The 56799-nt window shown below is 70.7% G+C and carries 52 protein-coding genes (2 of these 52 running past the window's edge); 21 read left to right on the forward strand and 31 right to left on the reverse strand.

What is annotated here, in order from left to right:
* Together OG226_RS18505 and OG226_RS18510 are read right to left on the reverse strand one after the other, a co-directional pair.
* Positions 1-1791, reverse strand: partial view of an ATP-dependent helicase gene (locus OG226_RS18505; RefSeq protein WP_329349504.1) — the 5' portion only. 1620 nt of this gene lie to the left of the window's left edge; the window shows 1791 of its 3411 coding nt (coding positions 1-1791); the start codon lies at positions 1789-1791; the stop codon falls past the left edge of the window.
* 257 nt (positions 1792-2048) lie between these two features.
* Positions 2049-2435, reverse strand: a complete 387-nt coding sequence (locus OG226_RS18510) for an MGMT family protein (protein WP_328679215.1) — start codon at positions 2433-2435, stop codon at positions 2049-2051.
* A gap of 186 nt (positions 2436-2621) precedes the next feature.
* On the opposite strand from OG226_RS18510, the gene OG226_RS18515 reads away from it, so the two are divergent.
* The 3 genes from OG226_RS18515 (at position 2622) to OG226_RS18525 (ending at position 8746) form a co-directional block, all read left to right on the forward strand.
* The gene (locus OG226_RS18515; RefSeq protein WP_329349505.1) at positions 2622-5375 is read left to right on the forward strand and encodes a lysylphosphatidylglycerol synthase transmembrane domain-containing protein; all 2754 of its coding nucleotides are present in this window, start codon (positions 2622-2624) and stop codon (positions 5373-5375) included.
* A 131-nt stretch (positions 5376-5506) separates the two neighbouring features.
* A complete protein-coding gene (locus tag OG226_RS18520) occupies positions 5507-7051 on the forward strand; it encodes an alpha/beta hydrolase (protein WP_328679217.1) in 1545 nt (514 codons plus the stop codon).
* 138 nt (positions 7052-7189) lie between these two features.
* Positions 7190-8746 carry an alpha/beta hydrolase gene (locus OG226_RS18525; RefSeq protein ID WP_329349506.1) on the forward strand — a complete coding sequence of 519 codons (1557 nt, stop codon included), beginning with the start codon at positions 7190-7192 and terminating at the stop codon, positions 8744-8746.
* Positions 8747-8844: 98 nt separating this feature from the next.
* Here OG226_RS18525 and moeZ read toward each other — a convergent pair whose 3' ends face one another.
* From moeZ to OG226_RS18585, 12 genes are all read right to left on the reverse strand, one after another.
* Positions 8845-10023, reverse strand: coding sequence for an adenylyltransferase/sulfurtransferase MoeZ (gene moeZ / locus OG226_RS18530; RefSeq protein WP_328679219.1), 1179 nt, complete (start codon positions 10021-10023; stop codon positions 8845-8847).
* Between the two features lie 63 nt (positions 10024-10086).
* On the reverse strand, positions 10087-10836 hold the full coding sequence (locus tag OG226_RS18535) for a spherulation-specific family 4 protein (protein ID WP_328679220.1): 750 nt from the start codon (positions 10834-10836) through the stop codon (positions 10087-10089).
* Entirely contained in the window at positions 10824-11783 is a 960-nt protein-coding gene (locus tag OG226_RS18540) for an NAD-dependent epimerase/dehydratase family protein (RefSeq protein WP_328679221.1), read from the reverse strand. The genes OG226_RS18535 and OG226_RS18540 overlap by 13 nt, the downstream gene beginning before the upstream one ends.
* A gap of 144 nt (positions 11784-11927) precedes the next feature.
* Positions 11928-13430, reverse strand: a complete 1503-nt coding sequence (locus OG226_RS18545; protein ID WP_329349507.1) for a hypothetical protein — start codon at positions 13428-13430, stop codon at positions 11928-11930.
* On the reverse strand, positions 13427-15163 hold the full coding sequence (locus OG226_RS18550; protein ID WP_329349508.1) for a DUF3492 domain-containing protein: 1737 nt from the start codon (positions 15161-15163) through the stop codon (positions 13427-13429). Before OG226_RS18550 ends, OG226_RS18545 begins: the two co-directional genes overlap by 4 nt.
* A 303-nt stretch (positions 15164-15466) precedes the next feature.
* Positions 15467-17092: an ABC transporter ATP-binding protein gene (locus OG226_RS18555; RefSeq protein WP_328679227.1), complete on the reverse strand. Its 1626-nt coding sequence runs from the start codon at positions 17090-17092 to the stop codon at positions 15467-15469.
* Entirely contained in the window at positions 17089-18087 is a 999-nt protein-coding gene (locus OG226_RS18560) for an ABC transporter permease (RefSeq protein ID WP_328679229.1), read from the reverse strand. Before OG226_RS18560 ends, OG226_RS18555 begins: the two co-directional genes overlap by 4 nt.
* A complete protein-coding gene (locus tag OG226_RS18565; protein WP_328679230.1) occupies positions 18084-19181 on the reverse strand; it encodes an ABC transporter permease in 1098 nt (365 codons plus the stop codon). Before OG226_RS18565 ends, OG226_RS18560 begins: the two co-directional genes overlap by 4 nt.
* Positions 19182-19185: 4 nt before the next feature.
* Positions 19186-20904 (reverse strand): ABC transporter substrate-binding protein, encoded by a 1719-nt coding sequence (locus tag OG226_RS18570; protein WP_329349509.1) that lies wholly within the window; start codon positions 20902-20904, stop codon positions 19186-19188.
* A 204-nt stretch (positions 20905-21108) separates the two neighbouring features.
* Positions 21109-21201, reverse strand: a complete 93-nt coding sequence (locus tag OG226_RS18575; RefSeq protein WP_328679234.1) for an Ms4533A family Cys-rich leader peptide — start codon at positions 21199-21201, stop codon at positions 21109-21111.
* A 56-nt stretch (positions 21202-21257) separates the two neighbouring features.
* Complete coding sequence (locus tag OG226_RS18580) at positions 21258-22793, reverse strand: DUF3152 domain-containing protein (RefSeq protein WP_443067000.1); 1536 nt, start codon at positions 22791-22793, stop codon at positions 21258-21260.
* 804 nt (positions 22794-23597) lie between these two features.
* Complete coding sequence (locus OG226_RS18585; protein WP_329349511.1) at positions 23598-24803, reverse strand: alpha/beta fold hydrolase; 1206 nt, start codon at positions 24801-24803, stop codon at positions 23598-23600.
* A 170-nt stretch (positions 24804-24973) separates the two neighbouring features.
* Between OG226_RS18585 and OG226_RS18590 the strand changes: the two genes are divergently transcribed.
* The 4 genes from OG226_RS18590 to OG226_RS18605 all read left to right on the forward strand — a co-directional run bounded on the left by OG226_RS18590 (position 24974) and on the right by OG226_RS18605 (position 26842).
* Complete coding sequence (locus OG226_RS18590) at positions 24974-25159, forward strand: hypothetical protein (RefSeq protein ID WP_328679240.1); 186 nt, start codon at positions 24974-24976, stop codon at positions 25157-25159.
* A 237-nt stretch (positions 25160-25396) separates the two neighbouring features.
* Positions 25397-26041: a TetR/AcrR family transcriptional regulator gene (locus OG226_RS18595; RefSeq protein WP_328679242.1), complete on the forward strand. Its 645-nt coding sequence runs from the start codon at positions 25397-25399 to the stop codon at positions 26039-26041.
* A gap of 134 nt (positions 26042-26175) precedes the next feature.
* Complete coding sequence (locus tag OG226_RS18600; protein ID WP_019072095.1) at positions 26176-26403, forward strand: DUF3107 domain-containing protein; 228 nt, start codon at positions 26176-26178, stop codon at positions 26401-26403.
* Between the two features lie 169 nt (positions 26404-26572).
* Complete coding sequence (locus OG226_RS18605; protein WP_327407088.1) at positions 26573-26842, forward strand: hypothetical protein; 270 nt, start codon at positions 26573-26575, stop codon at positions 26840-26842.
* A gap of 151 nt (positions 26843-26993) precedes the next feature.
* On the opposite strand, the gene OG226_RS18610 is transcribed toward OG226_RS18605, so the two are convergent.
* Positions 26994-27731, reverse strand: coding sequence for a ferritin-like fold-containing protein (locus tag OG226_RS18610; RefSeq protein WP_329349512.1), 738 nt, complete (start codon positions 27729-27731; stop codon positions 26994-26996).
* A 479-nt stretch (positions 27732-28210) separates the two neighbouring features.
* Between OG226_RS18610 and OG226_RS18615 the strand changes: the two genes are divergently transcribed.
* Both OG226_RS18615 and OG226_RS18620 read left to right on the forward strand, forming a co-directional pair.
* Positions 28211-30862: a DEAD/DEAH box helicase gene (locus OG226_RS18615; protein WP_329349513.1), complete on the forward strand. Its 2652-nt coding sequence runs from the start codon at positions 28211-28213 to the stop codon at positions 30860-30862.
* Positions 30863-30991: 129 nt separating this feature from the next.
* Positions 30992-31870 carry an alpha/beta fold hydrolase gene (locus tag OG226_RS18620; RefSeq protein ID WP_329349514.1) on the forward strand — a complete coding sequence of 293 codons (879 nt, stop codon included), beginning with the start codon at positions 30992-30994 and terminating at the stop codon, positions 31868-31870.
* 3 nt (positions 31871-31873) lie between these two features.
* On the opposite strand, the gene OG226_RS18625 is transcribed toward OG226_RS18620, so the two are convergent.
* The gene (locus tag OG226_RS18625) at positions 31874-32767 is read right to left on the reverse strand and encodes an NYN domain-containing protein (RefSeq protein ID WP_328679254.1); all 894 of its coding nucleotides are present in this window, start codon (positions 32765-32767) and stop codon (positions 31874-31876) included.
* Between the two features lie 196 nt (positions 32768-32963).
* On the opposite strand from OG226_RS18625, the gene OG226_RS18630 reads away from it, so the two are divergent.
* A complete protein-coding gene (locus OG226_RS18630; RefSeq protein WP_019058373.1) occupies positions 32964-33116 on the forward strand; it encodes a hypothetical protein in 153 nt (50 codons plus the stop codon).
* Positions 33117-33276: 160 nt separating this feature from the next.
* Here the strand turns inward: OG226_RS18630 and OG226_RS18635 are convergent, their stop codons facing one another.
* The 3 genes from OG226_RS18635 to OG226_RS18645 all read right to left on the reverse strand — a co-directional run bounded on the left by OG226_RS18635 (position 33277) and on the right by OG226_RS18645 (position 35628).
* Positions 33277-33882 (reverse strand): MarC family protein, encoded by a 606-nt coding sequence (locus OG226_RS18635; protein ID WP_328679256.1) that lies wholly within the window; start codon positions 33880-33882, stop codon positions 33277-33279.
* Between the two features lie 77 nt (positions 33883-33959).
* Positions 33960-34817, reverse strand: coding sequence for a PHP domain-containing protein (locus tag OG226_RS18640; protein ID WP_329349515.1), 858 nt, complete (start codon positions 34815-34817; stop codon positions 33960-33962).
* Positions 34818-34986: 169 nt separating this feature from the next.
* Positions 34987-35628: a DUF6758 family protein gene (locus OG226_RS18645; RefSeq protein ID WP_328679258.1), complete on the reverse strand. Its 642-nt coding sequence runs from the start codon at positions 35626-35628 to the stop codon at positions 34987-34989.
* 147 nt (positions 35629-35775) lie between these two features.
* Between OG226_RS18645 and OG226_RS18650 the strand changes: the two genes are divergently transcribed.
* Positions 35776-37014, forward strand: a complete 1239-nt coding sequence (locus tag OG226_RS18650) for an MFS transporter (RefSeq protein WP_329349516.1) — start codon at positions 35776-35778, stop codon at positions 37012-37014.
* A 54-nt stretch (positions 37015-37068) separates the two neighbouring features.
* Here OG226_RS18650 and OG226_RS18655 read toward each other — a convergent pair whose 3' ends face one another.
* A complete protein-coding gene (locus OG226_RS18655) occupies positions 37069-37665 on the reverse strand; it encodes a suppressor of fused domain protein (RefSeq protein ID WP_329349517.1) in 597 nt (198 codons plus the stop codon).
* A gap of 519 nt (positions 37666-38184) precedes the next feature.
* Here OG226_RS18655 and OG226_RS18660 point away from each other — a divergent pair.
* The gene (locus tag OG226_RS18660) at positions 38185-39303 is read left to right on the forward strand and encodes a magnesium and cobalt transport protein CorA (RefSeq protein WP_328679261.1); all 1119 of its coding nucleotides are present in this window, start codon (positions 38185-38187) and stop codon (positions 39301-39303) included.
* Positions 39304-39326: 23 nt separating this feature from the next.
* Positions 39327-39842, forward strand: coding sequence for a hypothetical protein (locus tag OG226_RS18665; protein WP_329349518.1), 516 nt, complete (start codon positions 39327-39329; stop codon positions 39840-39842).
* A gap of 6 nt (positions 39843-39848) precedes the next feature.
* Here the strand turns inward: OG226_RS18665 and OG226_RS18670 are convergent, their stop codons facing one another.
* Positions 39849-40568 (reverse strand): hypothetical protein, encoded by a 720-nt coding sequence (locus OG226_RS18670; RefSeq protein ID WP_329349519.1) that lies wholly within the window; start codon positions 40566-40568, stop codon positions 39849-39851.
* Between the two features lie 209 nt (positions 40569-40777).
* Between OG226_RS18670 and OG226_RS18675 the strand changes: the two genes are divergently transcribed.
* Genes OG226_RS18675 through OG226_RS18685 form a run of 3 tightly spaced genes read left to right on the forward strand, consistent with a single transcriptional unit; the run spans position 40778 to position 43935 of the window.
* The gene (locus OG226_RS18675) at positions 40778-42163 is read left to right on the forward strand and encodes a magnesium transporter MgtE N-terminal domain-containing protein (RefSeq protein WP_328679265.1); all 1386 of its coding nucleotides are present in this window, start codon (positions 40778-40780) and stop codon (positions 42161-42163) included.
* Positions 42153-42758, forward strand: coding sequence for a DUF1003 domain-containing protein (locus tag OG226_RS18680; RefSeq protein WP_328679267.1), 606 nt, complete (start codon positions 42153-42155; stop codon positions 42756-42758). Before OG226_RS18675 ends, OG226_RS18680 begins: the two co-directional genes overlap by 11 nt.
* A gap of 43 nt (positions 42759-42801) precedes the next feature.
* Positions 42802-43935 (forward strand): Mrp/NBP35 family ATP-binding protein, encoded by a 1134-nt coding sequence (locus tag OG226_RS18685; RefSeq protein ID WP_328679269.1) that lies wholly within the window; start codon positions 42802-42804, stop codon positions 43933-43935.
* A gap of 61 nt (positions 43936-43996) precedes the next feature.
* On the opposite strand, the gene OG226_RS18690 is transcribed toward OG226_RS18685, so the two are convergent.
* The 3 genes from OG226_RS18690 to OG226_RS18700 form a co-directional block, all read right to left on the reverse strand.
* Positions 43997-44659, reverse strand: coding sequence for a hypothetical protein (locus tag OG226_RS18690; RefSeq protein WP_328679271.1), 663 nt, complete (start codon positions 44657-44659; stop codon positions 43997-43999).
* 255 nt (positions 44660-44914) lie between these two features.
* On the reverse strand, positions 44915-45364 hold the full coding sequence (locus tag OG226_RS18695) for a sec-independent translocase (protein WP_328679272.1): 450 nt from the start codon (positions 45362-45364) through the stop codon (positions 44915-44917).
* A 201-nt stretch (positions 45365-45565) separates the two neighbouring features.
* Positions 45566-47257 (reverse strand): S1C family serine protease, encoded by a 1692-nt coding sequence (locus OG226_RS18700; protein ID WP_329349520.1) that lies wholly within the window; start codon positions 47255-47257, stop codon positions 45566-45568.
* Positions 47258-47395: 138 nt separating this feature from the next.
* On the opposite strand from OG226_RS18700, the gene OG226_RS18705 reads away from it, so the two are divergent.
* Positions 47396-47698 carry a hypothetical protein gene (locus OG226_RS18705; RefSeq protein WP_329349521.1) on the forward strand — a complete coding sequence of 101 codons (303 nt, stop codon included), beginning with the start codon at positions 47396-47398 and terminating at the stop codon, positions 47696-47698.
* Positions 47699-48569: 871 nt separating this feature from the next.
* Here the strand turns inward: OG226_RS18705 and OG226_RS18710 are convergent.
* A complete protein-coding gene (locus tag OG226_RS18710; protein WP_329349522.1) occupies positions 48570-49559 on the reverse strand; it encodes an anti-sigma factor family protein in 990 nt (329 codons plus the stop codon).
* Entirely contained in the window at positions 49556-50257 is a 702-nt protein-coding gene (gene sigE, locus OG226_RS18715) for an RNA polymerase sigma factor SigE (protein ID WP_019072074.1), read from the reverse strand. The genes OG226_RS18710 and sigE overlap by 4 nt, the downstream gene beginning before the upstream one ends.
* 283 nt (positions 50258-50540) lie before the next feature.
* Between sigE and OG226_RS18720 the strand changes: the two genes are divergently transcribed.
* Positions 50541-51239 carry an O-methyltransferase gene (locus tag OG226_RS18720; protein ID WP_078622928.1) on the forward strand — a complete coding sequence of 233 codons (699 nt, stop codon included), beginning with the start codon at positions 50541-50543 and terminating at the stop codon, positions 51237-51239.
* Positions 51240-51358: 119 nt separating this feature from the next.
* Here the strand turns inward: OG226_RS18720 and OG226_RS18725 are convergent, their stop codons facing one another.
* Positions 51359-51526 (reverse strand): DUF3117 domain-containing protein, encoded by a 168-nt coding sequence (locus OG226_RS18725; RefSeq protein ID WP_003966491.1) that lies wholly within the window; start codon positions 51524-51526, stop codon positions 51359-51361.
* Between the two features lie 375 nt (positions 51527-51901).
* Here OG226_RS18725 and OG226_RS18730 point away from each other — a divergent pair, with 375 nt between their 5' ends.
* Positions 51902-52705, forward strand: coding sequence for an enoyl-CoA hydratase/isomerase family protein (locus OG226_RS18730; protein ID WP_329349523.1), 804 nt, complete (start codon positions 51902-51904; stop codon positions 52703-52705).
* Positions 52706-52758: 53 nt separating this feature from the next.
* Here the strand turns inward: OG226_RS18730 and OG226_RS18735 are convergent, their stop codons facing one another.
* Together OG226_RS18735 and OG226_RS18740 are read right to left on the reverse strand one after the other, a co-directional pair.
* The gene (locus OG226_RS18735) at positions 52759-53340 is read right to left on the reverse strand and encodes a DNA-3-methyladenine glycosylase I (protein WP_328679281.1); all 582 of its coding nucleotides are present in this window, start codon (positions 53338-53340) and stop codon (positions 52759-52761) included.
* Positions 53337-53687: a DivIVA domain-containing protein gene (locus OG226_RS18740; protein WP_328686352.1), complete on the reverse strand. Its 351-nt coding sequence runs from the start codon at positions 53685-53687 to the stop codon at positions 53337-53339. The genes OG226_RS18735 and OG226_RS18740 overlap by 4 nt, the downstream gene beginning before the upstream one ends.
* Positions 53688-53822: 135 nt before the next feature.
* On the opposite strand from OG226_RS18740, the gene folP reads away from it, so the two are divergent.
* Entirely contained in the window at positions 53823-54683 is an 861-nt protein-coding gene (gene folP, locus OG226_RS18745) for a dihydropteroate synthase (RefSeq protein ID WP_328679282.1), read from the forward strand.
* Between the two features lie 106 nt (positions 54684-54789).
* Here folP and OG226_RS18750 read toward each other — a convergent pair whose 3' ends face one another.
* On the reverse strand, positions 54790-55548 hold the full coding sequence (locus tag OG226_RS18750; protein ID WP_019058183.1) for a TIGR00730 family Rossman fold protein: 759 nt from the start codon (positions 55546-55548) through the stop codon (positions 54790-54792).
* A gap of 77 nt (positions 55549-55625) precedes the next feature.
* On the reverse strand, positions 55626-56705 hold the full coding sequence (gene dapE, locus OG226_RS18755) for a succinyl-diaminopimelate desuccinylase (protein ID WP_328679285.1): 1080 nt from the start codon (positions 56703-56705) through the stop codon (positions 55626-55628).
* A gap of 85 nt (positions 56706-56790) precedes the next feature.
* Between dapE and OG226_RS18760 the strand changes: the two genes are divergently transcribed.
* Positions 56791-56799: the start of a heavy metal transporter gene (locus OG226_RS18760; protein ID WP_329349524.1), read on the forward strand. It continues 978 nt past the right edge of the window; only the first 9 of its 987 coding nucleotides appear in the window; the start codon lies at positions 56791-56793; the stop codon falls past the right edge of the window.

The raw sequence follows: 56799 nt of genomic DNA on the forward strand, positions 1-56799 counted from the left end.
GCCGCCCGCCAGGCGCTCCCGTGCCTTGCGCAGCAGCGCGCCCAGGCGCTGGGCTCCCCGCGCGTACGTCGGGTCGTGCGCGACCAGCCGCTCCGGCTCGGCGAGCGCCCGCGTGAGCAACTCGTCCGAGGGCGGCGGCACGGGGTTGCCACCGGCCCGCTCCTCCTCGCGCAGCGCCCGGCCCAGGCGGCGCAGGTCGGCGGCGTCCATGGCGGCGAGGGGGGAGGCGAGCAAGGTGAGGGCGGTTTCGGCGTCGAGCCAGGAGGGGGCAGCGGGCTCTTCGGGACCGGCTTCCGTCGTGGCCTGTTCATCGTCGGCTTCCGACACAGCGTCTTCTACGTCGTCGTCCTCCCCTACGGCTCCTGCGGCTTCGGGGTCGTCCTCGGGCCGTACTGATGCCTCCGCCGCCGCCACCGCCCGCAGGGCCGTCAACAGCGGTGCCACCGCCGGTTCGTGGCGCAGGGGCAGGTCGTCGCCGTCGATGTCCAGGGGGACGCCTGCCGCGGTGAGGGCGCGTCGGATCGTGGGGATGGTCCGGGAGCCGGCGCGTACCAGGACGGCCATGTCGCTCCAGGGGACGCCGTCCTCCAGATGTGCCCTACGGAGGATGTCGGCGATGTTGTCCAGTTCCGTGCCGGGTGTCGGGTACGTGTACACCTCGACCCGGCCGCCGTCCCGTACCGGGGACAACTCGCGGTGGGCACGCACCTTCTGCGCCGGGAGCCTGGTCAGGGGCATGCGCTGGGTGAGCAGGCGGGTAGCGGTCAGCAGGGCGGCGGCGGAGCGGCGGGAGGTCCGGAGCACCTCTACGGGGGCCGGAATGCCGTCCGCGCGCGGGAAGGCGCTCGGGAATTCCAGGATGCCGTTCACGTCGGCGCCCCGGAACGTGTAGATCGACTGGTCGGGGTCGCCGAAGGCGACGAGGTTGCGGCCGCCGCCGGCGAGGGCGTGCAGCAGTCGTACCTGGGCAGGGTCGGTGTCCTGGTACTCGTCCACGAACACGGCGTCGTACTGCGCGGCTAGCCGCTCGGCGACCTCGGGGCGCTGGGCGAGAAGCACCGCGCGGTGGACCAGTTCCGCGTAGTCGAGCACTCCTTGGAGGTCGAGTACGTCGAGGTACTCGGCGAGGAAGGCGGCGGCGGCACGCCAGTCGGGGCGGCCGATGCGGCGGGCGAAGGCGTCCAGGGCGCCAGGGCCCAGGCCCAGTTCGCGACTGCGGGCGAGGACCGCGCGGACCTCGTCGGCGAAGCCCCGGGTGGTGAGACAGGCCCGCAGTTCGTCCGGCCAGCGCACGTGGGCGAGGCCGAGCCGCTCCAGGTCGGGCTGGCCGGCGAGCAGTTCGCGTACGGCGACGTCCTGTTCGGGGCCGGACAGCAGCCGTAGGGGCTCGACGAACAGTTCGCTGTCCTGGTGGGCGCGGACCAGGGCGTAGCAGAACGAGTGGAAGGTGGTCGCGCGGGGCGCGCGGGCGGCGCCGATGCGCAGCGCCATGCGGTCGCGTAGTTCGACGGCCGCCTTGCGGCTGAACGTCAGCACGAGGATCCGCGCGGGGTCACCTCCCCGGGCGATCCGTGCCGCGACGGACTCCACGAGGGTGGTGGTCTTGCCGGTACCCGGACCTGCGAGGACGAGCAGCGGACCGGTCTCGTGGTCAACCACGGAGCGCTGTGGCGCGTCCAGACGAGGGGGAGCGGGCCGGGTCGGCGGGGTACGCACCAGTCGGTAAGCGCCACGGTTCCCCTGTCGCACCTGGGGGTGCGACAGGCGCCTGGTGGAGGAAGAGGAGCTCACGTGGTTCGCCGGTCCTGGTGGGTGTGCTGGTTGCCTGACCACCGCGCGTGGAGGGCGGTGACCGCGTGGTGAGGGGGACAGGTGCAGCCGACGCTACGCCGACGGGTCGTAGGGAAGCAGGACTTCCGCGCGTTCCCTCACGGCTCGCGCGACCCTCGCGTCCCTCGCCCCTCGAACGTACGGCATGCCACGGACGTGCCGGGTTTCCCCCGTACGGGCCACAGGTCGCCCCGGAGCGCGGCCGATGGCGGAAGCTGTCAGGTGTGACCGTCCGCGCGCTCGCCGCCGTCCCATCGCGCCCGTCTCATGTCGACGCGCGGCAGGTGACCCTCGGCGGCTCTGCTCGCCTCCTTCAGAGGGGTGCCCTCCGCTCGGTAGTTGTCGAGCGCCCGCAGCTCGTGGCCAGGGAGCAACGTGCCGTCCGCGCGGACGACCCGCCACCACGGAACGACTCCCCCGTAGAGGGCCATCACGCGACCGACCTGGCGTGGGCCGCCCTCCTCCAGCCATTCGGCGACATCGCCGTACGTCATGACGCGCCCGGGCGGAATCCGCTCGGCCACGTCGAGGACGCGCTCGGCGTACTCGGGCAGCGCGTCGCCGTGCTCGGGGCCGGTGTCGTCCGGAAGGCTCTCCTCGCTCATCCGTCCCATCCTGCCGCACCCCACCGACAACGCGACGCGCTGGCGACTCTGCGTATCCCTCGCCCCGGAGCGGCGCGTGGGGCAGACTGTGCGCCCCCGCATTTGCACCCTGATGCCCCCGTGTGTCGGTGGGACATGCCACCATCGTGCGGGCGGTGACCGGTGATACGAGATCAAGAAGAGACGATGAAGCAGCAGGGTGTGCACCCCGAAGACGCGGAGGGCACCTCTGACGCTGCGTCGCGCCCGGACACCGCCGACGCCCACGAGCAGGACCCCGCGGAGGGACCCGCCGAGACGCCCGCGCCCGGCTCCGTGCCCGGTCTCGACGACTGCGGCGACGACCCGCACGTCGAAGAGGTCGAGGGCGACGAACCACTGCTGCCCGCGCGCGTGCACCGCCCTTCCGATCTCATGCGCCTCCTGGTGGGCTTTCTCGCGATCGTCGTACTGCTCGCGATCGCCGCGTTCGCGCACGGCACGACGTCGGGGCTCGAACAGGACATCAACAAGGGCACCGGGCAGGCGCCCGACCTGCTCATCAAGATCGCGGGGCTGGCGTCCAGCATCGCCATCCTGCTGGTGCCGGTCGCGTTCGCGATCGAGCGGCTGATCAAGCGGGACGGGCTGCGCATCGCCGACGGCGTGCTCGCGGCGGTCCTCGCCCACGGAGTGACACTCGCCACGGACCTGTGGGTCGCCAAGGCCGCCCCGGGCTCCATCCAGGAGGCGCTCACCCAGCCCTCCCCCGGCGACATCCACGCTCTCACGGACCCGGTGCACGGCTATCTGGCGCCCGTCATCGCCTACATGACGGCCGTAGGCATGTCCCGGAGGCCGCGTTGGCGCTCCGTGCTGTGGATCGTGCTGCTGCTCGACGCCTTCTCGATGCTTGTCACCGGGTACACGACGCCGTTCTCGATCATCCTGACGGTGCTGATCGGTTGGACCGTCGCCTACGGGACGCTGTACGCAGTGGGTTCGCCGAACGTCCGTCCTACCGGACGGACGCTGATGGCGGGCCTGCGGACGGTCGGCTTCCACCCCGTGGGCGCGGCCCGCGAGGAAGTCGTCGACACGGAGAACGGCGACCGCGGCCGGCGCTACTTCGTGACCCTGGAGGACGGTCCACCGCTGGACGTCACCGTGGTCGACCGTGAACAGCAGGCCCAAGGCTTCTTCTACCGGGCGTGGCGCAATCTGACGCTGCGCGGCTTCGCGACCCGCAGCAGCCTCCAGTCGCTGCGCCAGGCGCTGGAGCAGGAGGCCCTGCTGGCGTACGCGGCGATCGCGGCCGGGGCCAACGCCCCGAAGCTGATCGCGACCTCGGAACTCGGCCCCGACGCCGTGATGCTCGTCTACGAGCACACCGGTGGGCGCACGCTCGACTCGCTCGCGGACGAGGAGATCACCGACGATCTGCTGCGCCTGACCTGGCACCAGGTGCAGGCACTGCAGTCGCGGCGCATCGCCCACCGCAGGCTCGCCGGTGACGCGATTCTGGTGGATCGTTCCGGCAGCGTGATCCTGACCGATCTGCGCGGCGGCGAGATCGCGGCCGGTGAGCTGCTGCTGCGTATGGACGTGGCCCAGTTGGTGACGACGATCGGTCTGCTGGTGGGCGCCGAGCGCGCGGTGGCCTCGGCGGTCGGTGTCCTCGGCCCCGACGCCGTGGCCGACTGTCTGCCGATGCTCCAGCCGATCGCGTTGTCGCGCTCCACGCGCGCGACGCTGCGACGCCTGTCCAGGGAGCGGGCCCAGCGGGAGCGCGACGCGATCCTGGAGGCGTCCCAGCAGACCAGGCTGGCCCGCGCGGAGGAGGCTTCGGAGGGCTCAACGCCCGTACTCGAAAAGCCCGACAAGAAGGCCGTGCGCGCGGAGCAACGGGCCGAGAAGCGGGCCATCGACGAGGCGTTGGACGAAGCGCGCGAGGAGGATCTGCTCACCCAGATCCGTCATCAGGTGCTGCTGATCAGGCCGCAGGCGCACGTCGAACCGGCCCGTCTGGAGCGGGTGCGGCCGCGCACGCTGATCAGTTTCATCGCGGGCGCGATCGGCGCGTACTTCCTGCTGACGCAGCTCACGCACATCGAGTTCGGTCCGCTCGTCGCCAACGCCCAGTGGGGCTGGGTGGCCGCGGCCGTGCTGTTCTCGGCGCTGAGCTACTTCGCTGCGGCGATGGCCCTCCTGGGGTTCGTGCCGGAGCGCGTGCCGTTCCTGCGGGCCGTGGGGGCGCAGGTCGCCGGGTCGTTCGTGAAGATCGTCGCCCCGGCCGCTGTCGGCGGTGTCGCCCTGAACACGCGCTTCCTGCAGCGTGCCGGGGTGCGGCCCGGGCTCGCGGTGGCGAGTGTCGGCGCGTCGCAGTTGTTCGGTCTGGGCTGCCACATCCTGATGCTGCTGTCGTTCGGCTATCTGACCGGCACCGAGAAGACGCCATCGCTGTCGCCGTCCCGGACGGTCATCGCCGGTCTGCTGACGGTGGCGGTGCTCGTGCTCGTGGTGACCTCGGTGCCGTTCCTGCGGAAGTTCCTCGTCACGCGCGTGCGGTCGCTTTTCGCGGGCGTCATCCCGCGCATGCTCGACGTGCTGCAGCGGCCGCAGAAGCTGGTCACCGGCATCGGCGGCATGCTGCTGCTGACGGCCTGCTTCGTGATGTGCCTGGACGCGTCGATCCGGGCGTTCGGCGACCAGTCGACTTCGCTCAGCCTGGCCAGCGTTGCCGTCGTCTTCCTCGCGGGCAACGCGCTCGGTTCCGCGGCCCCGACCCCGGGCGGTGTGGGCGCGGTCGAGGCGAGCCTGACCCTCGGTCTGATCGCCGTGGGCCTCCCCAAGGAGGTCGCAGCTCCGGCGGTGCTGCTGTACCGGCTGCTGACGCTGTGGATCCCGGTGCTGCCGGGCTGGCTGTTCTTCAACCACCTGTCCCGCAAGGGCTCCCTGTAGAGCACGCGCAGGAACACACGTGGTGCACGCACGCGTGCCTCACGACCTAGGCGTGCAGGGCACGCACGCGTGCGTACCTCGTACGGCCCGCGCCCCGAGCGCACCGCCGTGTACGACCCCAGGATGGGTTCATGCCGAACCCATCCCGGCTGCGTGCCGCTGCCCTGACCGCCACTGTCGTCCTGCTGTCCGCCACGCTGGCGGGCTGCGGCGGCGACTCCAAGGACGAGGATCCGACGGCCCAGAAGCTGAGCTGGAAGGACTGCCCGGCCCCGTCCGAGTCGGAGGGCGGCGGCTCAGCGCCGTCACCGCTGCCGAACGGCACCAAGTGGCAGTGCGCCACCATGAAGGCGCCGCTCGACTGGAGCAAGCCCAAGGGCGACACGATCGGACTCGCCCTGGTGCGGGCGAAGGCCAGCGGCGCCGCGAGCAAGCGGATCGGCTCGCTCGTCTTCAACTTCGGCGGCCCCGGCGGATCGGGCGTCACCACGCTGCCCGCGTTCGGCGAGGACTACGCGACCCTGCGCACCCGCTACGACCTGGTGAGCTTCGACCCGCGCGGAGTGGGCCGCAGCGCCGGCGTCGAGTGCGAGAGCGACTCCCAGCTCGACCAGTACTTCCAGCAGGACGCGACACCGGACACAACGGCCGAGCGCACCAAGCTCCTGGCCAACACCAAGCAGTTCAACGCGGCCTGCGAGAAGCACTCCAAGAAGATGCTCCCCCAGGTGCGCACCACCGACGCGGCCCGCGACATGGACCTGATGCGCCAGGTCCTCGGCGACGACAAGCTGCACTACTTCGGCATCTCCTACGGCACCGAACTCGGCGGCGTCTACGCCCACTTGTTCCCCAAGCACGTGGGGCGCGCCGTCTTCGACGCGGTCGTCGACCCCACGCAGAACTCCGAACAGGGCTCGCTCGGACAGGCCAAGGGCTTCCAGCTCGCGCTCGACAACTTCGCCGACGACTGCACGTCGAAGACCACGGACTGCCCGGTTGGCGACACCGCGCAGGACGTCAAGGACCGCATCGCCAAGCTGCTCAAGAGCCTCGACGGCAAGCCGATCCCGGGCATCTTCCCCCGCCAGTTGACCCAGACCGCCGCGACGAACGGCATCGCGCAGGCGCTGTACTCGAAGGACTTCTGGGAGTACCTCACCGAGGGTCTCGAACAGGCCTACAGCGGTGACGGCAAGGTCCTCATGGCGTTGTCCGACTCGATGAACGGGCGCAGCGAGAACGGCGAGTACAGCAACATCACCGCGGCGAACATCGCCATCAACTGCGCCGACGACAAGCCGAGATACACCGCCGACTACGTGGAGGGGAAGCTGCCCGAGTTCCGGGCCGCCTCTCCCCTCTTCGGTGACTTCCTCGCCTGGGGCATGGTCAGCTGCACCGACTGGGCCGTGCCGGGCGCCGCCGACCACCCCGACGTGAGCGCGGCCGGGTCGGCGCCGATCCTCGTCGTGGGCAACACCGGCGACCCGGCCACGCCGTACGAGGGCGCGAAGAAGATGGTGGACGCGCTGGGCAGGGGCGTCGCCGTCGAGCTGACGTACAAGGGCCAGGGGCACGGCGCGTACGACAGCAAGAACAAGTGCGTGCAGAGCGCGGTGAACGGCTATCTGCTGAACGGGAAAGTCCCGGCGGCCGGCACCGTCTGCTCCTGAACCCACCCCCGAAATCTGGGCAAAAGCGCAGGTCAAAAGGTTATCCACAGGCCGTCACGGGCTCGGCTCGTGCCGCCTACTATGGCCTGACCGCCATCCGCGGCGTGACGCGGACGGCCTGCGAGGGGGGAAATGTACATGGCGCGATTCGTACGGTGGACGGCCCTGATGGCCGCCGCCGCACTGCTGACGGCCGGTTGTAGCAGCGGCTCGTCCGACGGCGGCGAGGACGGCGCGGGCGCGGGGGACGCCAAGCCGTCCACGGCCGACTCGTCCTCTTCCACTACGGCGGCGCTGCCCGCGTCACTGACCGCGCAGAAGCTGGACTGGGGGCGCTGCAAGGCCACCGCCGACTCGGCCACGCCGAGCAGTGACTGGCAGTGCGCGACGCTCAAGGTACCGCTGGACTGGGCGAAGCCGGGCGGCTCGACGATCGGGCTCGCGCTGATCCGCTCCAAGTCGACGGGCGGCGACCGCATCGGCTCGCTGCTGTTCAACTTCGGCGGCCCGGGCGGCTCGGGTGTGGACTACATGCCGGCGTACGCCACCACCGTGTCCTCGCTGCACGAACGCTACGACCTGGTGAGCTGGGACCCGCGCGGGGTCGCCGCCAGCGAGGGCGTCCGCTGCCGCGGCGACAAGGCGATCCAGGCCTCCGAGGACATCGACGCGACGCCGGACACACCGGCCGAGGAGAAGACGTACTTCCAGGACGCCACCGACTTCGGCAAGGGCTGCGAGAAGGCCGCCGGGAAGCTGATGGCGCATGTGTCGACGACCGACACGGCCCGCGACATGGACCTGATGCGCCAGGTCCTGGGTGACACGAAGATGCACTACTTCGGCATCTCGTACGGCACTGAACTCGGCGGTGTCTACGCCCACTTGTTCCCGAAGAACGTGGGACGGCTGATCCTGGACGCGGTCGTCGACCCGAGCGCCGACACGGTGGGCCACGCGCTGAACCAGACCCGGGGTTTCCAGCGCGCGCTGGACGACTACCTCAAGTCGAGGGGCCAGGACCCGGCTCAGGGCTCGAAGAAGATCGCGGCCCTGCTGAAGCGGATCGACGCCAAGCCGCTGGCCACCTCGACCGGGCGGGAGCTGACCGAGACGCTCGCGCTGACCGGCATCGTCCTCCCGCTGTACAGCAAGCAGAGCTGGCCCACGCTGACCAGCGCGCTGAACTCGGCGGAGGAGGGCGACGGTTCGGAGCTGCTGGCGCTCGCCGACGGCTACAACGACCGTGACAGCGCGGGGCACTACGGCACGACGACCCATTCCCAACGGGTCATATCGTGCTTGGACGACAAGCAGCGGCCGACGCCCGAGCAGACGCAGAAGCTGCTGCCCGAGTTCGAGAAGATCTCCCCCGTGTTCGGCGACTTCCTGGGCTGGGACACGGCCGGGTGGTGTCACGACTGGCCGGTGGCCGGGCAGTACGACACCCCGGAGGTCAGCGCGCCCGGTGCGGCGCCGATCCTGGTGGTCGGCAACACCGGGGATCCGGCGACGCCGTACGAGGGTGCCCGCAAGATGGTCGACGAGCTGGGCAAGGGCGTCGGTGTGGAGCTCACCTGGAAGGGCGAGGGCCACGGGGCGTACGGGAGTGGGAGCGACTGTGTCGACTCGACGGTGGACGCGTATCTGCTGAGGGGGACGGTGCCCAAGGACGGGAAGGTCTGCGCCTCGTAGCCGGAGCGGTCCGGGCGGTCGTGCCGACAGGGACGACGGGGGCAGCGGAAAGGGGCCCGGCACGTGTGGTGCCGAGCCCCTTCCGGGAAAGCGTGGGTCTAGTAGACGGGCTTGTCGGGCTCGATCTGGTTGACCCAGCCGATCACGCCGCCGCCGACGTGGACCGCGTCCGCGAAGCCTGCCGACTTGAGGACGGCGAGGACCTCCGCACTGCGGACACCCGTCTTGCAGTGCAGGACGATCTTCTTGTCCTGCGGGAGCGTCTCCAGGGCGGTGCCCATGAGGAACTCGTTCTTGGGGATCAGCTTGGCGCCGGGGATCGAGACGATCTCGTACTCGTTGACCTCGCGGACATCGATGATCTCGATGTTCTCGCCGTCGTCGATCCACTCCTTGAGCTGCTTGGGAGTGATCGTCGAGCCGGCGGCCGCCTGCTGGGCCTCCTCGGAGACGACGCCGCAGAAGGCCTCGTAGTCGATGAGCTCGGTGACGGTCGCGTTCGGGCCGCAGACCGCGCAGTTGGGGTCCTTGCGGACCTTGACCTGGCGGTACTGCATCTCCAGGGCGTCGTAGATCATCAGGCGGCCGACGAGCGGGTCGCCGATGCCAGTGAGGACCTTGATCGCCTCGGTGACCTGGATGGAGCCGATGGACGCGCACAGCACGCCCAGGACGCCGCCCTCGGCGCAGGAGGGGACCATGCCGGGGGGCGGGGGCTCCGGGTAGAGGCAGCGGTAGCAGGGGCCGTGCTCGGACCAGAAGACGGAGGCCTGGCCGTCGAAGCGGTAGATCGAACCCCACACGTACGGCTTGTTCAGCAGCACGGCGGCGTCGTTGACCAGGTAGCGGGTCGCGAAGTTGTCCGTGCCGTCGACGATCAGGTCGTACTGGCTGAAGATGTCCATCACGTTCTCGGCCTCAAGCCGCTCTTCGTGGAGGATCACGTTCACGTACGGGTTGATGCCCAGCACGGAGTCGCGCGCCGACGCGGCCTTGGAGCGGCCGATGTCGGCCTGGCTGTGGATGATCTGGCGCTGCAGGTTCGACTCGTCGACCTCGTCGAACTCCACGATGCCGAGCGTGCCCACGCCCGCCGCGGCCAGGTACATCAGCGCCGGCGAGCCCAGACCACCGGCGCCCACACAGAGCACCTTGGCGTTCTTCAGCCGCTTCTGCCCGTCCATGCCCACGTCGGGGATGATCAGGTGGCGGGAGTACCTGCGGACCTCGTCTACGGTGAGCTCGGCAGCCGGCTCGACCAGGGGTGGCAGCGACACGGGGACTCCGTTGGTCGGTCAATCACTACAGTTGTTCTCCCGGTAACACTGCCATGCCCTTCTTCATTCCGAGACACCCGTTCCGATCCGCGAGACGATCTCGTCCCAGTAGCCGGGCATGGTCTCCCAGGGGTCGGTGCGGCCGCCGTGATCGGTGCGGTCGGTGAAGTAGATGGTCGAGGCGCCCTGCCAGCGGGCGATGCGCAGCGCCTCGTCGAGATGGCCGCGCGGGACGCCGTGCACGAAGTGGCAGAAGCGCTCGGGCGGGTAGTCGGCGGTCCACTCGGCCACCTGGGACCAGCGGTAGTCGCTCCACGGCCCGGAGAAGGTCACCAACTGATCGGCGCACTCGGCGTATCCGGGGTACGGATGGGTGCCGTGCCCCAGGACGATGTGGGCGCCGTCACGGATCTCGCGGAGCGCGCCGACCGTGCGGCGGGCCTCGGGAAGCGCGGCCCGTTCGGTGGGACACCGGTCCAGAAGGAAGCCGTCGACCTGGTACCAGTCGCGGTAGCGGTGCGCCTCGGAGATCAGGTCGCCGAAGGTGCGGGCGCCGTGGGCTGCGTCCAAGTGGCCGAGGACGCGGACACCGGTGTTGCGGAGCCGCCCGGCCGCCTCCAGGCAGTGCGGGTCGGGGCGGGCCCCCGGGCCCGAGGAGACGTTGAGGACGACCCAGTCCAAGGGGGTGCCGGGGCGGGTGAGTTCGCCCCATTCGGTCGGCGCGACCAAGGGGTGCGCGTAGCCGGGGATGCCGAAGCCGGTACGGACACCGGTGCTCGCGGTGCCCGGGGTCGTGCTGGTCAGATGCGGCATGCCGCCTCCATCCAGATGTCGGCGAGGGACTCTTCCAGGTTGATCCGGGGTCGCCAGCCGAGCCGGTCGCGCGCGGTGCGCACATCGGCCTGCTGCCAGCTCCCGCAGCCGTCCGGGTACGGGTACGCGACCGGGGCCGCGTGGTCGGGGTCGGTGCGGGGATGGCCGATGGCCGCCCTCAACGGGCCGGGTGGGCCGTCGAGTTCGTGCAGCGCGCCGCCGTATCCGGCGACGCGGGCGAGGACCGCGGCGGCGTCGCGCAGCCGGACCGCGCGGCCAGAGCCGATGTTGATGACGCCCTGCGCGGCGGAGAGCGAGGCGGCGTGGACCGCGCGGGCCACGTCCCGTACGTCGACGAAGTCGCGCTGCGCGCCCAGGCCGCCGAGCTTGAGTTCGCCGTCGCCGGACTGCATGGCCCGGCGCATGGCCTCGGCGAGCCGGCCGAGCGGGGAACCGGCGGGCGTGCCGGGTCCGGCGGGCGAGAAGACGCGCAGCACGACGGCGTCGAGGCCGGAGCCCAGGACCAGTTCGGTGGCGGCGAGTTTGCTGACGCCGTACGGGCCGCCGGGGCGGGGTACGGCGTCCTCGGCCGTGGAGGAACCGGGCTGGCTGGGGCCGTACTCCGCGCCGCACCCGATCTGCACGAGCCGGGCTCCGCAGCCGCTGCGGCGCAGGGCCTCGCAGACGGTGGCGACGGCGACGGTGTTGTGCCGGACGAGTTCGCGGGCGCCGCCTCTGGTGGCACCGGCGCAGTTGATGACGACTCCGGGGTGGACGGCGTCGAGGAAGCGGGTCAGCGCTCCCGGGCTGCCGGTCGCGAGGTCGAAGCGGACGTCGGCGTCGTCGCCGCGGCCGAGCGCGGTGAGCTGGACGGCCGGGTCGGCGAGCAGGCGGTCGGCGACGAAGCGGCCGAGGTAGCCGTTGGCTCCGATCAGCAGGACCCTCATCGGACGGCTCCCGGGGCCGACTCTCCGGATCGGGAGGTGATCATCTGGTGTTCTCCTTCACAGGGTGATGCGGTTGCCTCCGGCGGTGGGGCCGGGCGCCTGCGGCTGGGTGACGCCTCTGGTTGGTGCGGGTCATCGGCGGCGTCACCGCGGCTCGTTCGCCGGCGCGTGCGCGGAGGCTCTGGTCAGCGTGCGGGTGGTGTGGAACAGGAGGGTCAGGGCGGCTGCTCCGCAGGCCAAGGCAGGGATGCCGCCCGCGCCCCAGGCGTCCAGGACGATTTCGACGGGGGTGGCCAGGAAGCCGCAGCCGGGAAGCCTGCCGATGAGATCCAGAGCCAGGGCCGTCGCCTCCGTCGCGGCCGCCCAGCCGAGCACGAGGGTCGGGGCGCGGGTGAAGCCGTGGACGGTGAGGAGGCGGGCGAGCAGCAGCAGGGCGCCCAGGGCGATGGTCTGGGCGTACGCGGCGGGCTCGCCCAGGGCCGCGCCGCAGAGGGCGAGGAGGGCGGTCAGGGCGCACAGGAACAGGGCGAACGTGCCGAGGAGCAGCGGCCGTACGGAGTCGGCGAAGTCCTCAAGTCCGCGACTGGTCGCGAGCTTGCGCCGGGCACGTACGGCGAAGCGGTGGGCGCACCAGGCCGCAGGGGCGCAGGCCAGGGTGAGGGCCAGGACCGGTGTGGTGGCCGTGGGCCAGGCTCCGCCCGCGAGGCCGGTCGGCAGGCCGTCGGGTCCGCCGTCGTCCGCGGCGCGGAGCAGGCCGTCGCCGAGGAGGGCGTAGGCGAGCAGCCAGTACGTCCACAGGCGGGTGCCGGGGGGCGTGCGCCACGCGTGCGTGCCGGGCGGGTTGCTCAGCGGGCCGCGGCCGAGGGCCACGCGTACACCGAGCGCCACGGCGAGCACACCGCCGACGGCCATCGCCAGTCGCAGCCGACCGTCCGTGAGCCGCACGCCGGTCACGGCCGCGGCGCAGAGGACTCCGGGCAGGAGGGCGAGTACGGCCCAGGCGGCTCGGGGTGGTTGCGCGGTCATGGCGTCGGAGGGCGGGGCCGCCGCGTCGTCGCGGGGCACGCGTGCGTACATCTCCTCGGCGAGCGAGAACACGTCCCGGTGCCGGAAGCGGGCGGCGGTCCGATCGGTGACGCCGTGGGCCTCCAGCCCCGCCGCGATCTCCAGCGGGTCGACTGCCCGTTCGCACAACTCGCGGTGGCGGTGCATCAACGCCTTGACCGGGTCGGCGGCGCCGCGGCGGGTGGGGGCGGGCTTGCGGTCGGTCGCGCGGGAGGTTGGCGCGGGCGCCGTCCGGGGGTACGGCTGCTGCGCGTCAGCTGCGGGGCGGGCGGCGCGTGGAGCAGGGGCGGTAGTGGTCCGGGCGGTGTCGTAAGTGTCCGGGCCGGCGACCGGCACGGCTTCGTCACCGTCCACGGCGACACCGGCATCACCGTCGTCCTGACCGGCGACCGGTACCGCTTCCCCACGGTCCACGGCGACACGGACGTCACCGGCGTCCTGGCCGACAGCCAACTGCTCGCCCGGCGCTTCTCCCTCCGTCTCCGACTCCCCGCTCTCCCCGAGCCACTCCTCCGACCGCGCGTCCCACGCCCCCGCGCTGCCGGGTGTCCCGGGGCGGTCGAGTTCGCCGAGGCCGCTCATCGGGCCGCCTCCGTCGTCGGCAGCGGAGTCGTGGCGCGTGCCGGTGTTCCCGTCGCCGTTGCCCAGGCGGGGCCGCCGCGGGCCACGACGCGGGCCATCGGGCCGGTCCAGCGGCCGGGGACGTGGGACTCGGCGGGGGCAGCGAAGGGGAGGGGATCGCCCGACTCGTCGAGGACGACCCGGCGTACCGGGGAGTGCGAGACGATCTCCAGGTAAATGCCGTGAAATGCCGCGATGTTCTGCTCGACGGTGAACAGTTCGAGTGCGCGGGCGCGTGCGGCGGCGCCCAGGCGCTCACGGCGCTCGGGGGCGCGCAACAGGCTCACGCAGGCCTCCGCGAGCGCCCGTGGATTGCGCGGGGGCACGACGAGCCCCGTGCCGCCGATGACCTCGACCACCGCGCCGACGTCCGTGGAGACGGTCGCCCGGCCGCAGAACATGGCCTCGACCAGGCTGAGCGGGAAGCCCTCGACGACGCTGGAGAGGACGATCACCGTGCCGGCCGCGTACGCCTCGGCGAGCGTGGGGGCGTCCGGGCCGCCGATCTCCTCGAAGGACACCGGGTTGTCGCCGACCGCGTGCACGCCCTCGGCCTCGTCGGGGAAGAGCTGGGCGGCCAGCGCCCGGCAGTGGCCCAGGTAGGCCTCGCCCTCGGCACCGGACGGCGCGCCGACGATCCTCAGGCGCGCCTTGGGCTCGTCCTTGCGGATCTCCGCGAAGGCGTGGAGCAGCGAGATCAGGTCCTTCGCGGGTTCGACCCGGCCGACCCATACGAGCGTGTCCGGGTCCGCGCCGTCGGGCGCCTCGCCGACCTCCGCGAAGCGGGTCGCCTCCATGCCCGGGTGGACCGTGCGGAGCTTCGTACGGTCGGCGCCGCAGCGTTCCTGCCAGCGGCGGGTGTGGCTGTTGCCGGGGGTGATCAGCGTGGCCCGCCGGTAGATCTCGGCGGCCAGCCTGCCGTGGAAGGCGGCGAGCAGGGCGCGTACGGCGGGCGGGGCGTCGGCGGAAGCCAGGTAGTGCGTCCGCAGTTGGACGCCGTACTCGGTCACGAGCAGCGGTACCCCGGCGAAGTGGCGGGCGAGCAGTCCGGGCAGGGCCGCGGTACCGCCGGCGGTCGCGTGGCAGAGGTCCACGGAACCGAGGGCGTCGTCCTCGTACCAGTCGAGCGAGAGGGGGCGCAGGGCACGTTCCAACTGCGCGGCGACGGTGAGGAGTTCGGGTACGCGTGCCTCGCGTGCCGTGCGGAGTGCGCCGGGCGCACGACAGGCGCGTTCCAGCGCACGTACGGCGCTTTCGGAGCGCAGCGCGCCTACGAGTCCGCCCTCGTCGCGGGCGAGTTCCGCGAGCCCGTACAGCGCGTTGGCGAAACGGTCCGCCACATCGGCGGAGGGCTCCCCCGGTTCGCCGGGCACCCCTTCCGCGGCCTCCGGGGCCTGGCCGTCCCCCTCACACAGGACGGCCGCCAGCTCCTCGTAGCACTCGCCGAACCGCCGACGCGCACGGCGCCCGAGGGTCACCCCGTCGTCCTCGGCGGTCCACAGCGGAGCGGTCCGCACCCGGGCGACCTGGGGCGGCAGTTCGAGCCAGCCCTGGTCCTCCTGCCGCTCGCTGCGACTGAGCGCGTAGATGTCGAACTCATGCTGCCCGAGCCCGCGTACGAGCCGGTCGCACCAGAGTCTGGCGTCACCACTCACATACGGATAGCCACCCTCCGTAAGCAGTCCTATGCGCACGGGTACACCCCCGATCTCCCATATGGGGAGCCGCCGTTGACCCGGCGGCTCGCAGCGGGACGAACGTATGCGGACAAGGCGGTGGCGCGACGGACGGTTGTCCATCGCGCCACCAAAAGGGGTGAACGGGCGTAACTTTCCCGTGCGGATCGCGTTCCGTCGCGCTAAGAGATCAATCGCGCACGGAACGTCAGACCGCTGCCGCGCCGTCGCTACGGCGCCGTAGCGACGCTGCCGTCACGTCGCGGGGACGACACAGTCCCGTCGTGAGGACGGCACCGTCTCGTCGTCGCGACGGCACCGTCACGTCGTCGCCAACTCCCTTCGGGCCGACCTCCGTTGGGCCGCGACCTGGGGATCGAGGGCCGGTACGGCGGCCAGGAGCTGCTTCGTGTACGGGTCCTGGGGTGCGTCGTAGACCTCGTCGGCGGGGCCTTGTTCAACGATCCTCCCGTGTCGCATCACCGCGACCCGGTCGCTGACCTGGCGGACGACGGCGAGGTCGTGGGCGACGAACACGAGCGCGAGGCCGAGTTCGCGCTGGAGTTCGCCGAGCAGAGCGACGACCTGGGCCTGTGTGGTGACGTCGAGCGCGGAGACCGGCTCGTCGCACACGATCACGCGCGGGTCGGCAGCGAGCGCCCGTGCGATGCCGACGCGCTGGCGCTGGCCGCCGCTGAACTCGTGCGGGTAGCGGTCGTAGTGCGCCCCTTCGAGCCCCACGCGCTCCAGGAGTTCGCGTACGCGCCCCCGGATGCTCTCCTCGTCCCGTTCGCCACGCGCGCGGAGCGGGTCGGCGATCGACTCGCCCACACTGCGGCGGGGGTTGAGGGAGGAGACTGGGTCCTGGAACACCATCTGGACGTCGGGGCGGACGCCGCCGCCGGGCTTGATCTCGCCGGCCGTCGGCTTCAGGAGCCCGACCAGCATCCGGCCCAGCGTCGTCTTGCCGCTGCCGCTCTCGCCCACGATGCCGAGGGTCTCGCCCCGGTGGATCGTCAGCGACACGTCGTCCACGGCCGCGAACGCCCGCTTCCCGCGCCCGAATTCACGCCGTAGGCCCGTCGCCTCCAGAACGACCTCCGCGGGCGCTGAGGACGCCGCCGAGAGGGCACGTGGGGCGTCCACGCGCGGGACCGCGCCGAGCAGGTCCCGGGTGTACGGCTCGGCCGGCGCCCCGAGGACGGTGCTCACCGGCCCGTGTTCGACGGCCCGCCCGTGCCGCATGACCAGGATCTCGTCGACGCTCTCGGCGGCGACACCCACGTCGTGCGTGACGAGCAGCAGTCCCAGGCCGGTCTCCTCGCGCAGCGTGTGCAGCAGGTCGAGGATCTGCGCCTGGACGGTCACGTCGAGCGCGGTCGTCGGCTCGTCGGCGATCAACAGGTCCGGCTCGCAGGCCAACGCCATGGCGATGAGGGCGCGTTGCCGCATGCCGCCGCTGAACTCGTGCGGGCGCGAACGGGATCGCCGTACCGCGTCCGGAATGCCCACCCGGTCCAGTACGTCGACGGCACGCGCGCGTGCGGCCCGACGGGACACGCGCGTGTGCACCCGGTAGACCTCGGCTATCTGGTCACCGATCGCGTAGTACGGGTCCAGGGACGACAGCGGGTCCTGGAAGACCATCGCGGCCTTCCCGCCGCGCAGCCGGTGCAGATCCGCGTCGGACGCCTCCTGCACGTCGATGCCGGCCACCCGCACCGAGCCACCGACGTCGGCGCCCGTGCCGCGGTGCAGCCCCAGCAGGGCCGAGGCGACCGTGGACTTGCCCGAGCCGGACTCGCCGACCAGCCCCAGCGCGGCACCCTTCTCCAGCCGGAAGGAGAGGCCGTCCACGGCCCGCAGGGACCCGAACCCGACCGTCAGGCCGGTGACTTCCACCAGGACGTCCGCCAGGACGTCCACCGAGCCGTCCGCCGAACTCATGCGAGCACCACCCGTCGGTCGGCCACCGCGTACAGCACGTCCGCGACGGCGTTGGCGATGACCACGAAGAAGCCGATGACCAGGACCATGCCGACGACCACCGGCAGATCGACGACATTGACAGCATGGACGAGTTCCTGTCCGATGCCGGGCAGCCCGAACAGCGTCTCGGTGAGCACCGCGCCGCCGACCGCCGAGCCGACGTTGTTGGCGTTGAGCGCGATGATCGGCGCGAACGCCCCGCGCAGCGCGTGCCGCCCGATGATCGACCGCTCCCCCACGCCGTACGCGCGGAAGGTGCGGATGTGGTCCTCGGCGAGCGTCTCCAGCATCGACGCCCTGGTGAGCCGCGCGAACGCGGCGGCCTCGATGAGCGCCAGCGAGAGCCAGGGCAACAGCAGGTTCCAGGCCCACTGTTCGGGGTCGTCCGTGAGACTCACGTACTGCGGGAAGGGCAGCAGTTGGAGCTGCCCGCAGACGACGATCATCAGCACCAGGCCGATCACGAAGACCGGGGTGGCGACGCCCGCGAGGGTGATGCCGGTCAGCAGGCGCTCGGTGAACCGGCCGCGCCGCCACGCCGACAGGATGCCCGTGCCGACCCCCAGGATCAGCCAGAGCACCATCGCGCCGAACACGAGCGACAGGCTGACCGGCAGCTTCGCCAGGATCAGCTGCGTGACCTGCTGGTCGCCCTGGTACGACTGTCCGAGGCAGGGCGCCGAGCAGTGCTCCACGGAGGTGCCCGTGGAGTAGTCCTGGCCGACGAGGATGCCCTGGAGGAAGTGCCAGTAGCGCAGGTACAACGGGTCGTCGAGCCTCAACTGCTGCGCCACCTGGTGCACTTGCTCCGGGGAGCAGCGCGGGCCGCAGGTGATCTGGGCGACGTTCCCGGGGGTGACGAAGAAGACCACGTAGACGATCACCGAGATGGCGAACAGGGTGATCACGGTGCCGACACCGCGGCGCAGGACGAACCCTCCGAAGCCACTCATCCCTGGGCCTCCTTCTCCGTACCGGCTTCCTTCTTTGCGCTCGCGTCCACCGTGGCCTTCTTGGAGTTCACGTTCGCAGCCGTGGCCTTCTTGGAGCCCGCGTCCGCCTTCGCCTCTCGCTTGCGGCCCGTGCCGATGCGCAGGCGGGAGGCCGCGCGCGGGTCGAGGGCCGTGCGGATGCCGTCGCCCAGGACGGTCAGCGCCAGGACGGTGACGAAGAGGGCGCCGGCGGGCAGCAGCAGGTACTGCGGGGCGGCCTGGTACCAGACGTCGGCGGCGGTGAGCATCTGTCCCCAGGAGGGCGTCGGCGGCTTCACGCCGACACCGAGGAAGGACAGCGCGGCCTCGGCGCTGATGTTCATCGGGAAGAGGAGCGCGGCGTAGGTGATGACGGGCGCGGCGAGGCCGGGCAGCAGTTCGCGGCGGGCGATGCGCCAGGTGCCCCAGCCGCTGAGCCGGGCGGCGGAGACGTAGTCGAGTTCCTTCAGGGTGAGCGTCTGGGCGCGCACGATCTTCGCGACGTTGCCCCACGCGATCAGCCCGATGACGCCCGCTACCAGCAGGGGCCTCGGGAAGCTGTTGGGCACGATCGCGAGCAGCGCCAACGACATGATCATCAACGGCATCGCCACGATGATGTCGGTGATCCGGCTCAACAGTTGATCAACCCATCGGCTGCCGAGCCCGGCGGCGACACCGATCACGACCCCGATGAAGACCTGCACGACGGTCGCCCCCAGGGCGACGCCGAGCGAGACCCGGGCGCCGTAGGCGAGCCGGGCGAACAAATCGCGGCCGGTCTGCGGTTCGACGCCGAGCCAGTGGTCGCCGGTGATGCCCCCGAGGGAGCCGGTCGGCACGCCCCCGCGCGCGGAGTCGATGAGCGAGGGGTGGTAGGTGAAGGGGTCCTGGCCCTCGATCGCGGTGAGCAGCGGCGCGGCGAGGGCGACCAGGACGAGCAGGGCGACGACGGCCGCCGCGACGAGGGCGGCGCGCTGCGCTCGCAGCCGCCGCCAGAACTGACGGGCCCCCGAGCCCGCCGGGACGGAGAGGTCCGTCCCGGCGGCCTGGGAGGCGACAAGTGCCTCGCTCATGGGGTTACTTGACCGCGACCTGGGAGATGTCCAGGACGCCGGTCCAGTCGCTGATCACGACGTTCCTGATGTCCTTGCCGACCAGTCGCTTGTAGACCGGGTGGAACAGCGGCACGGTCAGGGCCTGCTCGCCGATCTTCTTGTCCAGTGCACCCCATCGCTTGGCGGCCTCGTCAAGATTCGTCAACTTGTTGATCGAATCAATCTCGGCATTGACCGACTTGTCATTGAGCAGGCCGGTGTTGAAGTTCGCGCCGTCCTCGACGATCTGGCGGCCGTCGAAGATCGGGGCGAGGAAGGGACCGCCGGAGGGCCAGTCGGCACCCCAGTGGGCGAGGAAGAAGCCCGGCTCGGTCTTGACGCTGTGGATCTTGTCCTTGTAGTCGTTGATCTCCAGGCCCTGCAGCTTGACGGTGATGCCGGCCTTCTTGAGCGCGTCCTGGATCGCGGTCGCGATCTCCGGGCTGGTCTCGAAGTCCTTGTCGTTGGAGTGCGTCAGCGTGACGGTGACCCCCTTCGGGTAACCGGCCTCCTTGAGCAGTTCCTTGGCCTTGGCCGCGTTGCCTGACGCGCCCGCCGGGAACAGGTCGTACGGGTCGTACCCGAAGGACTTCTGGTTCGGCAGGAAGGTGGTCGCGGACTCGGCCAGCGACGAACCGCCCGCCGCGTTCACCACCGACGAACGGTCGATGGCATACGAGATCGCCTGGCGGACCTTGACGTTGTTGAACGGCGCGACCTTGGGGTTGAACGCGATGTAGTTCGTGTAACCGAAGTGCCCGGTGCCGACGCGCGCGGCGAGTTCCTTGTCACCGGTCACCTTGGCGAGTTCGGCGGGCCCGAGGTTGGTGTCCGTCGTGACAGCCGCGGCGTCCGTCCCCTGGGACGCGGACAACCGCTGGTTGATCACGGACGAGTCGAGCCCCGACTTCACGTCGATCTTGTCCGGGTAGGCCTTGCGCTCGGCGTCCGTCGCGGTGGACCAGTACTTGTTGCGCTCCAGGACGATCGTCTCACCGTCGTTCTGGTTGCTGACGACCTTGTACGGCCCCGACGAGATCGGGTGCTGCTCGTACTTCGTCCCCGTGTCCTTCGCCTTCGGGACGGGTGTGAACTGCGTCTGCGTGGCGAGGTACGGGAACTCGCCCTCGGGCTTGTTGAGATGGAAGACGATGGTCCGACTGTCGGGCGTCTCGATCGCGCTGAGCCCCTTCTTGTCCTTGTACGGCCCCTGGTAGTCGGCCGCGCCGACCAGCCAGTCCCGCAAGTAGGGCGCGCCGCCGGAGAGTTCGGGGGCGAAGGAGCGCTCGATGCCGTACTTGATGTCGGCCGAGGTGATCGCCGTACCGTCCTCGTACTTGAGGCCCTTCTTCAGGGTGTACGTCCAGACGGTCGCGTCCTTGTTGGGGCGCCCGGTGTCGGTGGCGAGGTCCGGGACGACCTTGGCGCCGGCCGCGCCGTTCTCGCGGTTGCGAGTGGTAAGGGTGCGGAAGACGAGGGAGGGGACGTTGCCGCCGCCTGAGGTGTACAGGCGGGCCGGGTCGAAGTCCTCCTGGGGCTGCGCGTTCAGGACCGTGAGCGTGCCGCCCTTGTGGGGCGTGGAGTCGCCGCCGGACGCCTTGGCATCGTTGTCCTTCGGCCCGCAGGCGGCGGCGCCCGCTGCCACGGCCAGGCTGACGGATGCCACGGCCACGCGCCGGGCTATGACGGACGGTTGACGCATCGGAATGACGACCTCTCGGATGACTTTCGAGGATCCCGCTGGGGTCTCCAGGAGATTTCTCGAATAGTGAGACTGATGGACGAGGAGTGAGACGGAAGTGAACAGCCGTCTGCCCAGGCGTCAGGTCGTCGAAAAAGCCCTGCCGAGTTCACACGGGCAAGGGCGTGGTGGTGCGGGTCGCGACACGAACGCCAGGGGCGGTGTTCAGCGACAGAGGATGTCGGCCACGCAGATCGGGGTCACGCCGATGAGCGCCAGCTCGATGGCGGCGCGGTTCGGAACATGACTAGACCACATGCGCAAAAATATGATGGAAGTTGCGGCTCGTGTCAATGTGACATAAGCGTCGCCGGTCAACTGCCCGGGTACGGCCAGGGGTTCGGCAGACAGTGGATACCGTCATGATCGAGGAACTTGGTCTGCTGCTGCATGACGGGCGCCAACTCGCCGTCCTTGTCGCAGGTGACGTGCCCGTAGCCGAGACGATGACCGACCTCGTGGTTGATCAACATCTGTCGATACGCGTACATCTTGTCCCCATATGTTGACGACCCCTGCGCCCATCGATACGCATTGATCAACACACGTTCGGTGGCCGCCGAGTCGCACGACACATTGTCCTCGGTGGTGTCGAGCCCCGACTTGGCGCACCACGTGGCAGTGGTACCAGGACTGGCGAGGGTGATCACGAAGTCCGGTTTGCCCGTGTAGATGCGCTCGAAGGTACGGGCGCCGTTGTGGGCCCAGCTCCGCTTGTCGTTCAGCGTCTTCTGCACGGCCTGCGCGAAGAGCGTCCCGTCCAGCCCGAGCCCCTTCTCCACGTCCACGCGGTACGTGTACTTGTGCCCCTTGCCGGGCGCCTTGTCGACACCGGGCACCGCGTCGAACCTGTCCGGCCCCTTGAGCTTCGCGCTGAGCGGGTACTTCTTGGACATCTTCTGGGCGTACGTCAGGGCCACCAGGCGTGGCGTACTGGACGGGCTTGCCTGCGGCGAGGCCGTCTCCCTGGCATCCCGGGCCCGATCGACGGCCGCCTGCGACCGCGTCCCGTCGCTGTCCCCGTCCTTGGCCACCTGCCCGGCCACGATGACGGCCAGCACGGTGGTGACGGCGGCGGCCGCGATACCGGTGTACGTCCGTCCCTTACGGCCCTTGCCGGGCGCGGAGTCGAGGTCGGCAGGGGGCGTGTCGTCGGCGTCGCTCTCGGGGGTCCAGGTGGTGACGGAGCCGTACGGGTCGGAGGGGTGGGTCGCGACGCCGGTCCGGGGCGCGAAGACGTCGTCGTCGCCGTCCGCGTCCGCTTCGAAGGCGTCGACGTATTCCTGCCGGGGACTGCGACCGGCGTGCCCGCCTCGCCGGGGACCGGCTTGAGGGGCCTGGCGCTGCCGGGGGATGGGCAGCCCCGGGCCCGAAGCGGAGGGCGTACCGGCGACGGGATTTTGGGGCATGCCGGGGGTACCGGGCGCGGCTTGAGAAGCGCCGAGCGGCCCACGCGCCCCGCCGGGCCCCACACCGCTCCGCCCCCTCAACTCACCCCAGGCACCCCCGGATTCAGGCTGCTCGGGATGACCGCCACGCGCGCGTGTGGTGCCGTCGGACGAGCGAGGGATCCCGCGCGCGGGAGTGCCATCGGGCAGCCTCGGAAACCCATGGGCCGGAGTGCCGTCGGGAAAACGGGGAGTGCCCTGCGCGGAGGTGCCGTCCGGCGCACGCGGAACACCGCGAGCCGGTGTGCCATCCGGAAGCCTCGGAAAACCATGAGCCGGTGTGCCATCGGCCAACCGAGGAAACCCATGGGCCGGCGTCCCGTCCGGAAGCCGGGGAACACCGCGCCCCGGAGTGCCGTCAGCGGAACCCGGCGCCCCCTGCGCCGACCAGCCGTCCGGCAGACGCGGGACCCCGCGCGCGGGAGTGCCATCAGGGAGACGGGGCCCTCCAGCCGCAGAACCACCACCGAAGAAACGCGGCGCCCCATGAGCCGGCGTCCCATCAGGAAGACGCGGCCCACCTTGAACGGGCGGTTGCCCCTGGTAGCGCGGCACCCCGTGAGCGGGAGTCCCCTCCGGGGAACGCGGCCCACCTTGAGCCGAAGGCTGCCCCTGGAAGCGCGGTACTCCCTGAGCGGGAGTCCCCTCCGGAGGACGCGGCCCACCTTGAGCCGAAGGCTGCCCCCGGAAGCGCGGCACCCCGTGAGCGGGAGTCCGGTCCACGGAACGCGGTGCATCCTGCCCAGGTGGCGTCCCTTGGAAGCGCGGCACTCCCTGCCCTGGAGTCCCACCCGGGAAACCCGGTACGTCGTGAGCGGGAGTCCCGCCTTGAGGACGCGGCCCGCCTTGAGCTGGTTGGCCAGGGGCCGCACCCTGAGCCCGCAGCCCTCCCCGCGCACCCGCGCCGTCCACCGTCCCCGGACCCGGCATCCCCCGAGCCGGTATCCCGTCCGGCAGGCTCGACGCCCCGTACCCCGGATTCCCGTTCCCAGAAGGCTGCTGTCGGCCAGGTATCACCCCAGCCCCAAAACCGGACCCAGGACCAGCAGAACCAGGCTGGCCCCCCTGCCCCCGCTGCGCCCCCTGAGCCTCCCGAGAAGCACCCCGCCCGCCCGCTCCGCCCTTCCCCGCCCCACCGCTGCCTACGTCCGCGGAGTCACCCTTCGCAGGGGACCTACGGCGACTATGGCGTCCCACGTCGCCCCCTCAACTCCCCGCGTTCGTATCGTCGTTGCCATCGTGCCCGGCGCCGGATCCGGACCCCGCGCCCGTTCCCGCGCCACCGGCATCACTCACCGTACTCACTGAACCGGCGCCCCGGGACCCCCGCGCACCGCTCACGCCACCTCGGCCGAAACCGTCCGCTTCGAGAGCACGACGTCCCCGCGCGGCATCGGCACCCGCACCGTATCCCGTCGGCCCTCCCCGCTTCCCCGGCTTCCCGCCCTCTCCCAACTCCCCCGCGTCCGCGAGGAGTTCACGGAACGCCGCCGCCACCGACTCCGGGTACTCCATCATCGCGACGTGCCCCGCGTCCGGGAGGGACAGCAGGCGGGAGTCGCGGAAGGTGCGGGCCGCTCGCTGGGCCATGCGGTAGCCGACCAGTTGGTCGCGACCGCCGTAGACGAGGAGGGTGGGGGCGAGGACGCGTTCGGCCTGGCGCCAGAGGCCGTGTTGACCGCCCAGGGTGTACGCGTTGACGATGCCCCGGGAGGAGCGGGCCATCGCGTCCCAGAAGTACGGGAGTTGGAGGCGTCGCTCCAGTTCCTCGACCGCGTACCGGAACGCCTCCGGGGTCACCTGGCCGGGATCGCCGTAGCAGAGGCCGAGGACACCGCGGACGCGCTGTTCGGCTGTCCACTCCCTGCTGATGCGGGTGAACAGGGACGCGACCCCCGGGAGGCCCAGCAGCGCGGTCGGTACCGCCGAGCGCTGGACGCGGATCTCCGGCAGGGCCGGGGAGATCAGCGTGAGCGTGCGGACGAGGTCCGGGCGCACCGCCGCCACGCGCGTGGTGATCGCGCCGCCGAGTGAGTTGCCGAAGAGGTGCACCGGGCCGCGCCCGGCCGCGTCGAGGTAACGGATGACCGCGCGCGCGTGCCCGGTGACGGAGTAGTCGCCGTCGTCCGGTGGCGGGGAGTCGCCGAAGCCCGGCAGGTCCAGGGCCTCGCTCTCGACCAGGCCGTCGAGTTCGGCCATGAGCTGCGACCAGTTCTGCGAGGAACCGCCGAGCCCGTGGACGTACAGCGCGGGCGGCAGTCCTTCGCGCACCGCGTCTCTCGACCGCACCGTCAGGGTGATCCCCGGCAACCCGACCGACCTGAGCCGCTCCCCCTCGCCGACCCTGACGGGCGCCACCTTGGGGAGCACGCTGGTGGCGGCCGACACGGAAGGCAGCTCTGTCGAAGACATGCGGCAATGTTACGAGACGATCACGCAGTAGCTCGTGTGTTCGCCGTCACAAGCCGCACGGCAGCCCTTACGGCAACCCTTCTGCGGACCTACGACAGCCCACGGCGTCCGCCATGGCACCCCTGCCCACAGTCTCCTAGGCTCAGGACGTACCAGGAAGGGAGTCCGCCATGACCGTCGACCCCAGCGATCCGGAGACCTTCGAGGACGAGAGCGACACCCCGTTCGACGTAGAGGCCCCCGAGGACGACACCGCCGACGAACAACCGACCGACGTCGACCCGGCCAAGGCCAACGAGGCCGACGTCGCCGAACAGGCCCGCGTCGTCGCCCTCGACGAAGACGACTACCGGTGACATCGACCGGCCCCTTCAACAGGCGGATCAACGGGCGGACCGAGCCTCTTCAGTAAGAAGAAGCCACTCAACCTCCAACCGCCCGCGACCTCTACATCCACTTCTAGGGGCATTCGCGCCACTTTCACCATCGTCCGGTACGTGAAATTCTGCGCTCGCACCGCGCACACCACGGTTACCGAAAAGTACGATGGCGGCGCGGCGCTCACCGCATGAGGACGACATTTGGGAGGCGGCGTGACAGCCATCGAGCAGACAGAGGCGGCGCGCCCGCGGGGCACCCGCCTGCCGCGCCGTGCCCGACGGAACCAGTTGCTGGGCGCCGCCCAGGAGGTCTTCGTCGCGCAGGGCTACCACGCGGCCGCGATGGACGACATCGCCGAGCGCGCCGGCGTCAGCAAGCCGGTGCTCTACCAGCACTTCCCGGGCAAGCTCGACCTCTACCTCGCCCTCCTCGACCAGCACTGCGAGTCGCTGATCCAGGCGGTGCGCACCGCGCTCGCGTCGACGTCGGACAACAAGCAGCGCGTCCGGGCGACCATGGACGCGTACTTCGCCTACGTCGAGGACGACGGCGGCGCCTTCCGGCTGGTCTTCGAGTCGGACCTGACGAACGAGCCCGCCGTGCGCGAGCGCGTCGACAAGGTGACGAACGAGTGCGCCGAGGCGATCTGCGAGGTCATCGCCGAGGACACCGGCCTGTCGCGGGACGAGTCGATGCTGCTGGCCTCGGGTCTGGGCGGTCTGGCCCAGGTCGTCGCCCGCTCCTGGCTGCACAGCGACCGCAGCGTCCCGCGCGACCAGGCGGTCCAGCTGCTGGCCTCGCTGGCGTGGCGCGGCATCGCCGGTTTCCCGCTGCACGGCAGCGAACAGCACCACTGACGGTCGTTTGTTCCCGTGGGCTGTTCGCTCTTGGCGTTCCGGCGCGGAACATCTGCGCCCCCTCGCCGGGCTAATGTGTGCTGCGTACGGCGCGGAAGATCGCGCACTTTGCTGACCGTCGGAGGGACATAGCCGTGGAGGTCAAGATCGGCGTGCTGCACACGCCTCGCGAGATCGTTCTGGAGACCGGTCAGAGCGCCGAGGAGGTCGAGCAGGCCGTGGCCGAGGCGCTGACCGGGAAGGCTCCGCTGCTGAGCCTCGTGGACGAGCACGGCCGCAAGGTCCTCGTCCCCGCCGACCGGCTCGCGTATGTCGAGCTCGGCGAGGCGGCCCCGCGCAAGGTGGGCTTCGGCGCGCTGTAGTCGCGAACGCGCGAGGGGGCCCGGTGACCGTGAAGGTCACCGGGCCCCCTCGCGTTTCCACCACAGATGGAGCACAAGTCACCCACAGGGGAGGATTGCATTCCGCAGGTCACGGGTATGACCGGCTACGACCGCACAACGACGACGGCCGTGGGAGGGACCCCCCGTGATGATCCTGGAAGCGCTCGGCTCCGCCGTGCTGGGTGTGCTGCTCGCATGGGCCGCCACGCACCGGCTCGCACACCGTCTGCCGACCCGCCCCCTGGTGTTCTCCACGGGTGTCGCCGGAGCCCTCTTCGGGGACTTCGTCACCCACAGCGCGCTGGGCCCCGGCAGCGGCCTGGCGAGCCTGCTCGGCGCGGCGGTCGTCTCGGCGGCCTCGCTCTCGCTGCTCCTTCGACCCTCGCGACGGCTCCGGGGACGATCCGCCCCGGCGTAACTGACCGGGGTCGGCGAATCCCAGTGCGGTTGGGCGGCGCCCCAAAGGGGCGCGGGGCCGCGTCGATACGCGGCTCCGCCGCGCGGGCGCGACCAGCCACGACGGCGCCGCGGCGGAACTACGAGGCATCGCCGCGATTCCGGCGGAGCGCCTAGGCGGCGAGCCCCAGGGCCGCCATCCGCTTGGTGTGCGCCTCGGTGATCCGGGAGAACATCCGGCCCACCTCCGCGAGGTCGAAGCCGTCCGCCACGCCGCCCACGAGCATCGTCGACAGCGCGTCCCGATCGGCGACCACCCGCTGGGACTGCGACAGCGCCTCACCCATCAACCGCCGTGCCCACAGGGCGAGTCGGCCCCCCACGCGCGGTTCCGCGTCGATCGCCGCGCGTACCTTCTCCACCGCGAAACTGGCGTGCCCGGTGTCGTCGAGGACCCCGAGCACCAGCAGGCGGGAGTCCTTGTCGAGGCGGGCGGCGACCTCGCGGTAGAAGTCACTGGCGATCGAGTCGCCGACGTACGCCTTGACGAGGCCCTCCAGCCAGTCCGAGGGCGCCGTCTGCTTGTGGAAGCCGTCGAGGGCGGCGACGAACGGCTGCATCGCGTCGGTCGGCTCGGCGCCGATCTCCGTGAGCCGGTCCCTGAGCTGCTCGAAGTGGTGGAACTCGGCCGACGCCATCTTCGCCAGCTCCGCCTTGTCCGAGAGCGTCGGCGCCAGCTTGGCGTCCTCCGCGAGCCGCTCGAACGCCGCCAGCTCGCCGTACGCGAGCGCGCCGAGCAGGTCCACGACCGCGTTGCGGTACTGCGGGTCGACGGAGGCCGTGGCCCAGTCCTGGGCGGCGACTCCGGTGGGTTCGGCGGGTGCGTCGGAGGCGTTGTCAGCGGTCGTCATGAAGCGCACAATAGCCCGCTCACAGCACGGCGGAAGTCCCTGGTCAATCAGTGTGACGACGACAACGTGACCAAATCGGCCAACGCGTGTGCGTGATTCCGGGGTATGGTGGTAATGCGCCCGCCGAGTATTCGCCGGGCCGCACGAATGAGGATGCCCGGTCGGTGGCCCGATCGGCTCCGACCCGACAGCCCTCCTCGCCCGTACGGCACGTTGCGTACGTCGTTCGGAGGGGGACCCTCAGCGGTTCGAGCGCTAGAGCGTCGGCAGTGGTCCCGTGCAGTACGGCCTGCCCTCGCGGGTTGTCCGTAAGGCAGCCGACGTCCCGGCACGGTCCTGACACGACCCCCGCGCTCGCCTCGCACCGCGCACACAGAAGAGGCAGCACCCTGACTACTTTCCGAGAGCTCGGAATCCTTCCCGAGACCGCTGAGGCCCTTGAGGCCGTCGGTATCGTCTCCCCCTTCCCGATCCAGGAGATGACGCTCCCCGTAGCCCTTTCCGGCACGGACGTCATCGGCCAGGCCAAGACCGGCACCGGCAAGACGCTGGGCTTCGGCCTCCCGCTCCTGGAGCGCGTGACCGTTCCCGCCGACGTCGAGGCGGGCCGGGCCAAGCCCGAGCAGCTGACCGACGCCCCGCAGGCACTCGTCGTGGTCCCCACGCGCGAGCTGTGCACACAGGTCACGAACGACCTCCTGACCGCGGGCAAGGTGCGCAACGTACGCGTCCTCGCCATCTACGGCGGCCGGGCCTACGAGCCGCAGGTCGAGGCGCTCCGCAAGGGCGTCGACGTCATCGTCGGCACCCCGGGCCGACTGCTGGACCTCGCGGGCCAGAAGAAGCTCGACCTCAAGCACATCCGGTCGCTCGTCCTGGACGAGGCCGACGAGATGCTCGACCTGGGCTTCCTGCCCGACGTCGAGAAGATCATCAACTTCCTGCCGGCCAAGCGTCAGACGATGCTGTTCTCGGCGACCATGCCGGGCGCCGTCATCGGTCTCGCGCGCCGCTACATGACGCAGCCCACGCACATCCGCGCCACCTCGCCGGACGACGAGGGCGCGACGGTCGCGAACACCAAGCAGTTCATCTACCGCGCGCACAACATGGACAAGCCCGAGCTCGTCGCCCGCATCCTGCAGGCCGAGGGCCGGGGCCCGGTCATGGTCTTCTGCCGCACGAAGCGCACGGCGGCCGACCTCGCCGACCAGCTCCAGCAGCGCGGTTTCGCCTCCGGCGCGGTCCACGGCGACCTCGGCCAGGGCGCCCGCGAGCAGGCGCTGCGCGCGTTCCGCAACGGCAAGGTGGACGTGCTCGTCTGCACCGACGTCGCCGCCCGCGGTATCGACGTCGAGGGCGTCACGCACGTCATCAACTACCAGTCCCCCGAGGACGAGAAGACCTACCTGCACCGCATCGGCCGCACCGGCCGCGCGGGCGCCAAGGGCATCGCGGTCACCCTCGTCGACTGGGACGACATCCCGCGCTGGCAGCTCATCAACAAGGCGCTGGACCTCGGTTTCCCGAACCCGCCGGAGACGTACTCCACGTCCCCGCACTTCTTCGAGGAAATGAACATCGCCGCGGGCACCAAGGGTGTCCTGCCCCGCTCGGAGCGCACGCGCGCCGGGCTGGCCGCGGAGGAGGTCGAGGACCTCGGCGAGACCGGCGGTCGCGGCGGCCCGCGTGGCCGGGGCGGTCGCGATGGCGGTCGTGGTGGCCGTGACAGCGGTCGCGACGCCGGCCGGGGCGGTCGCGACAACGGCCGTGACAACAACCGCGAGGAGTCCCGTCCCGCCGACACCGAGCGCGCGGCACGCACCCCGCGCCGCCGCCGTCGTACCCGCAACGGCGCCCCGATGGAAGGGACTTCGGCGGCTACGGCCGTGACGTCGTCCTCTCCGGAGGAGACCGCGGTGGCCGCCTCCGAGGACACCACGACCCGCACGCCGCGCCGCCGTCGCCGCAACCGCAACGGATCGACGGGAGAGCAGCTGCCGGCCACGACAGTCACCTCCACGCCCGTCACGCCCGTGTCCGAGGTCGCGGAGAGTGCCGTGGCCACGGCTGAGGATTCGGCCCTGGACGCCCCGACGACGTCGCGCCGTCGGCGTACGCGGAAGTCGGCGGAGCCCGCGGTCGAGACCGCGGCGGTGACCCCGGTGGTCGAGGCCCCCGTGGTCGAGGCCGCGGTCGAGGAGACCAAGCCGCGCCGCCGGACCCGCAAGGCCGCGGAGCCGGTCGAGGCCGCGACCCCCGCTGTTGCCGAACCCGTCGCCGTGGCCGCGGTCGACACGGCCGAGGCCGTCGAGGCCAAGCCGCGTCGGACCCGGGCCCGGAAGACCGCGGCTCCGGTCGAGGCGGTCGAGGTCGTCGACACGGTCGAGGCCGTCGAGGAGACCAAGCCGCGTCGCCGTACCGCGACCCGCAAGGCCGTCGCCGACATCCCCGCGCAGGTCGTCGAGGAGCAGGGCGACGCCGTAGCGGTCGCGCCCCGGCGCCGTACCCGCAAGGTCGCGGAGCCGGTGGTGGAGACCGTGGAGACGCCGGTCGTGGCGGAGACCAAGCCACGGCGGACCCGGAAGACCGCGGCTCCGGCCGAGGTCGTCGCCGTGGACACCGCCGAGGCCGTCGAGGCGAAGCCGCGTCGTACGCGCAAGACTGCCGCCGCTGTTGCCGTAGAGGCACCGGTGGAAGTCGTCGAGGCCAAGCCGCGCCGCACCCGCAAGGCCGTGGTTGCCGCCGAGGCCGCCGTGGACACGGTCGAGGCCGTCGAGAGCAAGCCGCGCCGGGCCCGCAAGACGGCCGCTGCCGTTGCCGTAGAGGCACCTGCGGAGGTCGTCGCCGAGGCCAAGCCGCGTCGGACCCGTAAGGCGGCGGTCGCCGCTGTCGACACGGCCGAGGCTGTCGAGGCCAAGCCCCGTCGGGCCCGCAAGACGGCCGCCACCGCCGAGATCCCGGCGCAGGTGGCCGAGGAGGCGGAGGTCAAGCCGCGTCGTCGTACGACCCGCAAGGCCGCCGAGGCCCCGGTCGTGACGGAGACGGCGGAGGCGCCCGAGGCGAAGCCGAGGGTGCGCCGCCCGCGCAAGACCGCGGCGACGGCGGCAGTCGAGGCCACCGAGGCCTGACCAGCTCAGTGACGCCGATGGCCCGGTCCACTTCACGTGGGTCGGGCCATCGGCGTTCCGCCAGCCCGTCGACCCCGGTTACCCCCTCCCGTCCCCCTCCCGCTCAGGCTTGCCGGTTAACCTCTACCCATGAGTAGGCCCCCCTCCTTCACCCCGCCCCCCGGCGCTCGCGCGTACTCCCTGCGGACCGCTCGCGGTGCGTTCGCCGTCGTGGACTCGCCCGTGGGCGACGGTGTCGAGTCGAAGGGGATCGCGCTGTTGCTGCCGGGGTTCACCGGGAGCAAGGAGGACTTCAACCCGCTGCACGAGGCGTTCGGGGCGCGCGGGTACCGGACCGTGGCCGTGGACGGGCGGGGCCAGTACGAGACGGACGGCCCCGCGGACGACGAATCCCCTTACGCCCAGGGCGAGTTGGCGCGGGACGTGCTCGCGCTGGCCGAGGCCGTGGGCGCGCCGGTGCACCTGCTCGGGCACTCCTTCGGCGGGCACATCGCGCGGGCGGCCGTACTGCTCGATCCCACGCCGTTCGTGTCGTTGACGCTGATGTCGTCGGGGCCGGCGGAGATCTCGGCCTCCCAGCAGCAGCGCGTGAAGCTGTTGCGCGACGCGCTCGCGGTGATGTCGATGGCCGAGGTGTGGGACGCGATCCAGGCGATGGAGGCACCGGAGGAGACCGAGACCGGCGGTGCGCTGGACGAGGGGCTCGACGACCGGGCCGACCTGCGCCGCCGCTGGCTGGGCACCAAGCCGGCTCAACTCCTGGCCGCCGGACGGCAGTTGTGCGGAGAGCCGGACCGGGTCGCCGAACTGGCCGCGGTCCCCCTCCCCGTCCACGTCCTGTCGGGCTCGCGCGACGACACCTGGCCGGTGCCGCTCCTGGACGACATGGCCGTACGGCTGAAGGCGCGGCGGACGGTCGTCGCGCGGGCCGAGCACTCACCGAACACGGACCAGCCGGCCGCGACGGCACAGGCCATCGCCGACTTCTGGGACAGCACGGCCCCCTGACTATCAGTACTGCGTCTGCAGGTGCTCCCAGAACCCGTCCCGCAGCGCCCGCCGCAGATCGGCCTGCCCGCGCAGCGAGTACTGCAGCAGCCCCTCCGCCTCGACCAGCAGGTCCTGGTCGACGGACCCCGGCAGATACGGATGCCCGGGCAGCAGCTCGACCAGCGCTTCCCTCCCCCGCGCCGCGAGCCATTTCGCGGCGATCTGCGCGCCCACGAAGCGGACGTCGTCGCGGGTGGGCCGGGTGGCGGCTGCCTCGTAGACGGCGGACGCGCGCCGGGAGACGTACGGCTTGAAGAAGTCGAGGTCGAAGGTGCGTTGGCTGTCGACCTCCCAGAGGAGCGGCTCCGCCTGGTTACGGCCCTCCGGAGCCTCGATGCCCCACAAGTGGACGCGGGCGCCGTACCCTTGGGCCGCCTCGACCGCAGAGACCAGGTCCTCGTCGCCGCCGATGAGGGCCGCGTCGCTGATGGCGCGGTGCCGGGCGAGGGACTCCAGGTCGGAGCGGATGAGCGAATCGACGCCCTTCTGCTGGTTGTTGGCGTTCAGATTGCCCAACCGCACCTTGACGTCGGGGAGTTCGGCGATGGCCTGCTGCTCGGAGGTGTGGATGCGCCGCCGGGCGCCGTCGTACCAGTAGACCCGCAGCAGCCGGCTGTCCGCGAAGATCGTGCGGGCCTTGTCGATGAGCGCCTCGATGAGGCCCTCGGCGTCGAGGTCGAAGGTGCGTCGGTCCTCGGTCCCGGAGACGAGCCGGCCCGCGGCTGCATACAAATACCCGGCGTCGACGAAGATCGCATGCGTCGAGGGCGTCTTCGCCACTTCGGCGAGCATGCGCTGCAGCAGCTCGTTCGTGCGGTCGATGCGGGCGCTGAGGGCCGCGAGGTCGTCGTTCATCGCCTCCATTGTCCCGGCGGTCACGCTGCGAACACAACCGGTCCCGGTCAGTCTCGCGTCGATCTCTTACCGGTCAGTAATTAGGCGTGCGAAAAATTTCCTTAGCGTAGGGAATGTTTGTAACACGCATCCCGTTAGCTACATACGTAACCAAGTAGTTCTCCTCAGGAGGATGACCAGACGAAGGGAGAAGCCCATGCGCTTCGAAATCATGCGTCTCGACGAGGTCGACGGCACCACCGTGGACAGCACCGTCGTGGATGCCGCCTCCGTCAATCGGATCGTGCAACAGGCCGCCGCCATCGGACAGCGCCTGTGGATCCGTCCCGCCGAGACCAAGGCCTCGTAACACCGAGGCCGCGCACTGCCTACGACGTAACACCGACGACGTAATACCCACGGACGTAACACCTACGACAGAGCCCGCGACCCCGACGCGGATCGCGACCACACTTCAGAGCCCCGCACGGCATCGGCGCCGTGCGGGGTTTCCGCGTTTCCGGCCCCGCTCAGCCCGTCCGGATCACCTGGGTGATCCCGTTGATGATCTGCTGCACGGCGATGGCGGAGAGCATCATCCCGGCGAGCCGCGTCACCAGCACCACCCCGCCGTCCTTGATGACCCGGATGATCAGCAGCGAGTACCGCATCACCAGCCACAGCACGACATGGATGGCGAGGATCGCCGTCCACACCGACACCTGCGTGGCCACGCTGTCGGCCTTCTGCACGGCGAGGATGACGGACACGATCGCACCGGGCCCGGCGAGCAGCGGCATGCCCAGCGGTACGAGGGCGACGTTGACGTCCTTGGTCTGCTTGGGCTCGTCGGTCTTGCCGGTGAGCAGGTCGAGCGCGATGAGCAGGAGCAGCAGCCCGCCCGCGATCATCAGCGCGGGCACGGAGACGTGCAGATAGTCGAGGATCTGATGCCCGAGCAGCCCGAAGACGGTGATGACACCACCGGCGACACACACGGCCTGGAAGGCCATGCGCTTCTGCACCTTGGACGGTCGTCCGGCGGTCAGCGCGAGGAAGATCGGGGTGATCCCAGGGGGATCCATGATGACAAAAAGGGTCAGGAAGAGGGAGCCGAAGACGGCGACGTCGAACATGGGTGAGCCACGAGCCTTGCAGAAGAGAGATGAGCGGGTGAGCGGGGAGAGCGGGACGTACGGGAGCGGTGCGGGCCTCAGGCTCCGCCGGCCCCCGGCACCGGGAAGGCCCCGGTCGCGCGCCGCGTGATCTCGCCGTAGACCTCGGGATCGGTCGTGTACTCGCCGAGCTGTACGGTCTTGCGGCTCCCGTGGTAGTCGCTGGACCCGGTGACGAGCAGCCCCAGTTCCTTGGCGAGCCCCCGCAGCCGTACCCGCGTCTCCGCGTCGTGGTCCATGTGCTCGACCTCGATCCCGTCGAGCCCGGCGGCGGCCATCTCGGCGATGGCGGCGTCGGGCACGGTGTGCCCCCGCTTGCTGGCGCCCGGGTGTGCGAACACGGTCACGCCCCCCGCGGCCTTCACGAGCCGGATCGCCTCGAAGGGATCGGTCTCGTGCTTGGCGACATGAGCGCGCCCGCCATCGGCGAGCCACTCCCCGGTGAACGCGTCGTTCACCGTGGGCACGACACCCGACTCGACGAGCGCGGTGGCCACATGAGGCCGCCCGACGGACCCGTCCCCGGCGATCCGGGCGACCTGCTCCCAGGTGACCGGCACGCCCAGTTCCTGCAACCGCCCCACCATGGCCCGGGCCCGAGGCACCCGATCGTCCCGCACCAGCTCCCGCTCAGCGAGCAGAGCAGGCTCCTCCGGGTCGAAGAGGTAGGCCAGCAGATGCATGGACACCCCGTCGATCCGACAGGACATCTCGGCCCCGGTCACGAGCGTGAGCCCCGAGGGCAACGCGTCGATCGCCTCGCCATACCCACGGCTGGTGTCGTGATCGGTCAACGCAACGACATCCAGCCCAGCGGCGGCAGCATTCCGCACCAGCTCACCAGGCGTATCCGTACCGTCCGACGCCGTGGAGTGGGTGTGCAGATCGATACGCACGCGCGAACTCCAACCGGTGACGGTACGAAAAGGGACCCCTCAAGGGTAACGGCATCCCAAGGGCCCCTTCGAACACGCGGAGCCGGACCCCCTGAGGGGCGCGGGGAACCGCGCGACCAGCCCCAACGGCGCCGCACCCGCCCCCAACAGAACCGCACCCCCTCAGGCGCTACGGCTCCAGCAAGCGCGGCGACAACGCCCCGCACGGCACGAGATCGACCTCGGCCCCCGCATCCCGCAAATCCGTCAGCACCAGCTCGTCGTACATCAACAACCCCGACTGCTCAGGCCACACAACGGCCCACAGCCACAACCCCAACGCCTCGCCGGCGAAAACGGCCCGATCATCCGGCGCCGTAGCAACATGCCACAACGGAGTAGGCCGCCCCGCGGCCAACAACTTCGTCTGCGCAGGCTTCTCGACGTTCATGTAGGGCCCAGGATCCGGTCCGTCGATCCCCGCGTACCGCGCCCCGAGACCGACCCCCAGCTCCTCGGCGACAAGGATCAGCTCCCCGATCCCCCCGAGCGGCCCCGGACCGGAACACGCCACGGCCGTCGCCCGCCCCCCACTGCGGTCGTCGCCCGCACAGGCCACACCGGTGAACAGCCATCCGACCGGCAACGGCCACGGCATCCACACCGGCACCTTCGTCCGGTGCACCACCACGCTGAGCGCCTCGACGCTGGGCGGGATCACGGGCTGCAGCGGATGCACCGTCCCGTGGAGATCGCACTGCCAGGAATCGGCGAAGAGTCCGGGAGCCCTGACCCGGCCACCACACTTCGGGCAACTGGGTTCGCCCCTCATGGAGCACCACGGTCCTACCCTCACCCGCGCACGTCAAGGACGATCACCCGTCCGGCCGGGCCACTCACGGAGCGAAACTAGATGTAACTTGCATTCATTACCTTGCCTAACTTACTATGTGCATATACCAACTACTTGAGAGGAAGCATGGACGACCCCTTCGACAAGGGAGCCGACACCGGCACGGGCAGCATCCTGCGGCAGCCCAAGGCGGTCTGGGCCACCGCCGGCGCCTCGGTCGTCGCCTTCATGGGCATCGGACTCGTCGACCCGATCCTGCCGTCGATCGCCAAGGGCCTCGACGCCACGGCGAGCCAGGTCTCCCTGCTCTTCACCTCGTACTTCCTGATCACCGCCATCGCGATGCTGGTGACCGGCTTCGTCTCCAGCCGCGTCGGCGGCAAGAAGACCCTCCTGCTCGGCCTCGCCCTCGTCGTGGTCTTCGCCGGTCTCGCCGGCACCTCCGGCTCGGTCGGCGAACTCGTCGGCTTCCGGGCGGGCTGGGGCCTCGGCAACGCGCTCTTCGTGTCCACGGCCCTCGCCGTCATCGTCGGCGCGGCGGCCGGCGGCAGCGCCGCCGCGATCCTGCTCTACGAGTCGGCCCTCGGCCTGGGCATGGCCTGCGGCCCGCTGCTCGGCGCCCTGCTGGGCAACCAGAGCTGGCGCTACCCGTTCTTCGGTACGGCGTTCCTGATGGCGATCGGCTTCCTCTGCATCACGGTGTTCCTGAAGGAACAGCCGAAGCCGGCCCGGAAGACCTCACTGCTCGACCCGCTCAAGGCCCTCGGCCACGGCGGTCTGGCCTCCGCCGCCGTCTCGTCCTTCTTCTACAACTACACGTTCTTCACCGTGCTGGCCTTCACCCCGTTCGTGCTGAACATGACCCCGTACAAGTCCGGTGCCGTGTTCTTCGCCTGGGGCGTCCTGCTCGCCGTCTTCTCGGTCTTCGCCGCCCCGCGCCTCCAGGCCCGGTTCGGCTCCCTGAAGGTGCTCGGCGGTTCACTGGTGCTGCTCGCCGTCGACGTCCTGGTCCTCGGCTACGGCAGCCACACCACCGCCGTCGTCTGCACGATCCTGTCCGGCGCATTCATCGGCGTGAACAACACCGTCTACACCGAACTGGCTCTCGGCGTCTCGGACGCGCCGCGCCCGGTGGCGAGCGCGGGCTACAACTTCGTCCGCTGGTTCGCCGCCGCTGCCGCGCCGTTCTTCGCGCCGAAGATCGAGGGGTGGAGCAACATCCACATCCCGTTCGTGGTCGCGGCGGTCACCGCGGCGCTGGGCGCGCTGGTGGTCCTCGTACGACGGAACGCGCTCACGCACGAGGCCGAGGAGCTGGAGCCGAGGCACGCGGTGGAGGACGGTGTCGCGGCGTTCGCCAACTGACGGATTCCGGCCGGGTGTTGGTGACATCGGTCACGCGCGTGGCCGGTCGGGAGGTCAGTCCAGCGGGACGGACCTGCGGGAGGGATCCCGTAGGTCCGTCCCGTTCGTCAACCAGCGCTCCTGGAGGGCCGGGGCGCCGTGGACGCGTTTCCAGGCGGCCTCGTTCGGGGTCATGGGGAGCAGCGGCAGGAAGCACACCGGGTCGAGGGGCGCGTCGAGTTCCAGGTCCTCGACCAGACCGCCCGGCTCGGCGACCAGTACCGAGGTGAACGGGGCGCCGGGCCACAGCGGTTCGCCCACGTCGAGCGAGGCGCCGGGGGCCACGACCACGCCCTCGACCTGCGGGGACGCGGCGAGCACGGCAAGGGGTCGTAGCACCTTGTCGGTGTCGGCGAGGCCGCCGCGGACGGAGAGGACCAGCTCGGCGCGCGGGCCCGCGACCGGGTCGGCGAGCATCGCCGTGGGGTCGCTCATCGGCTGCGCGGACATGCCGAGGGTGGCGTAGCGGACGACGGGGCCGTCCTGGCTGTCGTCCTGGAAACGGAGGACCTCGACGCGGTCCGTGCCGAGGAAGGTGACCGCCGCGCGGGCGTCCGGATCGCCCAGAGCGGTACGCAACCGTGCCTCGACCAGAGCAAGAACATCAACCATGCGGCGAGCATAGAACTCGTCAGTACCGGGCAAAGCAGCGCCTTGACAGTTCAGTCGGCTGATAGTCTTGGCCGGTCGTTCGGGCAGCACGCAGAAGCGTCGCGATCACGTCCCGACGCCGTCGACACTCCCCCACGGGGGACCGGCCGGAGGAGGTGGGGCTGCAATGGACCGAAGTCGGCCTGGCAGTACCACCCGCTCTTCCGGCCGCTGATGTCGTCGCTCTGGCTCTGCTTCTAGCCTCCAGCCGGCTGCCGCCGCCTCTCGCACTTCTTCACTGTCGCGGAAGAGCACTTCGTTTCTTTTTCCTGATCTGCCTGATCTGTCCGGTGTGTTCGATCCGACCGATCTGTCTGTTCCGAAGTCAGTGCCTGTATCAGTAACGAAGTTCGCCACCGCGACGGTGCGGTGCTCCCCGCTTTGTGGACGTGCCAAACATCCCTACCCAGGACGTCCCCATTCCGGGCAGTTCCAACCGTCCGCCGGCGCCTTTCGTTGCTCGTCGCGAAGGAGCCCGCCATGTCGATGATCCGCGACCTGCGTGCCGTGGTCCGCCCGTCCCGTCCCGCCCTGCGCAAGGACGGCGGCGCGTACGACACGACCCGCGACCCCGGCACCCCCTCGGCCGTCGTCGACTGCGCCGTGTACCGCGACGGCGCCCGCGTCGACACCGGCAAGCCGCTGACCCCGCACGAGGCGATGCGTCTGGTGCGCCGTGACGGCGGCTTCGTGTGGATCGGACTGCACGAGCCGACCGAGGCCGAATTCGCCGTCATCGCCCGGGAGTTCGGACTCCACCCGCTCGCCGTCGAGGACGCCGTACAGGCCCACCAGCGACCCAAGCTGGAGCGCTACGACGACTCCCTCTTCACCGTCTTCAAGACCATCCACTACGTCGAGCACGACCAACTCACCGCCAACAGCGAGGTGGTGGAGACCGGCGAGGTCATGTGCTTCACCGGGCGGGACTTCTTCATCACCGTCCGGCACGGCGGCCAGGGCTCGCTGCGGGCGCTGCGGCACCGGCTGCAGGACGACCCCGAGCTGCTCGCGCGCGGCCCCTCGGCGGTGCTGCACTCGATCGCCGACCACGTCGTCGACGGCTATGTCGCGGTCGCGGACGCGGTGCAGGACGACATCGACGAGGTCGAGACCGAGGTGTTCACACCGGGCCGCAAGGGCGGGGTGTCGCGCGGTGTCGACTCGGCGCGGATCTACCAACTCAAGCGCGAGGTGCTGGAGTTCAAGCGCGCGGTGTCGCCGCTGCTGCGTCCCATGCAGCTGCTGAGCGAGCGGCCGATGCGGCTGATCGACCCGGACATCCAGAAGTACTTCCGCGATGTCGCCGACCACCTCGCCCGGGTCCACGAGCAGGTCATCGGCTTCGACGAGCTGCTCAACTCGATCCTCCAGGCCAACCTCGCACAGGCGTCCGTCGCCCAGAACGAGGACATGCGGAAGATCACCGCGTGGGCCGCGATCATCGCCGTACCGACGATGGTGACGGGCGTGTACGGCATGAACTTCGAGCACATGCCCGAACTGCACGCGCGGTACGGGTATCCGGCGGTGCTCGCCTTCACCGTGACGGTCTGTCTGGCGATCCACCGCACGCTGAAGCGCAACGGCTGGCTGTGAGCGGCCTGGATAGGCTGAGCGCCATGACTAGCAGCGAGCTGCTCGACCAGGCCCTCGTCGAGGAGGCCACGAAGAAGTCCGGCCTCGTCTGGGTCAACGGTCCGGGCGTCCCGGCCCGCGCCCTGTGGCACGTCTGGCACGAGGGCGCGGCCTGCCTGATCGGTGACGGACCGGGCGAACAGCCGCTGCCGGGCCTGACCGACGGCGGCCCCGCCGAGGTCACGGTCCGCAGCAAGGACAAGGGCGGCCGGCTGGTCTCGTGGACGGCGAAGGTCGTCGAACTGGCTCCGGACTCCGAGGCCTGGACGGCGACGGTCGCCGAGCTGAAGGGCAAGCGCCTCAACGCCCCCGACGGCGAGGCGATGACGGCCCGCTGGTCCCGCGAGTGCCGGGTGCTGCGCCTGGAACCGACGGGAACGACGGCCGACCTGCCGGACGGTTCGCTGGCGGAACCCCCGCTGCCGACCCCGGCGACTACCCGACAACCGATCCCGGCCGGCCTGCCGCGCCTGCTCCTGAAGAAACGCAAACGCCGGTAACCGCCGTCAGGAAGACGGCAGTTGCTTGCCGTAGTCGACAGTGTCGTCGTCGGCCGGCTCCGTCACCGCGAAGCTCTTGCCCCAGTCCGAGAAGGTCAGGGTGCCCGCGCCGCCCGCGCGGACCAGGCGGAGCGGATACGGCTTGCCCTCCAGGGACACGTCGAGGGTGCCGCCGGAACCGTCGTCGCCGGTGATGCGGATCGTGCGGACGCCGTTCTGCGCGTGGTGTCCGTCCGTCGCGAGTGAGCCGTGCAGGGTCAGCAGACTGGAGAGGAGGACGTCCTTGTCCGTGAAACCACTGAACTTCTTGTACGAGGGGTCGCCCTGCGGCACCTTCACGTACTTGCCGTGCAGCGAGTCGCCGACGCCCGAGTCCCCGTTGCCGTTCCAGAAGCCCGCGTCGGCCTTCAGGTACAGCTCCGCACCGATCCGCAGCAGCCCGAAGGTCGACCCCTTCGAGGTGACCGACCCGCTGCCGCCGTCGGACTTCAGCCGCATGTCGAGCGTGTACGTCCGGCCGCTGGTGACGACGGTCCCCGACAGCCGTACCGCGTCGGCGGCGCCCGCGGCCGTCACGGACCTGGACTGGATCTTGTCGGCGGCCAGCTTGCCGACCCCGTTGGTCCCCGCGTCCGGGTCCCCGCCGCCGCACCCCGTGAGGGTCAGGACACAGACCGCGCCGAGCAGCGCCGCACGACGGTTTCGGACCTGGGGAATCGCGGTCACAGGTGGGTTGCCTTCCGTGCGGGGGGCGATGGCGTACGGCAGCGTACCGGGGCCGCGAGGCGCCGGCGGAGCCAGTCCGTCCGGACCGCCCACCAGCGCGGATCACATGGGGACGGGCTAGCCTGAAGCCCGTCCGAGCAGGCATTTCGGAAGATCCGGAAACCACGGAATCCATCGGCAGATCAGAAGAGAAAGAAGGAGGTGCGGCCATGGCAGCCGGCGCTCCCCGAGTCTTCGTGTCGCACCTCTCCGGTGTCGCCGTCTTCGACCCGAACGGCGATCAGGTGGGCCGCGTCCGCGACCTCGTCGCCATGCTCCGCGTCGGCCGGCGGCCCCCTCGGTTGCTCGGCCTCGTCGTCGAACTCTCCACCCGGCGCCGCATCTTCCTGCCGATGACCCGCGTCACCGGCATCGAGTCCGGCCAGGTCATCACGACCGGCGTGCTGAACGTCCGCCGCTTCGAGCAACGGCCCACCGAGCGGCTGGTGTTCGGCGAACTCCTGGACCGGCGCGTCACCCTCGTCGAGACCGACGAGGAGGTCACCGTCCTCGACCTGTCGGTGCAGCATCTCCCCGCCCGCCGGGACTGGGAGATCGACCGCGTCTTCGTACGGAAGGGCCGCACCGGCGGAGCCTTCAGAAGGGCCAAGGGCGAGACGCTGACCGTGGACTGGTCCAGCGTCACCGGATTCTCCCTTGAGGAGCAGGGACAGGGCGCGGAGAGCCTCCTGGCCACCTTCGAGCAGCTGCGCCCCGCCGACCTCGCCAACGTCCTGCACCATCTCTCCCCCAAGCGCCGGGCCGAGGTCGCCGCCGCCCTCGACGACGACCGCCTCGCCGACGTCCTCGAAGAGCTCCCGGAGGACGACCAGATCGAGATCCTCGGCAAGCTGAAGGAGGAGCGCGCGGCCGACGTCCTGGAGGCGATGGACCCGGACGACGCGGCCGACCTCCTCTCCGAACTCCCCGAGGACGACAAGGAGCGCCTGCTGAACCTGATGCAGCCCTCCGAGGCGGCCGACGTACGCCGCCTGATGTCGTACGAGGAGCACACCGCGGGCGGCTTGATGACGACCGAACCGATCGTCCTACGGCCCGACGCGACCGTCGCCGACGCGCTCGCCCGGGTCCGCAGCGCCGACCTCTCCCCCGCGCTCGCCGCCCAGGTGTACGTCTGCCGGCCGCCGGACGACACCCCGACCGGCAAGTACCTCGGCACGGTCCACTTCCAGCGGCTGCTGCGCGACCCGCCGTACACCCTGGTCAGCGCGATCATCGACGACGACCTGCAGCCGCTCGACCCGGACGCGTCGCTGCAGCTGATCGCCGGGTTCTTCGCGACGTACGACATGGTCGCGGCGCCCGTGGTCGACGAGACCGGGTCGCTGCTCGGGGCGGTGACCGTGGACGACGTGCTGGACCACATGCTGCCGGAGGACTGGCGGGAGACCGAGTTCCACCTCGACGAGGGCGAGGGCGGGAACGAGGCCGGCCGCGAGAACGAGGCAGAGCCGGAGACATCGGAAGAGACATCGGCAGACGCTTCGACAGAGGCGTCGGCAGAGGCGGAGGAGGTGGCGGCTCATGACTCCTGAGCGCGAGTCCACGCGCGAGCGGACACCGGCGGGCGCGACCGCCACCACCCGGCCCCGGGCCCGGCTCGACCAGCCGCGTTCGCCCCGGCGCCGGTTCCTGCCCGAGTACGACCCGGAGGCCTTCGGGCGGTTGTCGGAGCGGATCGCGCGGTTCCTGGGCACCGGGCGGTTCATCGTCTGGATGACGGTCGTCATCATCGCGTGGGTGCTGTGGAACATCTTCGCGCCGCGGGACGTGCGGTTCGACAACTACCCGTTCATCTTCCTGACGCTGATGCTGTCGCTCCAGGCCTCGTACGCGGCCCCGCTGATCCTGCTCGCGCAGAACCGGCAGGACGACCGCGACAAGGTCAACCTGGAGCAGGACCGCAAGCAGAACGAGCGGTCGATCGCGGACACCGAGTACCTGACCCGCGAGATCGCCGCCCTGCGCATCGGCCTCGGCGAGGTGGCGACCCGGGACTGGATCCGCTCCGAACTCCAGGACCTGGTGAAAGAGCTGGAGGAACGCGGGGAGGGACGCGGGAACGGCCACCACAAACACGTCGTATTCCCGGCGGAACGGTCGCACGGACGTGACGTAGACGACCGGTGACGGGCTTACCGGGGCCCCCGCGCGGCGCCGTACCATCGACCCCATGGCTACGGAAGACGCGGTGCGTGAAGCACTGTCGACGGTGAACGACCCCGAGATCAACCGACCCATCACCGAGTTGGGGATGGTCAAGTCGGTGGAGATCGGTGCGGACGGGGCGGTCGCGGTCACCGTGTACCTGACGGTCTCCGGCTGCCCCATGCGCGAGACGATCACGCAGCGCGTGACGGAGGCGGTCCTGGGTGTCGAGGGCGTCACCGGTGTCGACGTGACCCTGGACGTGATGAGCGACGAGCAGCGCAAGGAACTCGCGACCGCCCTGCGCGGTGGCAAGACCGAGCGCGAGGTCCCCTTCGCGCAGCCCGGTTCCCTCACCCGCGTGTACGCGGTCGCCTCCGGCAAGGGCGGCGTCGGCAAGTCCTCGGTGACGGTGAACCTCGCCGCCGCGATGGCCGCCGACGGCCTGAAGGTCGGTGTCGTCGACGCCGACATCTACGGCCACAGCGTGCCGCGCATGCTCGGCGCCGGCGGCCTGCCCACCCAGGTCGAGAACATGATCATGCCGCCGTCGGCACACGGCGTGAAGGTCATCTCCATCGGCATGTTCACGCCGGGCAACGCACCGGTGGTGTGGCGCGGCCCGATGCTGCACCGGGCGCTCCAGCAGTTCCTGGCGGACGTGTACTGGGGCGACCTGGACGTCCTGCTCCTCGACCTCCCCCCGGGCACGGGCGACATCGCGATCTCCGTCGCCCAACTCGTCCCGAACGCCGAGATCCTGGTCGTGACGACCCCTCAGCAGGCGGCGGCCGAGGTCGCCGAGCGGGCCGGTTCCATCGCCGTACAGACCCACCAGAAGATCGTCGGCGTCGTCGAGAACATGGCGGGCCTGCCCTGCCCGCACTGCGGCGAGATGGTCGACGTCTTCGGCACGGGCGGCGGCCAGTCGGTGGCGGACGGCCTGACCCGCACGACGGGCGCCAGCGTCCCCGTGTTGGGCACCATCCCGATCGACCTCCGCCTCCGCGAGGGCGGCGACGAGGGCAAGCCGGTCGTCCTGACGGACCCGGACTCCCCGGCGGGAGCCGCGCTGCGGGCGATCGCGGGCAAGCTGGGCGGCCGACAGCGGGGCCTCTCGGGCATGTCGCTGGGGATCACCCCGCGGAACAAGTTCTAGAGATCTTCTGACGACGATGGGGGCGCCGTCCCACCGGACGGCGCCCCCATCGTCGTCACCGCTACTGGGCGGCGTACGTCGTGATGTCCTTGATCATGGCGAAGCCGAGCCCGTACGCACTCATGCCCCGGCCGTACGCCCCCACGTGGACGCCCTCCTGGGTCGAGCCCGCGAGGACCCAGCCGAACTCGGACTCGCGGTAGTGGAAGGGCGTCGGCACGCCGTCCACGGGGAGGGACAGGGTCGACCAGTCGTCGCCGGCGAGGTCGTCGGCCAGGACCCAGGCCGTCTCGGTCTGCTGCTCCAGCCAGTCGTCGCGCAGGCTGTGGTCCATCTGGCCGGGCCAGGTGAAGGACAGCAGCCCCACACCGGCGAGCCAGGCCGCGGAGGACACCGAGGTGGCCTCCAGGAGGCCCGTGCCGTCGGCGGTGCGCCGGGCGGGGTTGCCCGCGACGGTGACGACGACCGCGAACTTCTCCTTGTCCTCGGTGCCTTCGTTGCGTACGGAGGGCTCGTCGCCGTGCCCGATCGAACCGTGCTCGACGGCTCCGTCCGCCGCCATGCCCACCTGCATCAGCCAGCGCGGTCCCGTGAAGGCCTCGTCGAGGCCGTACCACGGGAAGGGCGCCAGCAGGTAGCCGTCGACCGTGCGCCGGGCGGAGGGGAGTGTTTGTCCACCCTCCGCGGCCGGCGCCTGCGCGCCTACCCGACTCGTCGTCTCCATGCTCCGGACGCCTCCTCGTTCTCGTCGGACCGGGGCGGCCCGCCCCCCTTCGGGCGACTCGCCCGGTCCGCACAACAACTCGGCAGCATAGCCACCTCGTGCGAGGCAGCCCGGAAAGCGCCCGGCGCGCGAGGCGCACAGAGGCCTTGTTCAGGCCGTACGGAGGCGTGGAAGGGGCTGGAGAGATATGAAACGCGTCACGTAGGGGGCCGTGGAACGACTGTCCCCGTACGACTCAACTGGCGTCCGTACGGCTCAGGTGGCGTCCGCGTCGAAGGGCGGGCGGTCGTCCTTCTCGGGGTCCTCGGGCTTCTTGGTCATGTCGAGACGACCACTGCCGGAGGACGACGACGAAGGGGACGACGAGGAAGAGGAGGGGGTGTCCGCACTCTGGACCGCCTCCGTGACCTCGGCCATCTCCTTCTTCAGGTCGAAGCCGTTGCGGATCTCCTTGAGCCCCAGTTCGTCGTTGTCCAGCTGCTTGCGCAGGAACGTCTTGGGGTTGAGGTCCTCGAAGTCGAAGTCCTTGAACTCCGGACCCAGCTCCTCGCGGATGTCCGCCTTGGCGCTCTCCGAGAACTCTCGGATCTTCCGGATCGTCCGCATGACGTCCTGGATGACCTTCGGGAGCTTGTCCGGACCGAAGACGAGCACGGCGAGGACAATGATCGTCACCAGCTCTAGCGGTCCTATGTCATTGAACACCTGAAGCTCCTTGCGATGTCCTCGGCCCTCGGCCCTCGGTGGTCTGTGCGGGTCTTCCGTGGTCCGGGCCGGGTCCACGGTACCCGGCGATCCCACCCGACCGGTACTGTCCCGGGGGCTACGAGTGGGTGTACACCACCGGTTTTCCGGGTTGTTTGCCTAGTGGGACCGGGCGCGGGGCTCTCACCTGTGACGTTTCTGTCAATCGCCGGTCGACGAGCCCAGAACGAGCGACAAGGTCATCTCCCCGCCGCCCCGCCGCAGAGTCAGCCGCAGCTGGTCGCCGGGCCGATGAGCACGCGTCCTGACGATGAGCTCGTCACCGGAGTGCACCCGCACGCCGTCGACCTCGGTGATGACGTCGCCGGCCTTGAGCCCTGCCTTGGCACCGGCCCCTCCCGGGGTGACGGCGGGCCCGTCGCCGCCGCCCTTCGAGGCGACACGGGCTCCGTCTCCGGCGTAGTCCAGGTCGAGGGTGACGCCGATGACGGGATGAGTCGCCTTCCCGGTATTGATCAGCTCCTCGGCAACGAGCTTGGCCTGATTGACAGGAATGGCGAACCCGAGCCCGATGGACCCGCCCTGCTCACTCCCGTCCCCGCCCCCATCCCCGTAATCGGCGGACCGAATAGCCGAGTTGACCCCGACCAGCCGCCCCCGAGCATCGAGCAACGGCCCCCCTGAGTTACCGGGATTGATGGGCGCGTCGGTCTGCAACGCGTCGACATACGACACGTCGCTCCCGTCCGACGCCTCGCCTCCGGCGGTGATCGGCCGCTCCTTGGCGCTGATGATCCCGGAGGTCACGGTGTTGTCGAGATCAAAGGGCGCACCGATCGCGACGACGGGGTCCCCCACCCGCACGTTGTCGGAATTCCCGAGCGGCATCGGCGTCAGCCCCCGCACCCCACTGACCTGCACGACAGCGAGGTCGTACCCGGTGTCCCGCCCGACGACCTTGCCCTTGACGGTCTGTCCCCCACTGAAGCGGACGGATATCGCCCCGTCACCACCAGCGGGCCGGACGACATGGTTGTTGGTGAGAATGTGCCCCCGCCTGTCCAACACGATCCCGGTCCCGGTCCCCGACTCCTCGTCCCCACTCACATGCAGAGTCACCACACTGGGCAGAGCCCGAGCGGCAATCCCGGCAACACTGCCGGGCACCCGCTGAGCGTCTTCCTTACCGGCCTGCGGCAACACGACGTCCCCACCGATCCCGTCCCGCTCCAGATGCGCTCCTACGACCCCACCGACCCCGCCCGAGACCAGAGCCAGGGCGAGCGCCGAGGCGGCGAGGAGCTTCCGGGTGCGGGTGCGGTGCTGGTCGGGGGTACCGGTTTGGAGCGGGGCGGGAGTGGCCCAGGGGTCGTAGCGGTGCCAGGGGTTGGTGGGCGCGGGTGCCTGGTCCGGGACAACAGGGGTGCGGGCGGGATCCGGTGGAGTCAGGGAGGCGGCGGTCGAGGCGTCGGAGTGGGGCGGTGCGGGGGGAACGAGGGGTGCGGAGATGCCGGGGGCCGAGGTGTCGGCGCCAGGCGCGGGGGTGCCGGGGGACGCGGTATCGGTGATGGCCGGTGCAGCGGGAGCAGAGAACGCCGGGGTCGTGACGGAGGACGCGGGGGTGCCGGGAGGCACGGCCTCGACAAAGGCCGGTGCAGGCGTGCCAGGAGACACGGGAGCGGTGTAGGGGCCAGGAGTGCCGGGAGCTGCTGTGTGGGCCTGTGGGGCCGCGACGGGCGCAGAGGTGACCGCCGGGTGCTGAACGGGGGGCGCGAGCGCCCAGGGCCCCGGCTCGCCGTACGGCGGGGTGCTGTAGGGGTCGGGATCGTGCAGCGGCTTGGGCCGGCCGGTGGGCGGGAGGACCGCGCCGGGGGTTGTCGGGGGTTCGGACACGGAAGGTGGTTCCGGTTCGAAACCAGCACCGACGCCCACAGACACGGCCCCGGCCGGAGAGGCCGACACAGGGTGGTCCAGCTCGGAAACACCGCTGGCTTCTACGGCCACGCCGCCGACCGGGGAACCTGACGCGGGGTGGCTCAGCTCGAAGTAGCCGCCGGCGTCTACGACCGCGCCGTCCGCCTGGGACTCTGCGGCTGGGTGGCCCAGCGGGACGCCAACGTCCACCGCTGCAAGTCCAGTTGGAGTCTCGGGCACAGGCCGGTCCAGCTCCGAGTCACCGCCTTCACCTACGACGACACCGCCAGGCGACGACACCGGCGCAAGTCGGCCCAACCCGAGGTCACCATCAGCCTCCACGACCGCACGGCCGACCGAGGGCTCCGGCACCGACTGGTCCGGCTGGACACCAACGTCCCCTGCCACAAGGCCGGCTGAAGACTCAGCCAGCCGGTCCAGCTCCGAGTCACCGTCAACTTCCGCGGCCACACCGCCAGCCGGAGACCCAGCCACAGGAAGATCCACCTCGGCGTCACCACCCGTACCCACGACCGCACCGCCGACCGGAGCCCCCGGCACAGGGCGACCCAACTCGAAGTCGGCGTCAACTCCCGCGCCCTCAGGGCCAGTCGGGCCCGGAGCACGATGCCCCGACTCAAAGTCACCGCCAGCGCCTACGCCCGCACCTGCGGCCGAAGGCCTCGCTACGGGACGCCCCAACTCGAAATCACCGTCAACGTCCGCGACCGCACCGCCGGTAGGAGCCCCACCCACAGGCCGACCCGACCCGACGTCACCGCCGGCATCCTCAGCCGCACCCCTGACCAAGCCCCCCATCACAGGGCGCCCAACCTCGAAGTCACCCCCGCCAGAGGCCACTTCGCCGCTCAGCCCCTCAAGAGGTGCCCGCAACTCGAAGTCCCCGTCGCCGGATCCCCGCGACGTCTCATCCCGCACCACACCCGGCGGACGCAACGCGAAGTCCCCGTCGGTATCCCCGACAGCCTCGGTATCCGCACCGGCATCCCCGTCGATGCCAACGCCACGGACACGGACCCCGGCATCGTCCAAAGGCCCCGGCGCAACACCCTCGCCGTCAGCCGCACCCGGAATCGAATCACCCGTCGCCCCCGGCGCAGCCGGACCTCGACCTCGGCCCCACCACTTCGGCTTCGCGGATCTCGCGGACCCCCGCTCCCGCATCCCCTCGTCCATGGTCCCCGTCCCCCCACAACAGCCCGCGCCACCCCGTACTCCCCGGATTCAACCAGGTTCGCGGGCCGTGGCGCAGGGGCCGGTCAGAGGCCGGTCAGTGGAGGGGGTGGGAGGGGGGCGTGGGGGTGGAGGAGGGGGACGAGGTGGTGTCGGGCGCCGGTGTGCGGAGCAGGCCCGGGGTCATGACCTCGGGGGCCGTGGACCAGGACGTGAGGGCGACCGGCTGGGTCGCGTTGAGGGGGCGTATCAGGGGGGACATGACCGCCGCTCCGGCCATCACCGGTGCGGTGAGCGTGTGCATGACCTCGTCGCCCTGGACGCCCGCGGGTGACGGCACTCCGGGCAGGAGCGGGGCCGAGACCGAGGTCGGCGGGACCGCGGTGTCGCCGAGCATCGAGCGCTGGCTCGTGCCCTGGGCGAGTAGGGGGCCTACCGCTCGGCGGCGCCCGGCGTCGGTGGTCGCCGCCGCGCCCATGCCCTGCGTACGCGCCGGTGTCACACCCGTACCGCCCCGCGCTTCCGCGGCCGTGTCGCCCGGCGCGACCGTGGCCACCCCGCCCAGCGCGATCGCGGCCAGCGAGACCGCCCCGGCGGCGACGAACGCGAACCGCATCCCGCGTGAGGCGGAACGGTCGGCGTCGTGCCGACTGACGTCATGGATACGGAAGCCCTCTCGGGCGGACCGGGAGGGAGCGGACGGGGTCAGGGCCGTGGCCGCGTGCGGGCCCGCCGGGACGTAGCCGAACTCGAACGCGTCGAGCGGGCCGTCTCTTCTGACGCCGAACACACCGATCCCGGCGGTGAACAGTCCTCCGCCGGGCGGCTCCTCGCCGTCCGTGTCGCCACCTCCCCCGGGAAGCCCCTGCAGACGGGCCAGGAAGCTCTCGGAAGGGGGCGGTGGGGCCATTTCCGCGAACACGTTCTTCAGTCGGCGCTGCGCGTCGGCCTCGGCCTTGCACTTCGTACAGGTGGCCAGATGCGCCAGTACACGCTCGCGCGACTCATGACCGAGCTCCCCGTCCACCAGGGCGGAAAGTCGGTCTCCCAGATGCTGCTCCGCAGGCGTAGGACGTGATCCACTCACGCGGTCGCGCCCCCTCCCCCCAGCGCGGGCACACGCGCCACGAAGGAACGGCGCTCGGCCCGTGCTTCCGGCGAGCGGTGCGCGAGGGCCTTGCGGAGCTGGGAGCGGCCACGGTGGATCCGGGAACGGACCGTACCGAGCTTGACGCCCAGGGTCGCGGCGATCTCCTCGTACGAGAGACCCTCGATGTCGCACAGGACGACCGCCGCCCGGAACTCCGGGGCGAGGGTGTCCAGGGCCTGCTGGACGTCCGCGTCGAAGTGCGCGTCGTTGAAGACCTGCTGGGGTGACGGCTCGCGGCTGGGCAGTCGCTCGGCCGCGTCCTCCCCCAGCGCGTCGAAACGGATGCGCTGCTTGCGGCGGACCATGTCCAGGAAGAGGTTGGTGGTGATGCGGTGCAGCCAGCCCTCGAAGGTGCCGGGCGTGTACGTCGACAGCGAACGGAACACCCGGACGAAGACCTCTTGCGTCAGGTCCTCGGCGTCGTGCTGGTTCCCCGTCAGGCGGTACGCGAGCCGGTACACACGGCCGCTGTGGGTGCTGACGATCTCCTCCCAGGTGGGCGGAGTCCACGCCTGCCCGTCCGCGTCGGTGGAGAAGGTCGCGGTCTGGGCATGGTCAGCGGCGTGGCTGTGGTCAGCAGCGGTGTCGTTCACGGATTTCGGCCTGCCCGCCGATCCGAGAAAGCGCCGAAGCACTCCTCCCCGATCCACAGGTACAGCCGCACCTCCCCTGTCGGCTCTGGTGGTGTCCAGTGGAGCCCCTACCATAGCCACCTCGCCCGTTAGCTCCGGATAAGCGGTTTTACGAGAATTTGATACACGCTCATACCGACCTGGCGGTGGTGTGAGCCGATCCCCGTGGCCCTGCCCGGCGTCTCGCTCGACGTCGTGCTCGACAACCTGATCCATCGTCATCCCCCGCCCTTCTCTCCGGTCGCGTCCCGCAGTGCTTTCCTCCCCCCTCTAAACGCCCGGTCCCATCAGCAGGTTCCCGGCACCAACGGATACAGTCACGCCCAGGCAACCACGGGGACAGGAGAGGGTCATTACCGGCAACCGGCAGACGAGCTGGGCGTTCGCCGACGCCTATGTCGCCGAGGACGAGGCACTGCGCTGGGCCCGTGACCGGGCCCGCGAGGCAGGGCTGCGCTCGGTGTCGCCCGGCACGGGTGCCGCGCTGCGGATGCTCGCCGCCACCGTGGACGCGAAAGCGGTGGCAGAGATCGGAACCGGGACCGGCGTCTCCGGAATGCATCTTCTGTACGGCATGCGGCCGGACGGGGTACTGACCACCGTCGACCCGGAGCCGGACCACCAGCAGTTCGCCCGCCAGGCCTTCCGCGCGTGCGGCTTCGCCAGCAACCGGGCCCGCTTCATCCCGGGCCGCGCCCTGGACGTGCTGCCCCGGCTCGCGGACGCGGGCTACGACCTCGTGTTCTGCGACGGTGACCGGCTGGAGTTCCTGGACTATCTCGCTGAATCGTTGCGCCTGCTGCGTCCGGGTGGCCTGGTGGTCTTCGAGGGCGTCTTCGCCAACGGCCGCACCGTCGACTCAAGCCCCCAGCCCACCGAAGTCCTACGGCTGCGCGAGCTGCTCCGCGCCGTACGCGAGAGCCCCGAACTGGTGCCGTCACTGCTCCCGGTGGGCGACGGCCTGCTCTGCGCCGTCAAGCGATAGCCGGGCGCCGGACGCCGAACCTCCGTAGAACTCCGAACTCGGGACTCCGGGCAAACAGCTGCCCCGGCACCGTCTCGGGTGCCGGGGCAGCTGAAAGGGTATGGTCGCGTTCCGCCGCGTCAGCCGACGACCTTCTTGAGGGCGTCGCCCAGCGCGTCGGCCTCGTCAGGGGTCAGCTCGACGACGAGCCGCCCGCCGCCTTCGAGCGGAACGCGCATGACGATGCCCCGCCCCTCCTTGGTCACCTCGAGCGGGCCATCGCCCGTCCGCGGCTTCATGGCCGCCATGCTCGTTCCCCTTCCTGAAACCAGCTCATCGTCGCCGACGGCCCCATGGAGGGCACGCGCGGCCCCTAATGAGACACGCGTCACCGGCATCGAACACATTGCTTCCAGGCCATTATCCCGCATCTCAGGACCCGATGACCAACATCAGTCGGCATCGCTTGGGCAACGCGCGCGAGCAAAACCACTCAATTCGCCGATGTGACTGCGATACTTCGCCGCCGCGCGGACCTCGGCCGACCGAATCCGGAGCGGAATTCTTTGACGCAGGTCACACGTCCGGTCCGGTGCGCGGACGGTGATCTCCGCCATGCTGTCCTACGGACGTACGGCGTACCGACCGGTACGCCGGAGCCGCGACACCCGAGGGGATACGCCATGGCCGACACCGTGCTCTACGAGGTGAGCGACGGACTCGCGACGATCACGCTGAACCGCCCCGAGGCGATGAACGCGCTGAACATCGCGACCAAAGTCGCCCTCCGGGACGCGGTACGGGCCGCGGCGGACGACGACGCCGTACGGGCCGTGCTGCTGACCGCGGCCGGCGAGCGGGCGTTCTGCGTGGGCCAGGACCTCAAGGAGCACATCACGCTGCTGGCCTCCGACCGCGAGGCCGGGACCGGGGTCACGATGACCACGGTGAAGGAGCACTACAACCCCATCGTGCGGGCGATCGCCGGCATGGCGAAGCCCGTGGTCGCCGGGGTCAACGGGGTCGCCGCGGGCGCCGGTTTCGGGCTCGCCCTGGCCGCGGACCACCGGGTCGTGGCCGACACCGCCGGCTTCAACACGTCCTTCGCCGGTGTCGCCCTGACGGCGGACTCGGGCATCTCCTGGACGCTGCCGCGGGTGGTCGGCCCCGGTCGCGCGTCCGACCTGCTGCTGTTTCCGCGGACGATCACCGCGCAGGACGCGTACGACCTGGGGATCGCCAACCGTCTCGTGCCCGTCGGCGAGTTGCACGCCGAGGCGGAGAAGGTGGCTCGGCAGCTGGCGGACGGGCCGACGGTGGCGTACGCGGCGCTGAAGGAGGCGGTGGCGTACGGCCTGACGCACACCCTTGAGGAGACGCTGGAGAAAGAAGACGAACTTCAGTCTCGGGCGGGCGCGTCGGAGGACCACGCGATCGCCGTGCAGGCCTTCGTCAACAAGGAGAAGCCGAAGTACTCGGGTCGGTAGCGCCGTCCGAAGCTGCGGGTCCGTTGTGGCTGGTCGCGCCGTTCCCCGCGCCCCTAACCGGCGCTTCTCGCCACGCATGCTTCCAGGTGGTCGTCGACCAACCCACACGCCTGCATCAACGCGTACGCCGTCGTGGGCCCCACGAATTTCAGGCCCCGCTTCTTCAGGGCCTTCGACAGGGCCGTCGACTCGGTCGTGACCGCCGGGACGTCCCCAAGGGTTTTCGGGGGCGAGCCCGGGGTCGGGGCGTGGGACCAGATGAACTCGTCCAGCTCGCCCGGGGCCCAGTCCACCAGCACGCGCGCGTTGGCGATCGTCGCGTCGATCTTGAGGCGGTTGCGGATGATGCCCGCGTCGAGGAGGAGGCGTTCGCGGTCGGTGTCCGTGAAGGTCGCCACCTCGGCGATCTTGAAGCCCGCGAACGCCGCCCGGAAGCCCTCGCGGCGGCGCAGGATCGTGATCCAGGAGAGGCCGGACTGGAAGGCCTCCAGGCTGAGCCGCTCGTAGAGGGCGTCGTCGCCGTGGACCGGGCGGCCCCACTCCTCGTCGTGATACGCGACGTAGTCCTCCGTGGACAGCGCCCAGGGGCAGCGCAGAGCGCCGTCCGGACCGGCTACGGCCCCGCCCTCGCTCACTGCTGACTGCCTTCGACCGGCTTCTGCATGGAGACGTGGGCGCTGGCCCGCGCTCCGGCGAGCGCGGACTCCAGGTCGGCGATCCGGGCGTCGCGCTCGGCGAGTTCGGCGGCGATGCGGCCCAGCGCGTCGTCCACCTCGGCCATGCGGTAGCCCCGCGCGGCGAGCGGGAAGCGGAGGGTCTCGATGTCGGCGTGGTTCACCGGCCGGTCCGGGGGCAGCGGGTCGTCGAGGCGCTCCGGCGCGACGTCGGGCAGCGGGGCGCTCTCGCCGCCGCCGATCACCGAGAGGGTCACGGCGCCGACCACGACGGCGAGCCCGACGACCAGGAACAGGAACATGAACATCTCTGAGGTCTCCACGGGCGTCGATGTCGGACGTGCCGAAGCCGAATGTGTCAGGGTCCGATCGTGCCATGCGACGCTGACAGTTAGGGTCACAGGCGGCTGAAGACCGGTACGCACTAGGAGAGGTCACAGGGGATGCTCAGGCTGGGCAGGCGTGAATTCGACACGCACGAGCCGGTGATCATGGCGATCGTGAACCGGACCCCGGACTCCTTCTACGACCAAGGGGCCACGTTCCGCGACGAGCCCGCCCTCGCGCGCGTGGAGCAGGCGGTGGCCGAGGGCGCCGCCATCATCGACATCGGCGGGGTCAAGGCCGGCCCCGGCGAGGAAGTGACCGCCGACGAGGAGGCGCGGCGCACGGTCGGCTTCGTGGCCGAGGTGCGGCGGCGCTTCCCGGACGTCGTCATCAGCGTCGACACCTGGCGGCACGAGGTCGGCGAGGCCGTCTGCGAGGCCGGCGCGGATCTCCTGAACGACGCGTGGGGCGGCGTCGATCCCCGGCTCGCGGAGGTCGCCGCGCGGTACGGCGTGGGGCTGGTGTGCACGCACGCGGGTGGCGCGGAGCCGCGTACCCGGCCGCACCGGGTGACCTACGACGACGTCATGGCCGACATCCTGCGCGTGACCCTGGGGCTCGCGGAACGGGCCGTGGGACTCGGAGTCCCCAGGGAGTCCGTTTTGATCGATCCCGGGCATGACTTCGGGAAGAACACGCGGCACAGTCTGGAGGCGACGCGGCGGCTCGGGGAGATGGTCGGGACGGGGTGGCCCGTGCTGGTGTCGCTGTCCAACAAGGACTTCGTGGGCGAGACGCTCGACAAGCCGGTCAAGGAGCGGGTGGTCGGGACGCTCGCGACCACTGCCGTGTCGGCTTGGCTGGGGGCGCAGGTGTACCGGGTGCACGAAGTCGCGGAGACCCGGCAGGTGCTGGACATGGTGGCGTCGATCGCGGGGCATCGGCCTCCGGCGGTGGGACGGCGGGGGCTGGCGTAGGTTTCTCGCCCCCGCCGCCCCTACCCGTCCCGTCCCTGGGGGCTGCGCCCCCAGACCCCCCTTCGGCCTGGACGGCCTCGTCCTCAAACGCCGGACGGGCTGATCTCTACCGTCCCGCTTCCTTCGACACCAGCGCGACCGCCTCGTCCACGTCGTCCGTCACGTGGAACAGCAGCAGGTCCTTCTCCGATGCCTTGCCCTGGGCGATGAGCGTGTTCTTCAGCCAGTCGACCAGGCCGCCCCAGTACTCGCTCCCGAAGAGGACGATCGGGAAGCGGGTGACCTTCTGGGTCTGGACCAGGGTGAGGGCCTCGAAGAGTTCGTCGAGGGTGCCGAGGCCACCGGGGAGGACCACGAAGCCCTGGGCGTACTTGACGAACATCATCTTGCGGACGAAGAAGTAACGGAAGTTCAGGCCGATGTCGACGTAGGCGTTGAGCCCCTGCTCGAAGGGCAGCTCGATGCCGAGGCCGACGGAGATGCCCTTGGCCTCCAGGGCGCCCTTGTTGGCCGCCTCCATGGCTCCGGGGCCGCCACCGGTGATCACGGCCCACCCGGCCTCCACGAGGGCGTGTCCGAGCCGTACGCCCGCTTCGTACTCCGGTGAGTCCGGCTTGGTGCGGGCCGAGCCGAACACGCTGATCGCGGGCGGCAGTTCGGCCAGGGTGCCGAAGCCCTCGATGAACTCCGACTGGATCCGCAGGACGCGCCACGGGTCGGTGTGGACCCAGTCCGAGGGGCCGCCCGCGTCCAGGAGGCGCTGGTCGGTCGTGCTCGCGGTCACCTGATCGCGCCGCCGGAGGACCGGTCCCAGGCGCTGCTCCTCCGGTGGCTGCTGCTTGCCCTCGGGGTTGCCTGTAGCCATGTGCGCTCCCTCCACTTGCAGGTGTTTCGTACTTCAGCGTAGGTCTACGCGGGTTACGGAGGGGGGACATACGGATGTCAGGCGGTGAGCCAGTCCCGCAGTCGCCGCTCCGCCTCGGGGATCAGGGCCGCCTCGACCCGCTCGTCGACCTTGTGGGCGAGGAGCTGGGCACCGGGGCCGTAGTTCACCGCGGGGACGCCCAGCGCGCTGAAGCGGGCCACGTCGGTCCAGCCGAACTTGGGCCGGGCCTCGCCGCCGACGGCCGCCATGAAGGCCGCGGCGGCCGGGTGGGTCAGGCCGGGGCGGGCTCCTCCGGTGTGGTCGTCGACGACGAACTCGTCGACCCCGCAGTCGGCGAAGTAGTCGCGTACGAAGGCCTCCGCCTCCTCCTCGCCGCGGTCGGGCGCATAGCGGAAGTTGACAACAAGGGTGCACGCGTCGGGGATGACGTTGGTGGCCACTCCCCCTTCGACACGTACCGCGTTGAGGCCCTCGTGGAACTGGAGGCCGTCCACGACCGGCGTGCGGGGTTCGTACGCGGCGAGCTTGGCCAGCGCCCTGGAGGCCGCGTGGATCGCGTTGGAGCCCATCCACGCGCGCGCGGAGTGCGCTCGTTCACCCTTGAACTTCAGGAACACCCGGAGCGTGCCCTGGCAGCCGCCCTCGACCTGACCGTCCGTCGGCTCCAGGAGGACCGCGAAGTCGCCCTCCAGCCAGTCGGGATGGGCCTCGGAGACGTGCTTGAGGCCGTTGAGGTGGGCGGCGACCTCCTCGTTGTCGTAGAAGACGAACGTCAGGTCGCGGTTGGGGGTCAACACCGTTGCCGCGATGCGGAGTTGGACCGCGACGCCGGACTTCATGTCGCAGGTGCCGCAGCCCCACAGGACGCCGTTCCCGTCGAGGCGCGAGGGGACGTTGTCGGCGATCGGGACCGTGTCGATGTGGCCCGCCAGGACGACGCGTTCCGTACGGCCGAGGTTCGTGCGGGCGACGACGTTGTTGCCGTACCGGTCGACCGTGAGGTGCGGCAGGGCGCGCAGCGCGGTCTCGATCGCGTCCGCGAGGGGCTTCTCGTCGCCACTCTCCGAGGGGAAGTCGACGAGCTGCGCGGTGAGCCGTGCGGCGTCCAGCGTGAGGTCAAGTGCGGTGTCGGACATGGCGTCGACCCTAACGCGAAGGGCCTCTCCACCGTTTGTCCACACCCGGCGCAGCGGTAACAGGAGCCTCCAGTACCTTGTGGGGATGCTGCAG

The organism is Streptomyces sp. NBC_01261 (assembly GCF_036226385.1).
Classification (GTDB): Bacteria; Actinomycetota; Actinomycetes; order Streptomycetales; family Streptomycetaceae; genus Streptomyces.

Bases quoted from the DNA above. Each gene is read 5' to 3' on its own strand.
- folP (WP_328679282.1), top strand. From the start codon at position 53,823: ATGCTCAGGCTGGGCAGGCGTGAATTCGACACGCACGAGCCGGTGATC.
- OG226_RS18570 (WP_329349509.1), bottom strand. From the start codon at position 20,904: ATGCGTCAACCGTCCGTCATAGCCCGGCGCGTGGCCGTGGCATCCGTC.
- OG226_RS18685 (WP_328679269.1), top strand. From the start codon at position 42,802: ATGGCTACGGAAGACGCGGTGCGTGAAGCACTGTCGACGGTGAACGAC.
- OG226_RS18630 (WP_019058373.1), top strand. From the start codon at position 32,964: ATGCGCTTCGAAATCATGCGTCTCGACGAGGTCGACGGCACCACCGTG.
- OG226_RS18740 (WP_328686352.1), bottom strand. From the start codon at position 53,687: ATGTTCATGTTCCTGTTCCTGGTCGTCGGGCTCGCCGTCGTGGTCGGC.
- OG226_RS18585 (WP_329349511.1), bottom strand. From the start codon at position 24,803: ATGTCTTCGACAGAGCTGCCTTCCGTGTCGGCCGCCACCAGCGTGCTC.
- OG226_RS18615 (WP_329349513.1), top strand. From the start codon at position 28,211: ATGACGCTCCCCGTAGCCCTTTCCGGCACGGACGTCATCGGCCAGGCC.
- OG226_RS18750 (WP_019058183.1), bottom strand. From the start codon at position 55,548: ATGGCTACAGGCAACCCCGAGGGCAAGCAGCAGCCACCGGAGGAGCAG.
- OG226_RS18690 (WP_328679271.1), bottom strand. From the start codon at position 44,659: ATGGAGACGACGAGTCGGGTAGGCGCGCAGGCGCCGGCCGCGGAGGGT.
- OG226_RS18565 (WP_328679230.1), bottom strand. From the start codon at position 19,181: ATGAGCGAGGCACTTGTCGCCTCCCAGGCCGCCGGGACGGACCTCTCC.
- OG226_RS18635 (WP_328679256.1), bottom strand. From the start codon at position 33,882: ATGTTCGACGTCGCCGTCTTCGGCTCCCTCTTCCTGACCCTTTTTGTC.
- OG226_RS18655 (WP_329349517.1), bottom strand. From the start codon at position 37,665: ATGGTTGATGTTCTTGCTCTGGTCGAGGCACGGTTGCGTACCGCTCTG.
- OG226_RS18675 (WP_328679265.1), top strand. From the start codon at position 40,778: ATGGCAGCCGGCGCTCCCCGAGTCTTCGTGTCGCACCTCTCCGGTGTC.
- OG226_RS18520 (WP_328679217.1), top strand. From the start codon at position 5,507: ATGCCGAACCCATCCCGGCTGCGTGCCGCTGCCCTGACCGCCACTGTC.
- OG226_RS18510 (WP_328679215.1), bottom strand. From the start codon at position 2,435: ATGAGCGAGGAGAGCCTTCCGGACGACACCGGCCCCGAGCACGGCGAC.
- OG226_RS18560 (WP_328679229.1), bottom strand. From the start codon at position 18,087: ATGAGTGGCTTCGGAGGGTTCGTCCTGCGCCGCGGTGTCGGCACCGTG.
- OG226_RS18535 (WP_328679220.1), bottom strand. From the start codon at position 10,836: ATGCCGCATCTGACCAGCACGACCCCGGGCACCGCGAGCACCGGTGTC.
- OG226_RS18555 (WP_328679227.1), bottom strand. From the start codon at position 17,092: ATGAGTTCGGCGGACGGCTCGGTGGACGTCCTGGCGGACGTCCTGGTG.
- dapE (WP_328679285.1), bottom strand. From the start codon at position 56,705: ATGTCCGACACCGCACTTGACCTCACGCTGGACGCCGCACGGCTCACC.
- OG226_RS18660 (WP_328679261.1), top strand. From the start codon at position 38,185: ATGTCGATGATCCGCGACCTGCGTGCCGTGGTCCGCCCGTCCCGTCCC.
- OG226_RS18645 (WP_328679258.1), bottom strand. From the start codon at position 35,628: ATGAGGGGCGAACCCAGTTGCCCGAAGTGTGGTGGCCGGGTCAGGGCT.
- OG226_RS18620 (WP_329349514.1), top strand. From the start codon at position 30,992: ATGAGTAGGCCCCCCTCCTTCACCCCGCCCCCCGGCGCTCGCGCGTAC.
- OG226_RS18525 (WP_329349506.1), top strand. From the start codon at position 7,190: ATGGCGCGATTCGTACGGTGGACGGCCCTGATGGCCGCCGCCGCACTG.
- OG226_RS18625 (WP_328679254.1), bottom strand. From the start codon at position 32,767: ATGAACGACGACCTCGCGGCCCTCAGCGCCCGCATCGACCGCACGAAC.
- OG226_RS18590 (WP_328679240.1), top strand. From the start codon at position 24,974: ATGACCGTCGACCCCAGCGATCCGGAGACCTTCGAGGACGAGAGCGAC.
- OG226_RS18610 (WP_329349512.1), bottom strand. From the start codon at position 27,731: ATGACGACCGCTGACAACGCCTCCGACGCACCCGCCGAACCCACCGGA.
- OG226_RS18515 (WP_329349505.1), top strand. From the start codon at position 2,622: ATGAAGCAGCAGGGTGTGCACCCCGAAGACGCGGAGGGCACCTCTGAC.
- OG226_RS18650 (WP_329349516.1), top strand. From the start codon at position 35,776: ATGGACGACCCCTTCGACAAGGGAGCCGACACCGGCACGGGCAGCATC.
- OG226_RS18665 (WP_329349518.1), top strand. From the start codon at position 39,327: ATGACTAGCAGCGAGCTGCTCGACCAGGCCCTCGTCGAGGAGGCCACG.
- OG226_RS18575 (WP_328679234.1), bottom strand. From the start codon at position 21,201: ATGTGGTCTAGTCATGTTCCGAACCGCGCCGCCATCGAGCTGGCGCTC.
- OG226_RS18730 (WP_329349523.1), top strand. From the start codon at position 51,902: ATGGCCGACACCGTGCTCTACGAGGTGAGCGACGGACTCGCGACGATC.
- OG226_RS18540 (WP_328679221.1), bottom strand. From the start codon at position 11,783: ATGAGGGTCCTGCTGATCGGAGCCAACGGCTACCTCGGCCGCTTCGTC.
- OG226_RS18680 (WP_328679267.1), top strand. From the start codon at position 42,153: ATGACTCCTGAGCGCGAGTCCACGCGCGAGCGGACACCGGCGGGCGCG.
- OG226_RS18605 (WP_327407088.1), top strand. From the start codon at position 26,573: ATGATCCTGGAAGCGCTCGGCTCCGCCGTGCTGGGTGTGCTGCTCGCA.
- OG226_RS18725 (WP_003966491.1), bottom strand. From the start codon at position 51,526: ATGGCGGCCATGAAGCCGCGGACGGGCGATGGCCCGCTCGAGGTGACC.
- OG226_RS18545 (WP_329349507.1), bottom strand. From the start codon at position 13,430: ATGAGCGGCCTCGGCGAACTCGACCGCCCCGGGACACCCGGCAGCGCG.